This window comes from Streptomyces sp. NPDC002671 (assembly GCF_053592475.1).
In genome coordinates, this window is the sequence record NZ_JBSFVU010000029.1 from 1 (window position 1) to 56,619 (window position 56,619).

Here is a 56,619-nt window from a genome sequence, read left to right on the forward strand (position 1 = left end):
TCAAGAGCCCGATCGACTACGAACACAGCTACCAGGCCAGCCTCACCGAGGAACTGGCTGCATAGGAAGGTCTCCACAGATCGGGGGGATTGACAGGTCGGCTATGCCGAGGCGCTGGCCCGACTCCACGCAGCCACGAGTCCTGACGACATCGGCCTTCTCCCAACCTGGTCCGGTCCCACCCGAGATGACATCGACTCCTTCCTCGGACTTGCTCAGCAACTCGGCAGCACGGTCCCATCCGCGGTGCGGACCGAACTGGACGACCTCGTGAACCGCCTGACCTACGCGTCCGGGCATGCCCTGCTGCACGGCGATCCCTGCCCCGGCAACGACATGCACACCAGCAGCGGAGTCAGGTTCATCGACTTCGAACAGGCCGCGCTCGGCAATGGGCTCGTGGAACTCGCCTACCTTCGCGTCGGCTTCCCGACCTGCTGGTGTGTCACAGCCCCGGCTCAGCCGTTACTGGACGCGGCGGAGGCCGCCTACCGCACGGCCTGGCGCCATGCGACAGGCGCCGATGTCCAGGGCGATCTCACCGACGCGTGCGCGGGCTGGCTGCTTCGAGGCGATGCGCTGGTTGAGCGGGCTTACCGGGGGACCGCCGACCACCTGTCCAAGGTCCCCAACAGAGACTGGCGGTGGGACACCGCGACGGCTCGGCAGCGGCTCGTCCATCGCCTTAGGACCATCAGCCAGATGGCCACACGCGGCAGCGAGCTCGAGAATCTAGGGCAGCTCACCATGGCCATGCGCGACGCAATGCTCACCCGCTGGCCCACGCTGCAACCACTTCCCTCGCAGCGGCCTTAGGGGCGGACAGAGCCGCGAACTCCCGATCCACAGGTGGTCTTGACAATTCCTCCGCGCTGCGCACTGCGCACTGCGACGAGGGCCTTCCCGGAGCCGGTCGCCATCACCACTTGTGTCCGGAGTCCGCGCTCGGGCAGCACGGTCGTTCGATCCTGGACCGGTTCCTGGCAGATCCGCATCTCAGTGTCACTCGGCCAGGCGTGGCTGGGTTGATGGTGTGGGCGTACCCGCGGACCGGAAGGCACCGCCCGTACTCCGCTGCCGGCCGCCTTGGATGCGGCGGCCGGGCCGGCGTACGTGGGGCGGGCCCGGCCGGTCGTCCTGCCCTTCCGGGTCGAGTTGGTCCGGGCGGACCCGCCGGAACCGGACGCGGAGCCGGCCCCCGATCCCTGTGGTCCCGTGTGGGCCGCGGGTCCGCGTCGTCAGGAGATGCGGATGTTCGACCAGTTCGTGGTCTTGCCGACCTGCGACCGGCTGTCGAAGCCGCCGTGGCCGTTGCCCCGGTTCAGCCAGGCGTGGCCGTCCTTGTCGAGCGAAATCAGGTCGGCCCGGCCGTCACCGGACAGGTCGAGCCCGCCGACCACGTCCTTGTAGGTGGTGCCCCAGTCCTTGAACACCAGCGACCGGGGCTTGAAGGTGCCGGCGCCGGTCCCGCCGAACCGCCAGAGCTCGTTCGACGCGTCGAGGGCCAGCAGGTCGTTCTTGCCGTCGCCGTCGAGGTCCCCGGCGGCGATCAGCTTCTTGTAGCTGCCGAAGCCGGACCCGGCGAGCGTGCGGGCCTTGAAGCCGCCCGTGCCGTTGCTCGCGTACACGTACAGCTTCCCGGTCGAGGCGGACCGGGCCAGCAGGTCGGCCCGGCCGTCGCCCGTCACGTCGCCGGGCGAGACGACCGCGTCGTACCCGCTCCAGTCGGAGGACACCTTGACGTGGAACGACGACTGGTCGGGCAGCCCGCCGCAGATCGTCGGGTAGACGTCGGCCTCGCCCTTCGGGTAGCGGACGAACACGTCGTTGCAGCCATCGCCGTCGAGGTCACCGAACGGCACCACCAGCGTGCCCGTCGGCCAGCTGCTCGCGCGCTGCCCCGCGGACAGCTTCGTCATGTCGCCCGCGTACACCTTCAGGCCGCTGCTGTCCCGGCCGAACAGGTCGGCCTTGCCGTCGTCCGTGTAGTCACGCCACTTGGGCAGCGCGCGGCTGGTGGTGGTTGCCTGGTAGACGCCGTCCAGGGCGTAGACGTTCGTCTCGGTCGTCATGTACTCGTCCCACAGCACGACAGGGCGGCCGAGCGCATCGGCGGCCACCTTGGGCACACCGGCGAACTGGGCGCTCGTCGCGCTCAGCCGCCGCGCGGCGGACCAGGTGCCGCCCTTGAAGACGGAGGCCATCGCGTATTCCTGGCCCAAGTAGCCCTCCCGCCACGTCACCGTGACCGTGCCGCCCGAGGTAGCGGTCGCGGCGACCGCGCGCACCTTCTTGTGCGTGGAGAAGGTCTGCGTGTACGTCTGCCAGACACCGGTGGCGGCCGAGCGCACCGCGTACCAGGGGCCGGTCGCGTAGCCGGGCGAGCCGGCGACGAAGAGATCGCCGTTGGGCAGGTACACGGGCGCCGACATCCCGTACGTGCTGCCATAGTCGGCGGCGGACCGGGGGGTGCTCCACTCCGTGGCGCCGGCGGCCCGGCGCGTGTGCATGAGGTGCGCGAGGTCGTCGTAGAACACGTCGAAGCCGCCCTGCGGATTGGCGAACACCTTCGGGCGCGCCAGGTCCACGCCCGGGACCGGGAAGTCCTTGACCGCGGTCCAGGAGGTCGCGCCGGGAGCCTTCTCGAGGGCGACGACGGCCTTGCTCGCCTGCCACTGCCACACCAGCAGGGCGGTGCCGTCCTTGGCGACCGCCAGTTCCATGCCCGAGATGGTCCGGCTGCCGGACGGCGGCTGCTCGTTGAGGTCGGCCGGAGCGGTCCACGCGGCCTCCGGGCCGGCCTTCTCGGCGACCTTCACGACGCCGTAGACCGACCACACGGCGATCAGTCGACCGTCGGGGGCCGCCGCCAGGTGGTAGTAGGCGTGCTCGGGGACCTCGGCGACATACTCGGGCTCGGAGAAGGCGGTCGCGCCGGGCGCGAGGGTGGCCACCTTCAGCCAGTAGTTGTAGTGGTCGTCGGCGCGCTTTTCCGCCCAGACCAGGCGTACCGAGCCGTCGCCGAGCGAGACCAGCTCGGTGTTGAACCCGCCGGCGTCCGGCCAGGACTGCGGGGCGAGCCAGCTGGTGCTGCCGGCCGGCCGGATCCGGGTGAAACGGGAGTGCCCGTCGGTGAGAGAGACGAGGGCGCCGTTCCCGGCCGACACCAGGGCGACCACCCCGCCCGAGACGGAGCCGGGGTCGGGGTTCGAGGCGTGCAGGGTGCGGGTGCCCCACGGGCCCGGCGCACGCGTCCCGACGGCGGCCGGGGCAGTGCCGGCGGCCGTGGCGGTGGTGCCGGTAGCCGCTGCCGTGGCGGTGGTGTGGGCGGCTGCCGGGGCCGTGGCCGCCAGGGCGAGGACGGGAGTGAGCGCGATGCCGAGCACCGCGCGGGACTGCGCAGTCATGGGAATGCCCCCCCGGGCAGGGCGTATCCGGTGGCACGGATTCGCCGAACTGTTCGAACAAGTCAGGCGCAGCGTATATCAACCAAGATCGCCCCGCGGGGGAGGTAGAGGATCCGCCGGCCTGCAAGCCGTACCGCAAGGGCACGGTGGAGGCTCGGAACGGCGCGGTGGAGGAGATGTTCCTGGTCTGCCTTCCGGGGCTACACCCGCCGGGCCCGCCTGGTGGGCGCTCGCCGAGCCAGTGACCAGGTCATCCACGGTGTGTTGGATGCCGATGCGCGGGCCAGTACCATCGGCGCAGTCCCGTCAATCTGGGAGGGCTCTGCATGGCGGACTCGGATACCCGAAGATCTGTCAGCAAAGAGGCATGGGGCGCCATTGGCGTCATTGTGGCGGCACTGATCACCGGCGGGGTGACGCTGTTAGTGCGGGTGCTGCCGGCCAGCCCGGGTCAGCCCGCGGCCAACTCGACGGCGCCGTCCACCGGCACCACTGCGCCGACCAGTGCGGGGAACCGGGGCGCAAGCACGATCGCGGCCATGGTCGGCCACTGGCGCGGCACCGCGCGCGATGAGAACGGCAAAACTTTCACGATCACTTTGACCATCACCAACGGCTGCGCGGTGGACCGGTTGTGCGGCACCATCGGGGTGTCCCATGTGCCGTGCTACGGGGAGATCTCCCTGTTCCGGGTGGTGAGCCGCGACGCGGAGTTCAATGTGGACAACTTCGACGAACGTAGCGACCCCAAGGTGTGCATGCCGGGCGCCGGGGAGCACTTCCAGCTGACCTCCGCGGGTCGACTGGCGTACCGCACCGACTATCATCCGTTGGCTCTAGGCACGCTGGACCGCACCTGATATCAGCGGGTCTCGACCAGGATGCCGCGCTCGGTCAGCCGCTTGAGCCCGGGGCGGACCGCGGGCAGGCGGAACAGCTGCTCAGGTCGGGCGCGGAAGGACTCCACACCTGCCGCGGAACTCGACTCGGTCAGCTCCGACCACCACCACCGAGTCCTGCTCGCCCTGCGTCACCTGGCCGCGCTCGGCCACGACGCGGTCACCCTCGCGGCCCGCTGCGACATCTGGACGGTGATGATGGTGCGCAGCGGTTACGCCGAAGGCTGTGCGGCCCTCGGCCTGACCCCGCAGCCGGTGATCGACGATCGTCATCGACGACCCCGCCACGGCCCCCGAGCGGGCGGCCGGCCGACTCGCCGAGGCCGTCGAGAAGGGGGTCCGAGCGGCGCTCGTACACAACGACCAGGACGCCATCCAGCTCCCGGCGTTGCTGCGCGCGCGGGGCCTGTCCGTGCCCGAGGACTTGGCACTGATCAGCTACGACGACGTCTTCGCGGCGCTCGGCCACCGCCGTTGACCGCAGTGGCCCCGCCCAAGCGGGCCGTCGGCTCGGCCGCCGTCGACCTGCTGCTGCACGGCTGCGGCGCGGCTCGACCCTCCCGGTCCACAGGGTCGAACTGCTCCCCGAACTGAAGGTGCGGCCGTCCTGCCCCGTCGGCGGCTCCCACTGCCTCTCTGCGGGCCTTGCGCCGGTCATTGAGAAGCGAAAAGACAACGGCGGCGAAATAGAGCACCAAGATCGGCGCGGCCAGCGCCAGCATGGTCAGCGGGTCCGTGCTCGGCGTCGCCACAGCCGAAAAGACCGTGATCCCCAGCGTCATGCCGCGCCACCAGCGGAGCATCCGCCGGCCGGACAGCACCCCGGTGAGGTTCAGCATCACGAGCAGCAGCGGCATCTCGAAGGAGAGACCAAAGACGACCACCATGCGGGTGACGAGGTCGAGTAGATCGTCCAGCGGCAGCAGGTTGTCCACCCCGTGCGGGGTGAAGTCGATCAACACCTTCGCGGTCGTGGGCAGCACCTTGTAGGCGAAGAAGGCGCCGCCGAAGAACAGCGGGACGCCCGCGCCGACGAACGCGTAGGCGTACTTCCGCTCGTGCTTGTGCAGGCCGGGGGCAACGAACGCCCACAGCTGGTACAGCCATATCGGTGAGGCCAGCACGACGCCAGCCATCAGGGACACCTTCAGCGCCAGGGTGAACGGCGCGAGCAGACCGTTGATCGTGATACGCGCGCAGGTGGTGTGCGCGGTCTGCTTGGCCAGATCGGCGAAGGACGTCGGGCATCCGACCGAGTCCAGCACCGGCCTGGTGAAGAAGTTGATGATGTCCTTGTAGGAGAAGGCCGTGGCGATCGTGACGACCAGGATGGCCAAGGCGGCCTTGGCAAGCCGCTTGCGGAGTTCACGAAGGTGCTCTGCGAGCGGCATCCGCCCCTCGGGATCCTTCTCCTTGTTGCGGACCGACTGGGGCACGCCACGTCCTCATCTCGTGCGGCAGACCGGAGACCCACCGGCCCTGCGTCAGTGGCTGGTCGTGCTGTCCGTGGGCACGGTGCGGGCGGTGGCGGTGTCTCCGGGAGCGCCCGAGATCGTCCGCGGTGCCGGTGCCGGTGCCGGTGCCGGTGCAGGCTCAGGTTCGGGGTGTGCTTCGTGTGAGGCGCCGTCGTCCTTCATGGCCCTGGTCTCGCTCTTGAGGATCCGTACGGACTTGCCCAGCGCCCGGGCGGTGTCGGGCAGTTTCTTCGAGCCGAAGACCAAAACCACGACCGCGACCAGGAGCAGCAGGTGCCAGGGCTCCAGCGCATTGCGGAACATCGTCACACCACCTCTCCGAACGCACGCTTGCTACCGTGCGTAGCTGTACAGCACTGCCGAAGAGGCCGCTGCCCAGTACCCGCCGGGCCCCTGCGACGGCTTTCATACCTGCCTCGGGTATCCGTGCCGCCTGGTCCTGCGTGGCAGCGGTGGGAGCGGGAGCGCCCGCGGCGCATCGTGACTTGCCCCCCGAGCATGCCCCCATCGCTCTCCGGCGGGCGCGTCCAGCACGGTTGCCCGTCCGCCGATACGGCGAAGAGTTCCCCTTCCGCGTCCCGGCCGCACTCGGCCGGGACATCACGCTGCTGGACGCGGTTGATGTCCACGACCCGGCAGGGCTCTCCACCGACGGATGCCTGGCACTCGTCGTCGCAGAAGGGGATCCGCAGCAGGTGGCCGGGCAGCCCGGCGTGCGTGCCCGCGCCCGCGGTCTCGTGCGCGGGCGACTGGGAGGCGGCTTCCCGGTGCACTTGGCACGGCGGTTTCACAGGTGTCCGCCGCCCGCGGCATCGGGAGATTCCCACGGCGTCGTCCAGCCCGGCCTCACAAGTGACTTCGTCGCCCGTCGCCGCCGCAACCGCGGGCAGCTCGAACGGCAACAGGCTTACGGCAAGGCGCAGTTCGCAGCCTGTGACCTGCAGGGCCACCTGCGCTGGCTGCCCGGCCCGCGGAATGCGCGGGGGTGCTTGGGCCGGATGGACGCCCAACTGCTTCCCCTGGGAGCAACCACGTTCGGGCACCTGGAACAGCCGATGGGTCCTCGCGTTCGGCCACGGTGCATTCATCGGCCTTCCCCCGCGTGACCGCTTCTGCCGTCGGCCGGCGCGACGTTCACGCATGGCTGTCGGGCGTGAAAGGCGAGGCAAGTGGAATTGGCCGGTTGCTGCGAGGGCGTGCCGGGTGTCGATGTCCTTGCGGGTCATGTGTCCTTCTTCCCGTCGGGTCGGGGTCGATTCAGATTCCGGGGTGCCCGGCGGCCGTCCAGGCGGCGTACTCCTGACGGACGTAGAGGCGACGGCTGGGGGCGAGTGTGATCGCGTCGGGGTGGTGCGGGCCGACCACCAGGTCGGGATGGCGGCGGTCGTGCAGGACGAGTTGTTCGGCGGTTTCTGCGGCGGCTGCGGCCGGGCCGGGGCCGGGGTTGTCGAGGGCCATCCGGTCCATGAGGGCGGCCCGGCGTAGCAGCCAGGCGCGTTCGGCGGCCGTCGCATTGACCGGGGGGCCGGTGACGGGCCTGGCCTGGCGGCCGTCGCGTTCGGCCCCGAGGGCGAGCACTTGGTGCATCTCGCGGCGCAGGTCTGGCGCATTCGCGTACGCCTCGTGCGGGGGCGGGGCGCCGATGCCCTCGCCGCTGTTCGGGGTGACGTCCACATTCACACCTTGGCCGGTACGCGGGGTCGGCGCCGCAGCGTTGACACAGCACCGTGTCGTGGTCGGGGTCGCTGTGATCAAGGGCCGATGGGTGTGCCGCTGACCGCATGCGCACCCGGGCCGGACCGGGCAGCCGTCGATGGGGCACGGCTTGTGGGTCGCGAAGGCCCACTCGGCGGGGTCGTCGGGTGACCCGGCGCCGCAGCCGCCCCCGGTGACCCGTTGCTGTGCCGCAGTGCCGGCCCCGGCAGGGGGTCGCAGCTCGTGCGGCATGTCCGGGCCGGTCATGGCGAGCACCTCAGGCAGGCGCGGACTTCGCGGCCGCTGCGTGTCTGGTGGACCTCGGTCGACTGGGCGAGGTACTGGACGATGCCGGTGCCGCGGCCGTGTTCGTCGGGGGCGATGTCGGGGCGCTGGCGTTCCACGGTCGTGCCGGAGTCAGTGACCACAATGTGCAGAGTGCCGTGGTCGAGGACGAGCAGCAGGGTCATGCGCTCGCGGCCGTACTGGGCGGCGTTGGCAGCGAGTTCGTCGACGATGAGAACGGCGGAGTCCCGCTCGCCTGCGGGCACACTCCAGGTCTCCAGCAGATCGGCCGCGAAGTGACGAGCGGCGGAGACGTGCGCCTCCTGCGCAGGCAGGGTGAGCAGCGCCTGGTGGTGGCAGGGCTGGCCGAGCAGTGAACTCGGGCTGGAGAAATCGGTTACAAACATGATCTTTTCGCTCTTTTGTGGATGCGTGGAGACCGGAACGGGGGAGACCGCCATCACCTTCAGGGCGGTCGGTGGGCCGGATCCTGCATGGGCGCTCATTCAGTTCCACGGGCGACGCATGCTGAACGGTTCGAGCTATTCGCCCCTTTTGTTCGACTTCTGGCGAGTCGTGTCCGTGCCGGCGACCTGGCTGGGCGCACTCGTCTCTGCCGGAGCTCGATGCCCTGCCCGCATCTCGGCTCGGTCGCGGCCCTCGGCGTGCAGACGCTCTGGATCCCCTTCTCCGTGCTGCACGGACTTCGGAGGAAAAGGAGAGTTGAGGTCGCCGGCGGCGCCACCGGGCACCCGGACACGGAGTGAACGCCCCGTCGGCGCACTCACGCATCAAGTCGGCCGAGGACTGGGCCGGTTCGCCGGATCCGGGGTGAGGGTGACCAGGGCCCGGAAACCGTCGGCGCGCCGCGAGAAGGACCAGGGCGCCTGCTTCGGCCTCCTCCCGGCGGAGGTTTGGCGCCACGCGAGGATGCCTGCTAAGCGCTGCATCGTCGCCGTCTTGGCCTTGCCTCACGCCCGGATGGTGACCAGCTTCTGACCGTTGTCTGCGAGGATCTCAAAGTGCTCGATGGCTTCCGGGGACATGGCAACCGCCCCTGGGATCGTGGTGCCGGGAGGGTACTGGCCTGCCCGCCAGGTGGCGACGTCTGTCCTGGCGCCGCCGGGTCCGACCGCCTGGAGCCGGCAGGTGATTCCGGCGGGCGCACCCTTGGCGGAGACCCGCAGGACACTGCCCCAGGCAGAGGGGTAGACCTTCACCGAGGCGGTGACGCCGGTGGTGGGGTCGCTGCCGGAGAAGGTGCGCCGGGCAGCCGGCGCGGTCGGCCCGGGCGGCGTCGCCTGACTGCCCACGGTTCCGATGGCCGCCAGCCATGTGCCGCCGGCCGCCGCAGCGATGAACACCAGGGAGGCGGCGGCGCCGGCCAGTTGCAGACGCCAGGTCCTTCGGCGTCGGGCCGCGGCCTGCTGCAGCAACCTCTCCAGCGCACCCGCCTGTGGTGCCTGCGGTACCACAGGCACGGCGGGCCGTGCGGGCGAGGAGCCTTGCGCGCTTTCGGCTGCCCGTGCCACCAGCCGGTCGGCCGGGTCCCCGTGGGCTGTCGGCACCGTCTGGCCTGAGGCTTCGGCTTCGGTCACCGTTGCCAGCAACGCAGGCAGTCCCGCCAGCTGGGTGTGTTCGGCCCGGCATTCGGCGCATTCCGTGAGGTGGACGCGCACCTGTTCCATTTCCGCCGAGGGCAGCGTGCCCAGGACGTATCCTCCCAGCGCCTGCCTGAGGGCGTCGTGCTCCGCACTCATGGTCGCCACCTCCTGCACGCCGCGGTCATGGCTCGATTCCCCGTTCCTGCAGCGCCAGCCGCAGGGCGTGCAGGGCGTAGTACGTCCGTGACTTCACGGTGCCCAGCGGGATGCCCAGCACCTGTGCGGCCTCCACCATGGTCCGGCCCTTGTAGTAGGTCTCCAGCAGCACCGCGCGGTGGTCCGGGGACAGCGTCCGGACGGCGTCGGCGACCGCCCAGCTCTGCAGTGCCTGCTCGATCTCGTCCTCGCCCGGTGTCTGCTCGGCGGCTCGTTCCAGCGCGTCGCCGCCGACCTCGGCCGGCCTGGCCTGCCGGGCCCGGTGGGCGTCGATGACCAGATGCCGGGCGACCGTACACAGCCATGCCCGGGCCGGGCCGCGTGCGGGGTCGAACGCGGCTGGATGCTGCCACGCTCTGAGCAGCGTCTCCTGCACCACATCCTCCGCCCATTGCCGATCTCCCGAGGTCAGTCGCAGCGCATAGTGGAACAGGGGCCCTGCGTGCTCCGCGTAAAGGGTGCGCAGCAGTTCCTCATCCGCGGTCGAAAGGGTCCCTTTACCAGAGACACGGTGCGCGGAGCGTTCCGGATCGGTCCTTAGCTCACGTTTTCGGGGACTCCAGGGCATAAGTCGATCATCGCTCAGATGTACTGCTTTGTCCTCTAACGCACGGCGCGAAGCAGGTGACGCTCTGTGGCCGCCGCGGGCGGGGCTCTGTGCCAGTCCCGTAAAAGGCGATGTCATGAACTCCAATAAAAAGTGCATATAGGTCGAACCGTAGGCCCTTGCCGTCCGTGGAGCCAGACAAGAGCGAATTTACGCGCAATTCCTCATCAATGCCCCACGCGACAAAGGACGGTTCAGAGGTGACCGAGATACACCATGCGACGCACGCGCTCCTGGCGCCGGCCACGCTCGCCTCGCCCCCGCGCATCGAAGTCGGCGCCACCGCGTACCACCCGTACGGGCGCCCGCGGCCTACGGCAGCACCCATGCTCGATCGCTGGGTCCGTGCACGCGGCCATGAACACGGCATCCGCCACATATCCCTGCGGTTGCGTGCGCCCAGCCGGCGCAGTCCCCGTTTCCGCCTGATCAGTGAGGAACGGACACCATGTACCTGAACTTTCGCACGCCAGGCCGTCGATCGCGCACTGCGGCCGGGCTGGCCGTCGCCGCCATCGCCACTGCCGGCGCGCTGGGGCTCCTCAGCTCATGCGGCCAGCCCTCGCATTCCTCGTCCACCAGAGCCGGCGCCATCACGCCCGGTCCGGGGCAGCACCAGACGGCAGGCATGCCCGGAGCCGCGGGGCCGGGAAACACGGCGGGCTCTGTTCCCGGCGCCTCGCCGATGCCCGGCATGAGCATGCCCATGAGTCCCTCGGGTACGGCCGCGCCGGTGACCGGGAACGCCGTGGCGATCAAGAACTTCGCATTCTCCTCGGCCACGCTGAAGGTCAAAGTGGGCACGACGGTGACCTGGACCAATCAGGACACCGACGCCCACACCGTCACCAGCGCCGGATCGGGCGGCCCGTTGCATTCCGCCGCCCTGGCCACCCATGCCACCTACAGCTACACGTTCACCAAGCCCGGCACCTACGCCTACCTCTGCACCATCCATCCGTTCATGACCGGCACCGTGGAGGTGACCCGATGACCGACTACTACGACAGTCACGACGGAGCTCAGGCCGACGGCACCGGTCAGCCCGACACCGAATTCGGTATGAGTCGGCGTCAACTCCTCCGGCATGCAGGCTGGTTCGGTGGCGCGGTGGTGCTGACCGTGGCCGGTGGAGAGGTGATCAGCCACATCGCCGACTCCCGGGACACCAACGCCGGGGCCGTCGCCGGGGCCGCCGCAGCGGGAAGCGGCGCGCTGCGGTTCGTGCAGGTCTCCGACAGCCATATCGGGTTCCAGGGTCCGGCGAACATGGACGTGGTCGGCTCATTCACCGAAGCGATCAACCAGGTCAACTCGCTTGGATTCAGACCGGACTTCGTCATGCACAGCGGCGACCTGACCCACCTGTCCACGGCCGGGCAGTTCGACCAGGTCAAGCAGATGATGGCCGGAATGAAGACAGACCGCATCTTCACCGTGCCGGGCGAGCACGACTCCATCGGCGATGCGGGCCGCGCCTACCGGCGGACCTTCGGCATGGGCACGCTCGGCGATGGCTGGTACAGCTTCGACACCCACGGCGTGCACTTCATCGCCCTGGTCAACACGCTGAGCCTGGAGAAGCTCGGCCACCTCGGCAACGACCAGATCGCCTTCGTTCGCAAGGACATCTCCGGACTGTCGTCGGACACCCCCATCGTGGTCTTCAGCCACATACCGCTGTTCGCCATGTACCCGAAGTGGGGCTGGAGCACCGACGACGCCCTCAAGGTCATCGCCCTCCTGCGCCGCTTCTCCTCCGTCACTTGTCTCAACGGGCACGTCCACCAGCTGTTCACCAAGACAGAGGGCAACATCACCTTCCACTCCGCCACGACCACCGCCTACCCCCTGCCCAAACCGGGTCGCGCCCCCGCCCCGACCCCACAGGTCGTCCCTGCCCGGCAGCTCAAAGACGCACTCGGCATCCGCAGCGTCGGCTACCGCCGAGGCGACCGCGAACTGGCCATCAAGGACCAGAGGCTGGCATGAACACCCAAAGATTTCTCGCCCCCACCTTGCGGTCGATGACCGCCGCAACCCTCGCCGCCGGCGGATACATCCACGCCGAGCTCTATATCGACGAGTACCGCTTCATCCACATCATCGGCCCCCTGTTCCTGCTCCAGGCCAGCGCTTCCTTCGCCCTCGCTCTCCTGCTGCTGATCGGGACACCACCCCTGCTGCTGAGGACCGCCGTGGCGGGCGTCGCGCTCGGTGTCCTCGGCGGCTTCACCGCTTCGCGCACCGTGGGCGTGTTCGGATTCACCGAGCACGGTCTGCAGCCCGCGCCACAAGCCGTCCTCAGCCTCCTCGCCGAAACCGGCACGCTGCTGCTCCTCGCCATCTGGCAGGTGACCCTGATCAGACAACACCGGGCTGCCCGACCGCCCGTCAGGACACCCGACTGGGCCACCACCCGTACACCACCCAACTGAAGCACCACCACGAAGCCGCCCGGGATGCCTGCGTCCTGGCTCGCGGTGCGGCGGGACGACATGGCAACACGGGGCGATCATGCGGGTGCTCACCGGTTGCCAATTCCGTGACGGCCCAGGCACTGCACGCCCTGCTGCTTACCGAAGCCCCCCCGTTCGGCCTGACCACCCTCTACCAGGCTGCGCGAGCCGCAGGCGGACAACGGTGTGATGCCGTACGCGAAGAGACCCGCACCTGCGCGAACCCCACCGGCGCCCCGCGGGTAGCGGTGGCGCACCGCTGCGGCATACTGACGCCTCACCAGTGCAACAAAATGTTTAAGGAGGGGAAGTTGACAGCCTGTTTCAGGACCGTCACCGAGGTGGGAGAGGCCCATCTTGCCCAAGCGGAGGCCCTGGGGCGTGCCTTCCAGGAGGCGATCGCGCCGGCCACCGTCAACTACGACTTCGGTCACATTCGCGATGCCGCCGCCATGCTTCCCGACAGCGACATCGTCAAGATGGTCCGTGGTTGGGGGCTCCAGGAGGAGGCGCCGATCCTGGTGATGGCGCTCTCCCTCAAGGAGGCGGTCCGCCAGGCACTCCCGCCCGAGGCGGCTCAGGCGTCGTTCTGGGACACCGTCGAGCGCGGCCTCATGGATGCCTTCACCGGTCTCGCGGAGCAGGAGGGCGAACCGGGACTGGCTTACTACGAGGAGGGGCCGGACCACACCAGCTACTACCGCGATCTGTTCTTCGCCCTCCAGGACGAGGAAGCCGGCGCGTACCTGTACGCCGTTGCCTTCTGCGCCGACGTCACCGTCGGCTTCGGCAAGTCCCGTGTGGGGACCCTGGGCCTCACCGACACCGCACCGTTCGCGGTCCGGCTCAACGCGATCGTCGTGCGCCAGAAGCTCGTGAACGTGGCCTGATCCTCCGGGCATCGCCCGCCGCTTCCTTCCGGGGCTGTCCCGCGTAGGTGCTGCGGCCGGTCCCCCGCAGTCCCCACAACCAGTCAAGGCCCGCCGTCCCGGGCCGCGAACTGCGCACTGCTGCGACACGACGAGGATGGCGCCCCGCCGAACCGCACCGGGGTGGATCTTGACCTGTCGAGGTCGTCACGCTCGATTCCCAGCGCTTCGTACCGCTGGGCGGCTGCGGCGGAAACCCGGTCCAGATACGGCAAGGTCAGTTCGGCCGGGTACATCGGATACTCCCGCTCATCACCCAGGTCTGGCGCTGGACAGTGTCCTGACGATCAGTTGCCACGCGTCGCCCACCAGTGGAAACGGCGCGCCGCAGACCGACGCCCACCAGCGCCACGCCCTGGCCGCGCTGCGTGGCGGTGGCCAGCTGCAACCGCAGTGTGGCGGGGGCCTCGGGAGCGGTCGTCGTGATGCGATCGTAGGCGCCAATCACGTGCAACCCGCTCTCCTTCGGCGGTACTTGACGTGCGGTGGCAGGCGGCCAGGCGACGCGATCGTCCGCGAATACCCCGACAAGATCCCCGTACGGAAACGGTCGGTGGCGCGGTAGCCCTCCCGGCAGAATCGGGCGCCCGGCACGCTCACTGCCAAAGGGTTTGCGAATCGCTATTACGATTTCGTAATATCCGAAAGCGTGAAGTCCGAATCCGTACCACCTGGGCGGTCGGTGCTGCTGGCCTTGCAGCGCGCGACCCACGCCACCTTGCATCTGATCGCTACCGAACTCGTCGACCTCGACCTGACCGCCTCCGAGATCAACGCCCTGGCCAACCTCGCCGACGACCAGGGCCGTACCGTGTCCCAGCTGGGTGCCGCCGTCGGCACCCGCCCCACGACGCTGACCAGTGTGCTGGACCGGTTGGAGCGACGTGGTCACGTCACCCGTAGTACGCGCGCGGGTGACCGCCGCTCGGTGCTCATCGAACTCACCGAGTCGGGACGGGCGGCGGCGGTCCTGATCACACAGACACTGGCCGATATCGAGAACCGTGCGCTGGACGGGCTGCCCGCCGAGGCGGTCACCGGATTCCGCGCGGTTATGGATGCGTTGATCAAGGAGGGGTCGTGATCGGGCGCGACCACGGTGCGGACGAGGAGTCCTCACTGTTCACGGAGCTGATGGGGGAGGTGATGACCACCGCCGAGCGGTTCGGACACCGCGAGCACATCCACCTGACCTGGCTGGCCGTGCGGCGCTGCGGAACCGCCGCGGCGGTCGACGTGGTCAGCGACGGCATCCAGCGCACCGCCCGTTACGCAGGCGCCTCGCAGAAATACAACGCCACCGTCAGCCGAGCCTGGGTCGAGCTGGTGGGCCACCACACCGGCCAATCGGATGCTGCGGACTTCGACGGCTTCGCCGGCCGACACCCCGCCCTGCTCGACAAGAAGCTGCTGGCCCGCTTCTACCGGTCCTCGACGTTGGCCGGCACCCCGGCCAGGACCGGCTGGGTCGAGCCCGACCTCGCGCCCTTCCCCTGGCAACACGCCGGTGAGTGAGAACTGAACTGCACATCGATCAGCAACGGCCCTCCCCGCCTCGACCGGCAGCCACGCGGGGAGGGCTGTTCGGCGTCCGGAGGCGTTCGTGGTGACGGCGTCAGCGAAGGTCCCAGCGGTCTTACGACTGCTGGTGGCCGGCGAGGTGCCGGTCCTGCGGGGCGACGCATGTGTTGTTGCCGGTGTCGTCGCCGGTCAGGAGGGCTGGCTGGTCGCGCTGGCGGACGATCCGGCCTGCGTGCTGCCGGTTCCCGCGGGTTCGGCGGTTGCGGACGCGATGTCGGCGGCGACCGGGTTCGCGTTCACCGCGCGGACGCGCCTTGGGATGGTCGCGGTGTCCGCCTGGCTGCTGGTGTCCGTGGTCTGCCACGGGCGGCTGCTGGCGCCCGGCTGGCCGCCTCCCTGACCGTGGAGTCGATCAACACGAGTCCGCCCTGACGGAGATCGTCGCGACGGGCCGCCCTGGCGGCTGGCATGTCCAAAAACCGTTCCGGGGGGTCGCCTCGATGGCGTTGATCGATGAGCCGGTCCGGGTTACGCGCGGGACGCTGGACCGCTGGCTGCGGTCCTGGCGGGAGGGCGGCTTCGACGCACTACTGCCGCCGACCAGGCAGGTCACCCCCAGGCCGCCGGAGGAGGTGCTGGACCTGACCGCGGCCTTGAAGCGGGAGAATCCGTCGCGGTCGACCGCGCAGGTGGTGCGGATCCTGCAGCAGCACCTGGGCTGGGATCCGTCCTAGCCGAAGATCGCAGGTCACAAGGCCCATCTGTGCGCTTTGGTTGATGATCATTCGCGGACGGTGGTCGGGCACCGGTGGGGCGGCGCGGAGGACAGCGTCCGCCTGGCGGCAGCGCTCCGGCGCCTACAGCTTCCACGTCGACCGGCAGGCGCGCACCGTGACCCGTCCGCACGGGATCACCTCGCCAATTTCAGCGGCTCTGCCGTGAGTTGACCGGCTAGAGATCACCAACGGCATCAGTTCCGTGAAGCCCCGGTTCGCCCAGCCCTGACCACAGCAGATGTCCGGTCTGGATGACCAATGCGCCTATCCGAGTGCCTTCCGGACATCCCGCGAGCGAGTTACGCGCGGTGGGGCATATGTCGTTTCGGGCGAGGTGACCTCGGGATCCGTGAGGAGATCAGCTATGTACGCAGTAGTTCGGCGGTACGAAGGGGTGACTGATCCTGCCGAGGCGGGACGCCAAGTGGACGAGGGATTCGTATCTCTCCTCCGCCAAGTCCCTGGATTCGTAGCCTACTACTGGGTTGACGCCGGGGACGGAGTGATGGTCTCTACCAGCGTCTTTGAAGACCAAGCCGGGGCCGACGAGTCGATCAGGAGGGCGGCGGACTTCGTTCGGGACAACCTCGCGCCACTGCTCCCCAACCCTCCTCAGGTCACGGCCGGCCAGGTTGTGGCTGCTGGGTAGCGACCTCCGCAGCGGCGCTGGATTCCACGTACCCCCCCCATGCCGCTGACCTGGTCATTCCCAAATTCCGGACAGAGTCAAAGGGCGACGGCATCCACCTCAGCGAGCACCAGCAGCCCGAGCCCGCCGAGCTGCTTGGCCAGCGGTCCGGACACCCGCCTCCGGTACCCGAGTTCCTCTGATTCGCTGTCCGGGCGCAGTCCCGGCATGACCGGGGGCGGGGTGGCTCCGGTGCAGGGCCGACCCCGCCCGTCTTGTGGGCGCTCAGCGGGTCAGGTGATCTTGACCAGTCGCCACTGCTGGTTGGTGCCGCCGTTGGTGACGTACTGGTCGACGGAGGCGCCGCTCGCCGTCGACGCTCCTCGCACATCGAGCATGTAGCCGTCGGAGCGGGACTCGATGGTGTAAGTGCCGTCGTTCGCCGGGGCGATCACCCACTGCTGGCTGGTGCCGCCGTTTGCGCTCCGGAGATCCAGCTGGGTGCCGGGCCATGTGGTCGCGCTCGGGATGTCCAGGGCCTTGAGGCTGCCGACGCCGGTGACGGAGTAGTAGCCGTCGGCGTTGCGGGCGAGGGTCCACTGCTGGTTGGCGCCGCCGTTGTCGGGCCACTGGATGATGGGCGTGCCGTCGGTCGTCCCACCCCCCGACGCGTCGAGGAGCTGGCCGCTGTTGGCGTTGACGATCTTGTACGTGCCGGAGAGGTCGGTCTCGGTGCCGGGGGTGACGCGGAAGTTCGCGTACTGGACGGGGTAGTAGCCGGCGGTGCCGAGTCCGGTCTGTCCGCCGCCGAAGCCGCTGTCGGTGACCGTCGTCTGTGCCTGCCCGTCGATCGTGACCGTGATGGAGCCGCCCTGGAAGGTCAGGGCGAGGTTGTGCCACGTGCCGGTGCCGGGAGCGGTCACCGTGCCGGTGGCCAGGGGCGGGTCCGTGTCCCAGGTGCCCCAGGGCCGGCCGGACTTCAGCAGTGTCCAGGTTCCGGTGTCGCTCAGGCGCAGGTGGTAGGCGTTCAGGCCGTTGTTGTTCTTGTCCTGGGTGCCGACCCGGCCGAGGATTTCCGCCGCGCTGCCGCCCCGCTCCAGCAGTACGTCCGCGCTGACGGTGTAGTTGCTCCAGCTCAGGTCGCCCATGAGGGTGTAGGGCTGGTTGGACTTCTCGTCGGTCCACTGGATGGGCGGGACGGTCGCCATCTGCCGCAGGCAGGTACCCGTCCGGCCGCCGGCGCAGGGGGCGGACTGGAAGGCGCCGTTCATCGAAGAGAAGTACGTGGCCTCCTGCCCCATGGGGTAGCCGGCGAGGGAGTCCGTGTACGGCAGGGCAAGGCGGCTGCGCTGCGGCGGTGCCGTGCTGCCCGCGCCCTGACCGGTGGTGGTGGTCACCGTATAGACATGACCGGGAGCCAGGGCCAGGGTGTACGTTCCTCCGGTCGCGGTCAGGTCGGCGCCCCGCGCCATACGCGGAGCGCTGCCACCGCTCTGCGAAAGGTCGGTGGACCACACGTGCAGGGTGCCGCGGGGCAGACCGCCGGCGGCCTTCAGGGTGACCGTCTGGGAGGCGGTGGCGTCCATCGTCTCGAAGACGGTGCTCCAGGCGCTCTTGTCGGGCGCGGCGTAGCTGACGTAGCTGCCGTCGGCGCCGGTGCGTGCGCCGAGGTAGCCGGTGGCGGTGTCGAGGTACTTCCAGCCGGGGGAGGTGAACTGCGTGGTCTGCGCGATGGACCAGGTGGTGCGGCCCACGCTGTAGTTGCCGGACCACGGCTGGTTGGCGGTGATCAGACCGGCGTCGTGGAAGCCGAGGTTCTGGTAGAGGGAGGCGACGAGCGGCCAGTTGATGTAGGCGGTCATCTTCGCGTCGATGTAGCCGCGGTTGATGGCACGGGCGACGGGGGCCGCACCGGTCTCGGCACCCTCCGAGCCGCTCTCACTCGCCCAGATCGGCTTGCCGAGGTTCTTGGCGTCGGCGGACGCGGAGCAGTGGGTCATCGCCGACATGTAGCCGCAGTTGTAGTGGGAGCCGGCGACGTCCACCGCGTCGTACAGGGCGGGGTCGTTCTTCATGGCCGTGGCGATCGGCCAGCCCCACGAGTCCCCGCCGACGATCTTGGTGGAGGCGTAACCCCTGGTGAGCAGAGCCGACTTCAGGTTCTTGTACCACGTCGCGTCGAAGTCGCGCTCGTTCCAGCCGCCCAGGTAGTCGACGGTCAGGCCGTGCTGCCTGGCACAGCCGAGCCAGTCGGTCAGGTAGTCGATCATGTCCTGGGAGTAGAACGTGTGGTTCCCGATCCAGCCCGGCGTGCCCCAGGACAGGCCGTAGAACGTGATGCCGGGGTTGCGGGCCTTGGCCTGCTCCATCAGCCACCACTCGTAACCGGAGTCGCAGTCGACCGTTCCCCTGACGTGCTCGATGCTGGCCTCGGCGCCGTCGGTGGAGTTGGTGTCGCCGCCCACCTCGACCTTGAGGATCTGCAGGTTCGCCCCGTAGCCGGGTTTGAAGAGGTAGTCGAGGATCTCGTCGCGCTGGGCGGCCGGATAGTCGCGCAGCAGACGGGTGTTGCCTCCACCGCCGCTGATCGCGCCGATGCCGTCGAAGGTGCGTCCGGCGCTGTTGCCGTCCACGGTGACCGTGGTCCTCACGGCGGCGCGCGCCTGGCTCGCCGCCTGGCCGCTCAGCATCGCGAGGGTGAGGAACAGGGCGGCCAGGGTGGCCACCCGTCTGAGTAATCTGCCGTTCGGGCTGAGGGCTGTACGCATGGGTGCGTTCCCTTCTGGACATGGTCGGCTTCGGCAGTGCGTTCGGGCGGTGAGGGCGTCGTCAGCGGAGATCGGAACCCGAGTGAAGTGAAGGGCGGGGCCCGCCTTCGAGCTGTTGCCGACGGCCGGCCGGATCCTGTTGCGGCGTAGCCCCGAGCCCTCGACAGATCGGATGGATTCTCACCACTTGAACGGACGCTGTCCAGAGCATGCGCAACAAAAACACACATCTGCTGAGTGATTGTGTGTACTTCGCACTCGATATTCACGCCGGTTCGACGCTTCCTGCGGTGTAAAGCGATTGATTGCGCTGAGTTTTGATTGGTTGTACCTCGGCCTGACTGGGTCCTCCTGAGAGTGCCTCGGGTCACCCCCGGCGGGCCGCCCGTGTGGGTCGGGGGCCTCAGCTACGCCGCCCTGCGCCGCGCACTGCGGTCAGGCTGTGGCCGTAAGAGGGCGTCCGCTGCAGCGGATGCCGTCCGGAGGCAGTGGCTGAGCAGTACAGCGGCTACCGCCTGCTGGCACAGGGCCTCGCACCGTGGTCCGCGCCGGCATCAGCGCTGACCGACCAACCCGGTGCTGGTACCGGCCACCTTGTGGCCGGACCAGTGGACCACCCTGACCATCCGCACCGACCAGGACCCGGACGCCCAGGCCCGGGAACTGCTGGACAGGACGACGACCGCGAGTCGACCTGGCGCTGAACGCTGAGAAGGATCTCAAGGCCGCCCCGCTTTCGGCGGGATCGGTGTGGCCCAAACAAGCTGAACGGCCCGCCGACCTTGATGCGGCGCCGCGCCGACTGACGCCACACTGCTGGAACAGACGCCGGTCATGTCCAGATCGAGATGGCGTTCCCGCTCGCGACCGCGAGGATCCCGCCATCAGGGGCGAACGCCACATGGCAGCTCTCGTGTGTCGTGAGCGTGGCCTGGTAGGCCAATGCTGAGTAGTGCCACATGCGCACGAGGCCATCGGAATGTCCGCAGGCGATCGTCCTGCCGTCCGGATGGAATGCCACCGAGGTCGCACCTGGAGTGTCACGGTCGGTGGGGAGCGAGACGATGTGGCCGTTGCCCGGCATCTCGAACAAATGGGCCGTGCCGAAGCCGCCGTCCCCGGCGCGGGAACGGCCCGTGGCATCCTCCCCGCCGACAGCGAGCATCCTGCCGTCCGGTCGGAAAGCCAGCGAGGTGACGAACCCGGTGTCGGCGAGGATCGCCGTCGGGAGCCCGACCGCCAACTGCACGACCTGGACGGAGTTGAAACCGCCGACCGCCAGCATTCTCCCGTCAGCAGCGAACGCCAGGCAGCTGATGTAGGGATGGTGCAGGGCGAGGTCGATGGCACCGAGCCGCCGTCGCGCGGTCGCGTCGAACAGTTCCACCGCACGGTCGGTCAGGTTGCAGGCGAGCACCGGGGCAATGGGGCTGAACGCGACCGAACAGGGAGTCAGGGCCGGGGACGACGCCCAATCGGCGATGAGCTCCCGGTCCTCCACGTCCCAGATGAGGACAGACCCGTGGTCGCACCCACAGACCAGGGTCTTCCCGTCGGGGGAGAAGGCGAGCGAGCTCAACGCCGCGCAGACACCGCTGTGGCCGGTAAGTGTGGCGATGTGGCAGCGGGTTCCGACGTCCCACAAGCGGACAGTGCCGTCCCGGCTGCCGCTGGCCAGTATCCGGCTGCCCGGGGCGAACGCCACCGAGTCGACCCGGTCGGCATGACCGACGAGGCTGAAAGACGGTTGAAGGAAGAGGGGTTGAGAGGGGGCCCCGGTCGGGTCGGCGGGAACACGCAGGTACTCCTGTGACTCCAACTCCACTGGGGCGGTCCAGGATTCCGTCGTCATTCGAACATTGTGACCACCGATCGCCGAGTCGGCCATCACGGCGTGCCAGCGAGCCGACCTGTGCCATGATTCTTCACATGTCCACTGCTGGCGGGGGAGGGACTGACGTGGAGAGTGAACCGCAGGAGTGGCGGGTGGTCATCACCTCGAAGTCGTCACGGTCGGCCGAGGTCGCCGATGCACTCCAGCGCGGCGGCTGGGAGGACACTGTCGGCTCGCTGGCCCTCGAAAGGCCCGTGCTCCAGTTCCGCGCAGCCGACCCCTCCGTGCTGGTCGCGACCATAGCCGCCGGCAGCTCTGCACTCGCCACCTTCGTGACCGCGCTGCTCCAGCGGGGCGCCGCCAGAGACGGCCAACACATCGTCCTGGAATTCGACGGCGTGAAGATCGACGTGCCCGCCGACATCGAGCCCGAACGGCTCGACAAACTGATCGAGCGGGTCAACGGCAAACCCAAGCGCATCCTTCTGCCCTGAGGTAGGCACTGGTGTCCGCGCTCGACGAGATCGCGAAAGCCTGGGAGCTGTGCAGGATCGGTGACGTGTCTGGCTGCCTGCGTCATCTCCGCGGACTGCCGGCGCCGGCGACGCTGCCCCGGGCCACCCTGGCCGGACTGGACCGGATGATCGACGACATGGCGGCAGTGCTCCCCCTCCGGCTCCAGTCCGCAGCCGGGATCGGATGCGAAGCTGCATGCCTTGATCTCTTGCACGAGATGAGCGACCGGAACCTGCTGCCCGGGGTCGTCGAATACGAATCGTTGGGCGCGGCCCTGATGCAGGGTCTGCGCGCTCCGCTCGACGAATGCGATCTGCCGGCCGAGCTCGTGGCGCATGCGCGATGGCTCATGACCGGCCCGAGCAACAGCAGCGGGGGATCGATACAAACCTGGGAGAACTCCCTCCTCGCGCTCGGAGAATTCCTCACCGCGTTCCGACCGAGGCGCCGGCCAGGCCACCCCGGCAACGCGGTCACCCGCGTGCTCAGCGTGACAGCTCGCGCGTTCGTCGGTGGCCATGACGAAAACGACAACATTGCATGGCTCGGCCAGGGACTCCGGCTGCTGGCGGACGAAAACCTCCGGGACGGCCCAGGCGGACCGCACACCCTGGCGAACATCCACCTGATCTACCACCGCTCGATCATCGAATTCCACAGCGCACTGCTGCGCAACAACCACGGCGAATGCCGCAAGGCCCTGGACACGCTGAGGCTCGTCGGCGTCGCCTGTGGCCGCGCGGGCCTCAGCGAGGAGTCCTGGGCGCTGTCGGCTCGTGCCGCCTTCCTCGCGACACGTCTCCCCTGGGACACCCCGCAGATACCGGTCAGCATGATCGTCGACGCGCAGATCGCCCTCCGGGACTGCGGCAACCCCCGTGTCGCGCTGCTCGAAGACATCATCAACACCGCCGCCCTGCCCCACAGCGACAACCGGCCCGACCTGAACGAGTCGGCTCGACGCTGCTGGGGCAGCGTCCGGGAGACTCTCGCCTCCTTGGGGGCACCCATGCCCGCGGCATCACGCTGGCGGGCCGCGAACGCGGCGGTCAGTGTGCTGGGTGATATGCCGCTGCTCTCCCTCCTGGACGACGTCCGGCACCACCAGCCCGAACAGTGGGCGAGCGCAATGCTGCCAGCGTTCTTCGCGCACCCCTATGAATGGCGGGACACCGACAGCAGCGCGACAGGATCGACGCACCCGATCAGGGGCGTGTCCATGACGGGCGGTCGGTACATCTGGCACGTCAACACCGACACAGCACTCAACTCGGTTGCTCGCTCTGATGAGTTGAACAGTGCCCTCTGGCAGTCCCCAGCAACATGGGGAGTCGGCATCGCCGGCCCCGACAACATCGTGGACTGGCTGGGCCAGAACCTGGAAAGCTACGCCATGGCGGGCCTGCTTCCGGTCGTCCGCATGTTCAACTACGTCACTCGGACCCGGTTCAACAACATCGGCTTCGGCGGCTCCGAACGTGAATTCGCGCAGCTGGTGGACCTGGCGTCCGGTCGGCTGGAGAACATCTACGAACTACTCGCCGAACACTCCCCGTTGCATGCCTCGACCGACGAGATGATCTGCGCCATCGGGGGTTTGACCCAGATCCCCTGGGAGTTGGCGTGGGACCGGGATGCGCGGTCGGCCAACGTCTGCCTGGACCCGCGGTCGACAGGTTTCGACGCCGTGCGCATACCTGCTGTCACCATCGGCCCGGACTCCCGGCTGGCGGTCTTCATCGACTCCGAGAGCCTGGACCGCGCATCGTACGAACTGGCCGCAATCGAAGGCCGGTTCGGGGTCGGTTCGGTGGAGAGACATACGGACTTCGCGGTCGACCGGATCGCGGAGGCCGCAGCGACGTGCGACGTACTCCACTTCATCACACACGGTGTGCAAGCCTGGTCGGATGCGCGGAAGAACGTCATCGACCCTGGGCGCCGACGCGTGACCGCTGAACAGATCGCCGCGCTCGACCTGTCCCGGGTGCAGCTAGTGGTGCTCAACGCCTGCGACGCCGCCGCCCCGGGGCCGCGGAGCCTGGTCGGCGACGCGACCTTCGTCGGAGCGTTCCTCGCCGCGGGCAGTAAGGCGGTCACCGCGAATCTGTGGTCCGTCGAAGACCGCCTGGCAGAGACGTTCTCATCCGCGCTCTACAACGAACTCGCCACGGGACGGCCGCTGATCGACGCATTCGGAAGCGCCCGTCGCCGTATGCGAGCAGAAGCCGAGACCCTGTCGGCATCGCTGAACGCGGCTGGGAGTGCTGCCTTCCTGGCCGATCCGTTCAAGCTGACGCTCCGCGGCCTCGGGGTGGCGACGGCTACGGAGTAGGCCAGTCCGTCGCGTGTAGTTACCGGCCAGTCCGGATGAAGGCGAAGAATGTGGTGCGCGCGAGGGACCGGCTGGGCCAGGCGCTTGTGCCGAGCAACTCCCGCTTGATGGTGGCGAAGAACGACTCGGAGATCACCGAACGGGCGATGCGGCGTTGTCGGCAGGCGGCCTTCAGCGCGTCGGCGACCAGCTCGGTGCGCGGATGGTCGGCGGTGCCGGCCGCTCAGCCCGGCTCCTCTTATCAGCCGGGCGACGCGGCGCCGCCCGCACTGCACGCCCTCCCGCCTGAGCACCGCGTGGATGCGGCGCCTCATACGTTCCACGGTACTGCCCGTGGACTTCGGTGATCTTCTCGGTCGGCTCCAGCTCGCGCACCGCACGGGGACCGGGCCCTCCGGCGCGGCGGGCACAGAAGGCGGCACGGGAGACCTTGAGGTCGGGACAGCTCCTCGCGCTCGCGGCTGGTCAGCCCGTCCCGCTCGGCCGCGTCGGTCTCGGCCTGGTGGATCCGCGGCCGCACCGCGGTCTCGGTCAGGTCGAAGTTCTTGGCGACCTGACCGACCGACCGGTCGCCGGACGCGGCTCCTTCTTCTTCCCCATGCCCTCCATGACTGCATCGTGGTGACGCGGTCGGCACGTCGACTTGCATCGTTCCTGTTCCCCTGACGGCCGGCAGGTGCGCTGAACGGATCAGGCTCGCTCACTCCGAGGAGTGAGCGAGCGAGTGCCAAAGTGGCGTGTCAGCGGCCCCGGCGGTCGCATGGAGAGTCGGCCGGCGTTCGTCGGACCTGCCCCTACCGCCCGCCGAAAGAACTCGCCATGAAGGACTTGCCCCACGACGCCGCCCGGCCGGACCCCGCCGTCCTGGGGTGCGGCCGCAGCGAGGAGTGCCGTCAGTGACCGGCTCCGTCGTCGAGCTGGCCACCGGGCTGCGCCAGGCGCTGACGGAGTTCTTCGGCTCCCTGAGCGACCACGACACCGAGGACCAGCGTCGTCAGGCGCTCGCCACGGCGCTGGGGCTCGTGGACCTGTCGCCGACGGGCCTCCTCGGACGGCTGACCGCGCTCGGCACCGACCAAGCCGGGCAGCTCTTCCCTCTCCTGGTCGCGATCCTGTCCCGGGCGGTCGGACAGGCCGCGCCGGAGTGGCACCTGAGCATCGCCGATGTCCTCAAGGTGGACAGCACCCGGGTCGACGTACTCGCGCCGACACTGCCACAGGAGTTCGTGCTCGAGTTCCGGCTGGGGGCGGCGGGTATCGCCCCCGGCGTCGAGGTGCGCGGCGGAGTCCTCCTCACCGTCACCGTTCCAGCCGAAACCGTCACCGTTCCAGCCGAAACCGTCACCGTTCCCGCCGAAGCCGCCGGGGCGAAGCTGGTATTTGCGGTGCACGGGCTGAGCCTGGCGCCCCCGAGCGACCCGCTGCTGGCCGTCCTGCTGCCCGCAGGCGCCGTCTTCGAGGGTGACCTCACCGCGCAGGCCGATGCCACGGGCGTCACCTTCGACGGCGGCGCCAGCAGCGGCGTCGCCCTGCCGCTCAGGACGGTTCCGCCGCTGCTCAAGGCACCGGCGCTCTACCTCGCACCCCGGGGCACAGCGGTGCGGATGACCTTGTCCTTCGGCGCGTCCCTGCTTGGCCTGGCGGACGCGACCGTCGAGGGAACGGGCGTCGAGGTCTCGGCCTCCGACGCCGGTGTCTCCGTAAGCCCTCTGCCACCCGACGGCATCGGTGTGCGGCTCGCTCTGGGCCCTGCCAAGGGCGCCGGATACCTCCGGCACGAAGGTGGCCAGTATGCGGGTGCGCTCGCGCTCGGTCTCGGCGTCGTGGACGTGAAGGCGTTCGGTGTGCTCCGCACCGATCCGTTCTCGCTGCTTGCGGTGCTCAGCGCCGAGTTCGACCCGCCCATCGAGCTGGGCCTGGCGTTCACCCTGAATGCGGTCGGCGGCATCGTGGGCGTCGACTACACCATCGACCGGGACGGGCTGGCGGCAGCCGTCCAGGGCGGGCAGCTGGATCGCATCCTGTTCCCCGCCGATCCGGCCGCCGCCGCCCCTGAGATTCTGAACACCCTGCAGTCCGTGTTCCGACCGCGGCAGGGCAGCTTGGTGGTGGGGCCGATGCTCCGGCTCGGCTGGGGCCGGCCGGTCTCCTTCCTTACCGCGGACGTCGGGCTGGTCCTGGTACTGCCCAGCGGCGTGGTCGCTCTGCTCGGGCGGCTGCGCGTGGCCCTGCCCGCACCACAGGCCCCCGTACTCGACATCAGGGCGACGGTCGCGGGAGTCGTCGACTCCGCGCACGGTCTGGTCGAACTGACAGCCGACCTGGCTGGCTCGCGCCTGTTGTCCGCGCCGATCGAGGGCGGACTCGCGCTGCGGGCGAAGTCGGGCGACGACGCCACCTTCGTCCTGAGCGCCGGCGGGTTCCACCCGCGCTTCAACGCGCCGGCCGGCTTCCCGGTGCCCAGGCGGCTGACGATTGCCATCGCGGACAGCTCCCTCGTGAAGATCGTGTTCACCGGGTACTTCGCCGTCACACCGGCCACGGTCCAGGCCGGCGCCACGCTCACGGCGTCCATCGGCAGCAGCGACACCGGGGTGTCCGGGCGGCTCGGTTTCGACGCCCTTGTGCGATGGGAGCCGAGCTTCGGCCTAGTGCTCGATCTGTACGGCTCGTTCGCCCTGCACGTCGGCGGCGCCAGCCTCTGCTCGGTCGACCTGCGGGTCCGCGTCGAGGGCCCCACCCCGTGCTGGCACGTTGCGGGTCGTGCCAGTGTCTCGCTGTTCCTCTTCGAGGTGAGCTTCCCCTTCGACGAGCACTGGGGCTGCACCGGCACCATCACGGCGCCGCCGCCGCCCGACGTCACCGGGCGGCTGCTCCAGGCGGTCAGCGATCCGCGCAACTGGGCACCGCTGCCGCCGGACGCCGGCACCATGGCCACACTGGAGCCGGACACCCAGGGCGCGCCTCTGCTGCACCCGCTCGGGCGGCTGCGGTTGAGCCAGCGCGTCGTACCGCTGGGCGTCCCGATCAACCGGTTCGGGCCGGGCCGCCTCCCCGGCCCCCCTGTCACGTACCAGCTCAACGTGTCCTTCGGCGCCGGCGCGGGCACGGCGGTTCCGGTCACCGAGCAGTTCGCCCGGGCGGACTTCTTCGACCTCACCGACGACGAGAAGCTCACCCAGCCGGCCTTCGAACCATTCTGCTCCGGGGCGGAGCTGACTCCCCCCGCACCGGTCGCGACCGCCCCGCAGCGATCGGTGGACATGGCCTACGAGACGAAGGTGGTCGGCGGGGAAACGACGCCGGTGGCCAATCCATGGCTGGTCGACGACGAGGCGCTGGCCGCTGCCCTCACCCATGGCGCCGTGGCACTGAGTTCGCTCTTCGCCGACCGCACTCGGTACGTCGTGGACCCCCTCCCGAAGGCGCTCAAGGAACCTGCCTATGCCATCGCCAGCCGGGACACCCTGACCGCGAACACCGACGTACACCCGCCGGCCACGTTCAGCGAGGCGAGCATCGCACTGAGCGTGCTCTCCGAACGGGCACGCTTCCAAGTGGTGTCGGCCTACGAGGTGAGGTCATGAATCGGTACACCTTCGCCGCCTGGGACCGGGCCGGCGCCGCAGCCTCCCTGACCGACCCCGACGACCTGGTCAGGACGGTCCCCGTCCGCGGCCAGATCCAGTCCACGGTCACCGTCAACAGCGGCCCGCAGAACGGCGTCATCTTGCAGCTGTACGGACCCGGAGACGTCAAGGCGCTGGACATACGGCAGATCGTCCGGCTCTACCCGCGCCCCGGGACACCGGACGCCGAGACCACCAACTTTCCGCTGGTGGAGTTCGACCGGACCGACCTGCCCTGGATGTTCACCCCGCTCGCGGCGGGGCCGAGCGGCTCGCTGCGCCCCTGGCTCTCCCTCGTCTGCGTCCCGGCCGGGCTGCGGCCCGTCCGCCTGCCTGCCCGCCCGCTGCCGGTGCTCCAGCTGACCGGGGAGCAGACGGCCAGGGAACTGCCGGACCCGGCGTTCCTGCACCTATGGGCGCACATCCAGCAGCTCAGCGGAGACCAGAACGACACACGTCGGTCCGTCTCCCGGCTGATGGCGCCCCGCAAGCTGGTGCCGCACACGGACTACACGGCCTGTCTGGTCCCCGCGTTCGAAATCGGCCGCCGGGCCGGGACGGGTGAGGACGGGGGAGACCTCTCCCCGGCATGGACCCCCGGGGTAGAGACCACGCTGCCGGTCTACTTCTCCTGGTCCTTCTCCACCGGCGAGGCCGGTGACTTCGAGACCTTGGCCACCCGGCTGCGCGCCGCCCGGCTGTCGGCGAAGGCCGGCCTCCGGCCGCTGGACGTAAGCAACCCCGGCCTGCTTGCCAGGCGGCCCGGCCCCCTCGTCCAGCAGGCGGAGAGTGCCCTGCAGAGCCCCGATCTGCCGGCGCGCGCCGCCTGGCCGGTCGACGCCGCAAGCGCCGCCTGGCGGCGGGCACTTGCCACGGCGCTCGGCACAGCTCAGGACGACGGCAATGAGGACCCGAGCGTCCTGCCGCCGCTCTACGGAGGGTTCCACGCGCTGCGCGCGAGCGTCGACGCGGACGCCACGGGCTGGGTCGACTCCCTCAACCTCGACCCGCGCTGGCGGGTCGCCGCCGGCCTGGGAACCCGGTCGGTGCAGGACGAGCAGGAAACGCTCATGGCCTCCGCATGGCGGCAGTTGGCGGACGTCCAGGCAGCCAACCGCTTCCTGGACCTGGCCCGGCTGGCCCGCCTCGTCGGCACGCGGCTGTACGACCGCCACATCACCCCCCTCTCCGCCGACGAGATGCTCCACCTCGCATCGCCGCTGCGAGCCCGTGCGCCGTCCGGCGACGTGACGCTGGAGGCCCGCATCCAGGACAGCAGCCTGCCCCTGGCCATGGCCTCCACGGCCTTCCGTCGGCTGACCCGGCCGCTGGGTCCGCTCAGCCGCAGAGTCGCCCGGGCAGCCGGGTCCGGCGGCGCCGCCCCGGACCGGGTGCCGTTCGCCACGGTCATCAGCGGTGTGGCAGCCTCCCCGGTCGGGTTGCGGGCCCCGCGCTCCGAACCGGACGGCGCGGTGTCCTTCGCCACCCGGCCGCAGGGGCTGGTGGCGGCCGACCGGCTGCCGGCCGTCCTCGCCACGCTGGGGCTGGCCGATCAGCCGCCGCAGGCCTGGCTCGACCTGGCGGCGAAGGCCGAACAGCGGGCCGCCGCCAGGGACGTGCCGAGCGACCGGCTGGCCCAGGCACCCGCCGTTCCCGAACCGGTCCTCGGCTCGGTGGTCCGCCTCGGCACGCTGCCCGAACTCCTGGTCCCGCCCCGGTTCTTCACCGAGACCACGCTGACGCCCAACGGCGAGCTGGTCTTTCCGTCCGGCCACCGCACACCCGGGGGGCTGCTGTCCCTGGCCGGGCCGGCCGACGCCGACAGCACGTTCACCGGCGGCTGGCACGGGCCCTATACCAACGACCCGGCACAGGAAAACACCGCCGGCGGCTGGAGCGGCGACTGCGCCGGCACGTTCAGCGTCCCGGGGATGACCGGCACACAGTGGCAGGGACGCTTCGTCGGCACCTGGCAGCTGGATCGTTCCGCCCCCGACTTCGAGGCGGCTCCGGGCCCCTGGCGGGCCGTGTTCGCCGGCTCCTGGTCGTCCGACCAGGACCACGGGACATGGCAGGGCGTCTGCACCGGCACGCTCAACCTCAGCGAGATCACCTCCGACGGCAACTTCACCGGCACGTGGCGCTCCCAGACCCGCCATGGCAGCTGGTACGGCACCAGTCCGGGCACCTGGGACAGTTACAACCCAGAGTCACCACCAGCCGCCACGGCTGCCGGGATCTGGCAGTCGCTCTGCGAGGGAGCCGCCCACCGCGCCGATGACGCCGCCCCACCACCCGACATCCCGCAGTGGCAGCCCGACCATCTGCCGGACGTCCTCGGCGAGTGGCGGCCCGACGCGGGCTTGCCGCTCGACCACGTCTGCGACAGCGGCTACCTCAGCCGGCAGGCTGACGCCCTCCCGGCCCCTGCCGTACTCGGCCTCGGCCCCGGGGACGTGCAGGACGCGGTGGTCGCCGCGCACCAGCGGCTCGTACGGGCCGCCGACGCACCCCCGCTGCCGGCCCAGGAGACGATCCCTGTGCCACAGGCCCGCGATCACCTGGCCGCCACCCTGGACCCGGCACAGGCGGTCGCGGCGGTGACCGCCGCGCGGATCGAACGGCCGCCGCAGGCCGGCGGGACCGACGACACCCCGATCATGTGGGCGCCGTCGTTCCCCGACCCGATGTGGCAGCCGCTGGCCGCACAGTCGACCGAGTGGCTGCTCGCCGGCCTCCACGAGGTCGAACCCGACACGGCTACCCTCGCCGTCACCAATTCCGCCTTCGTCGAGGCGTATCTCATCGGCCTGAACCACGAGTTCGGCCGCGAGCTGCGCTGGCGCGAATACCCCGCCTTTCTGCGTGGCACCTACTTCTCCGTGTTCTGGGGCGCCGGCCCGGACATCCCGTCGATCCCTGCCTGGCAGGCCGCTCTCCCGCTCGGCTCGCACCGCCCCGCGCAGCCCGAGCGGGCGGTTCTGGTGCTGCGCAGCGCCCTGTTGCGGCGCTATCCAGGCGCCATCGTCTACGTCGCGCCGTTCACCGGCGGTCAGCCCGACGACGCCCAGGCCCACCGCCCGATCTTCCGTGGCGCGGTGGACGCCGACACCACGTTCCTGGGCTTCGACATCTCGGCGGACGACCTTCTGGCGTCGCCGTGGTGCTTCGTCATCGCCGAGCAGCCCAGCGAGCCGCGCTTCGGACTGGACGACCAGCGCCGCGTCTTCGGACAGCCCTATGAGCGCCCGTCGCGACCGGACTCGCCCAACAACCTGACCTGGAGCGATCTATTCGACGGGCCGGAGGCCATGGACGCCGCCACCTATGCTCCCGGCGCCCTGCGACGGAACGTCGCCCCGGACGAGCTGGTCTGGGGGTCCGATTCCGCGGGGATCGCCCGGCAGACGTTCCAGCAGCCGGTCCGGGTGGTCCTGCCCGCCGCCATGCTCCTCAAACCGCCACCGCCACCGCCGCCCGCCTCCGACGAAGGAGTACCCGGATGACCGATCTCGCGGCCCTGCGTCAGGCCGTCGCTGACGCCGACGCCGCCCGGGCCGCCCTGCTCGCAAACGCCGCACCGGAACAGCGCCAGGCCGCGTTCGACGCCCTCACCGCCGCCCGCACCGCGTTGAACGCCGCGGTACGGGACTTCGTGGGCCAGTCGACCCTCGACGAACTCGTCGGCCGGCTCGACCCCGGTGTGCCCCTGCTGCTCACCCCGCTGCGTCTGGAAACCAGGCTCTCGCCGGACGGTGGCCGACCCGACACCCTGCGAGTGCGGATCTTCCCCGACGACGTGCACATCGAGTCCCACGACCCCGAACTCACGGACGGTGAACGGCAGCAGGGGCTGCGGTACTGGACGGCGGTGTGGCGCGCGGGGCGGGCCGACAACGAGCACGGGGACCGCGCCAGGATCCAGCTCGCCGCCTGGGACCAGCTGGCAGCCACCCTTGGACCGTCGCGGGCCCGGTTCGTCGCCCGCGCCCTGGCACCGGCGGTCGACGACCGTCCACCGCAGCCGCTGCCCGACGGCATCGACGGGCCGGTGCCCACGCTGCGCGCGGTACCGCAACGCGGCCGGGGCTGGGTCCGGCCCGCGACCGCCTCCACCCTGCCCGACCGGTTCATCGCGCTCGCCTTCCAGGACGATGTACTGGTGGGCAGCGCCCCCGGCGAAGTGGTCCCGGACACCGTCCAGGTCGGCCCTGACCCGGACGCCGTACCGCCGCCGCGCCGGGGCCAGCCGGGTTCCGGCGGTACGGCGGCCGAACCGGATCCGGGCGGAACGTCCACCGACCTGGGCGGGATGCCGCTGGAGCCCGCCCTGCGCTGGCTGGCAAGCTTCCAGGAGGCCGAGCGGATCGGACTGGCCATCACCGTCCGGCTCGACGACCCCCGCTACGACCCCGCCCGCCGGCCCCTGTTGACCCGGGTCCTGGTCCTGGGGGTGACCGCGTCGATGGATCCCCAGGCCTCCGCCGACCGGCTGGGCGCACTGCTGGCCCTGCGAGCCGAGCACGGCGATGCCGCCCTGATCGCCCAGGGCACCCCGACCAACAACACCGCGACCGCCCGGCAGAACCCGGCCGGCGCACCGGACGCCGAGGAGATGCTGGCGGCGGCCGCCGGACTCCCGGCCGCAGCTGACCCCTTGGCCAACGCCACCGTCCTCGCCACCGCCCTCGGCGTTCCGCAGCACGCGCTTGCCGCGCTGCCGGGCGCGTCGGACCTCGAACAGGCCGACGCCCGGAACCTGCAGCTCGCCCTGTGGAGTGCCACCGGCGACTTCTTCGTCGAGCACCTGCTGGCCGACCCGACCGGCACCAGACAGGCTCCCGTCGACCGGGCTTGGCTGCGCGCCCACTATGTGGACCGGGTCCGCGCCCGCGGGCCGTTGCCGGTGCTGCGCATGGGCCGCCAGCCGTACGGGATTCTGCCGGTCACCGCCACAGCCGCGTGGCAGCCCGCCGCAGCCGCAGAACCCGCCGGACTCGCGGGGCTGCACCGGACGCTCAGCACTCTGCGCCCCTACTGGGAGGCCGGGGTCCCGCTGCTGCCCCGGGTCGGAGGGCCTGACCAGCCGGGGGAGACCCTGACCGTGCCCAAGCCGGAACGCGACGTACTGCGTGCCCTGGGAATGGCCCCCGTGTCCAGGGCCACAGATGTCCGCGGCGTGCGCGGGCCGACGAGCGCCGACCTGTACAACTCCCTCCTCGGCCTGGCCTTCGGCAGCCTCGCCCAGCAGCGCGCCGACGCGCTGGAGAAGGCCCTGTCCCGGGCACTCGACCAGGCGCTCGGCCTCGACTACCAGCCGGCCGTCTCACAGCGGCAGAACGAGGCGAAGGGCACCCGGCTGTGGATCCCGCAGGCACGGCCGCTCGGCCTCCCGCCCGGCATCGACGCGGCGGAGGAGCTGGCGCGGTTCCTGGAGGGGCTGGTGGACGGCTTCGACTCCTCGCGAGTGGCGGTCGGCCCGGAGCATGCCCAGACCCTGCTGCAGGCGCTGCTGCTTCAGTCCGCCAACCTCGAGTACGCGCACGCGGCCGCCGCTCTGGGCAGTCATCACCTTCTGCTGGACCGGAACCGGTTCAGCTTCACGGAGGCCGCCCTCCCCCCGCTCCGGGCCGGTTTCCTCGCGGCTGCGGCCGGGCTGGCGTTCCGGCCCCACACCATGCCGGCCCTGTTCGCCCTCGTCGTCCCCGGCGCCGAAGGCACCGGCCCCCAGCCGATGGAACAGGCATTGCGGGCCGACCGCGGCCTGCTCGCGTCCTTCGTGGCCTCCGCCGCACGCGGCAACGGCATCCTGGGGCAGCTGGGCGGTCAGGAGCGGCCGTGGAGCCTCGCACTCGCCGAGATCGACGCCGCGCTCAAGAATCTCGCCACCCGGGTCCGGACCTGGCGAGACCGGGGACACGACCCCTTCCCCCTGGTCGAGCGCCTCCTCGGGGAGTGCCTGGATCTGGTCTCGCACCGCCTGGACGCCTGGATCACCTCGCTGGCCACCGCCCGGCTCGCCGCCATGCGCAGCCCCGACGGCCGTCCGCTCGGTCTGCACCTCGGCGCGTACGGCTGGGTGGAGAACCTCTCCCCGCGGGACAGCGCCGCCCGCAGCTCCGGCTACGTCCTCGCACCCTCGGTGACCCAGGCCACCACCGCCGCCGTCCTGCGCAGCGGCTTCCTCTCCCACAGCGGCGACGCCAGCGCGTTCGCCGTCAACCTCTCCTCCCGGCGCATGCGGACCGCCATGACGATCCTGGACGGCGTGCGGCAGGGCCAGCCCCTCGGAGCCCTGCTCGGCTACCGCCTCGAACGGCGGCTGCACGAGGCACGTACGGCGGACCAGCCGCTCGCGCTCGACCGGGTCATCACGGTGCTGCGGGCCTACGCGCCGCTCCAGCCGGTGCACACAGAGAGCCCGGCCGACACCCCGGAGGTGATCACCGCCCACGACGTGATCGACGGCGTCCACCTGGCCGAGCAGACAGTCGACCATGTGGCGACCTTCCTGCGCACACACGTCTTGCCTCCGTTGGACCCGGTGCACGAGGAGCCCGCGGTCGCCGACATCCTGGCATCGCTGCACGACGACGTCGACGCCCTCGCCGACCTGCTGCTCGCCGAGAGCGTCCATCAGCTGACCAACGGCAACCCCGACCGAGCGGCCACCACCCTGGAGACGCTCGCCGCGGGCGGACAGCCTCCGCCGCGGCCGGAGGTCCTGGACCTCCCCCGGCAGGGATCGTCGGTGACGCATCGGCTGCTGATCGTCGTACCCGAGGGCACCGAGCCGGCCGCCGGATGGGACAGCCCGCCGCAGCGCGCCCGGGCGCGGGCGCAGGCGGAGCCGCGGGTGGACGCCTGGGCGAGCAGGCTGCTCCCCGCTCCCGGCCGGATCAGACTGCGAGTGTCCTGGCGGCGCCCCGGCCAGGACACCGGGGGAACCGTGACCGAACATCCATGGCCGCTCACCGGACACTGCGCCCTCGACGTGATCGCTTCCGCCGGCACCGGGGTCCTGCGCCAAGTGCTGGCCGGCGCGCTCCGACGGCCCGCGCACGTCCCCGCCGACGCGGTGGCCGAACCGCTCGACGAGCGCAGTCCGGAGTGGGACCGGTCAGTGGTGGGACTGGCGGAGACCGAGGCCCTGGCCACGACGGCGGCAGCCGTCATCACCGGTGCCACCGCCGGTACCGAGGCCGCGCTGTGCTCCGCCACCGCGGCCGTTCCGACGCCCGTCGAGGGAGATCTGCGGGCGCGGGCCGAGCAGGCAAGGGACGGCTTGCGCGGGTTCAGGGACAGCGGGGATCTCGACGGAATGGGCGCGTACGGCATCACACCGGTGCGCGTGCCCGACGAGGAACCGGCCGGCGTCCTGGCGGCGGCCCGGCGGGAGGCGGACGCCCGGCTGTCCCGGGCCGACGCCGCCCTCGCCCCCGGCCCCGCCGGCCTCGGCCCCAGTGCCGCGCTGGAGGCCTTGTTCGGCGCCGGCTTCCGGGCCTTCGACCTGATCACCGCCCCGGACCCACGGCAGCTCGCGGACTCGCTGGGGCCGGGCCTCGTCCGAGGTGACGGCGCGCAGGCGCCGCGCGACTGGCTGGAGCGCATGGGCGCGATCCGGGCCGGTACCGGCGGGCTCGCGAACCTGCTGCTCTACGCGGACGCCACGGGAACGGTGACGGGACAGGCCCTGAGCGTCGGCCAGACGCCGTTCGCCCCGGGCGACCACTGGGTGGGTGCCCCGGGGCAGTCTGCCCGCGCGCAACCCGCGACCGGCCTCGTCCTGCACGGGCCCGAGAACCTCGACCCAACCCGGCGGCTCGCTGTCGCGGTGGTCGACGAGTGGACCGAGGTGCTCCCCGGACCCGTTCACACAGCGGGTGCCACCTTCCATTTCGACGCGCCGGGCGCCCGGCCGCCCCAGTCACTGCTGCTCGCGGTGCCCCCGGTGCCCGGCGCGCCCTGGACGGTGGCCACACTGGCCGCCGTGCTCGGCGAAGCACTGGACCTTGCCAAGCTGAGACTGGTCGATCTCCAGGCGCTCTCCTGGCTGGGGCGTTGTCTGCCGGCCGCCTACCTGCCGGACACCGCCATCGGAACCGCCCCGGGCATCCTGTTCAAGGACCTGATCGACCATTCCGTGAAGACGGGCGTGCTCGCCGAGATGGTCAAGAAGGAGTCGTGACCGTGCCCGTGGACCTCGACCTCTCTCATTACCACCGGCTGGAGCCAGTGGTGAGGGCCACCGGCTCCAGCGGCCAGCTGGACGACGCCCTTGAGGCCGGTGTGGCCGATCCGTTGTTCCTGCTGGCCCGGCAGTGGCAGCTGGGTGAGTACGCGGGGGAGGACGGAGGCTCACCGGTGAGCGCCCGGCTGGAGATCGCCGGCGCCGTCGTCAACCGATTCCGGCCGGGCGAAGAGGGTGCCCCCGTGCCGCTCGACGCGGGCGTACCGCTGGAATACCTGGTCGAAGCCGAGGGCACCGCGGCCGGCCTTTCGCTGCGCGACGCGGCCCGAGCCGGCCTGCGGTTCCTGGCAGAGCTGTCCGTTCCGACACGCGAGGCGGCGACCGCGGTCATCCTGGATACTTTCCCGCTCGGCGGACCGCCCGCCGTCGAGGGCGTCCTCAACCCGGACCCGGCCGGACAGGCGTTGGTCGCTGCCCTGGCCGGACGCGCACCGCACGGGGGCGCCCTGGCTCAGCGTCTGGCCACCGCCTGGCACCCCGAGGGGCTGACCCACGAGCAAGCCGCCGACTTCCGCCGGGCCGCCACCCGTTGGCGCACCTGGTTCGACGCGGAGCACCCCGCATCAGCGCCGTCCAGCTGGGTGCGCGAGCGCCTGGAGTACCGCTTCAGCGTGGGAGCCCAGCTCGACGGCGAACAGCTCGTCCTCACCGCACCGGAGTACCCCGGCGGACGCGTCGAGCCGTATCACCTCGATCTCGACGACCGGGCCGGCCGCTCGCTCGCAGCACCGGCGGTCGACTCCCCGTCGGTGACGGTGACCACGCTGCCGACCCGGGCCACCTACCCCGGAATGCCGGCCGAACGCTGGTGGGAGTTCGAGGACACGAGCGTCAACCTGCCGGCGATCGGGGCCGGCCCACCGGATCTCGCACGCCTGCTGGTGGTGGAGTTCGCCAACGTCTACGGCAGCGACCACTGGATCGTCCCCGTCGACCTGCCGGTCGGACACGTGCACCGGATCACCGACCTGAGCGTCGCCGACACCTTCGGCGACATCCTGACGGTCCCCGCGGCGGACGACGGCGCCTGGTCGGTGTTCCGGCCCGCCCTCCTCACCACGGGGAAACCAGGCCCGCCCCTGCTGCCGCTCCTCACCGGCGCCGCCGACCCGGTCGAGGGCCCGGCGATCGAGGAGGTGGTGTTCATCCGGGACGAAATGGCCAACCTCGCCTGGGCGGTCGAGCGGATCGTGCAGAGCGCCAGCGGACGGGGCCGACGGCGCGGCGACGAGAACCCCGCCGACGACGGACCGTCGGCGGACGCGGCCCCGGGCGCGCTTGCCTACCAGTTGATGACGGCGGTGCCGCCGCACTGGATCCCGCTGATCCCCCTGCGGGAGGGAGCGGCGGCCATGCGCTTCCGACGAGGCCAGGTGCCGAGCTTCACCGCGGACGGCCACCGTCGGCCGCAGATCTCCGCAATCGGCCGGATCCTCGAACCGGAAACCCGGCCGGTGTACTTCGCCGACGAGGAGATCCCCCGTTCCGGGGTGACCGTGTCCCGAACACCGGTGGCGGCTCGCGGCCCGGACGGGGCCGTACTGCGCTGGACGGCGCGCCGGGTGCACGTCGGCCGGGGCGAGGCGTCCAGCAGGGTCTCGTTCGACGTCGCGAGGCCGCCGCAAGGCGGTCGGCCATGACGCCGACGCCGGATCCGGGTGTCCTGGACGAGCACTCCTCGATCACCGTGGTCACCTGCACGACGGACGGGGCGGAGATCGTCGCCGTGGACATGGGCGGCCGGATGCGGCGCTACGACCGCGGCAGTGGCAGGCCGCTGTCCGAGTGGTCGACCGTCCACGACCGCACGGCATGGGCCATGGCCCTCACCCCGGATGGCCGGGAGATCGTGACCACCGGCAGCGACGGCACCGTCCGCCGCACCCACCGGGCGGACGGCCACCCAGCCGCGGACCCGTTCACCGTCGCCGGAGATCCGGCCGACGCGACCAATCCCGTCGACTGGGTCAGGGCCATGGCGCTGAACACCGACGGTACCGAGATCGTGACGGCCACTCAGACCGGGGTGCTCCGCCGCTGGGACCTAGCGCGCGGCACGCCGCTGTCGCCACCACTGACCGGGCACCGCGGTGCGATCAGGGCCGTGGCCCTCCTCGGGGATGGCCGGGAGATCGTCACGGCGGGCGAGGACGGCACCGTACGTCGTTGGGATCGGGTCTCCGGCACTCCGGTGGGCGCGCCGCTGACCGGCCATGGCGCACCTGTCCACACTCTGGCGCTGACCGCCGACGGTGCCGAGATCGTGACGGGCGGGGGCGACGGCACCGTGCGCCGCTGGGACCGGGCCTCCGGACGACCCCTCGGGCAGCCGTTTGAGGGCCACTACCTCAGCATCTGGACCCTGGCACTCGGCCCGGACGACACGGACGTTGTCACGAGCGGCTACGACGGCACCGTCCGCCACTGGCACCGCGTTACCGGCACCACGGTACCCATGGCCCCGTGAGGCCGCGCCGACTGAAAAGAAAGAGGGGGCACTGTGCCCTTCGACTTCAACGTCGATGTCCGACTGACAGACGACAACGACGCGGACAGCGTGCAGTTCATCAACATGACCATCGGTTCGGTCCCGGCCGGCGCCGACCGGCTCCTGGGCGACTGGCGGGGCGCAGCAGTCTTCCTTCCCTCCAGTTCCGGCGAATTCGACTGGGACGGACGCCCCGGACAGGGGGTCGCCTTCGTCTTCGACGGGCCCTCCGCCGACGGCCGCCCGGTCCTGGGCCTGAACGACTTCGTCGCCCCCGGCGGCGGTCTGCCACACCGGGGCGCGACCGGAGGCGGTGCCGTGACGGACCCCGACGACCCGCAGTTCCTCGGGACCGTCAAGTGGGAGATCACGTGACAGGACCGGAAACCCTCGGGCGCGGACACCCGTCGGCCATATATGGCGGAGTCGAGGGTGACCCTTCCCGCATCCAAGCGCGGACTACTCCACTCACCTGGGCGTTCGCCGGACAGTCGGACGGCCTCATACGATCCCGTGCTCCGCCACAGAGACACAGGATCTGTACGAAAGCCGCAGGGGTGAGTCTCCCGCAGCACGATGCCCAGCGTGAGGCGTACCACTCGGCGCCACACACTTCCGGATCGACTTCCAGTGTGAACTCCGCTCATGCGCACTCGTTCTGGTGCGGTCGTGGCGCTTGCATGGAGACCTGGCGCCGAGGGCTTACGCCCCCCGCTTGGGGCGGGCCGCGTGCGACGAAGCGAGTGCTCGCATGTGCCGGGATGGGCGGGAGCCGGGCCCCTCAATACCTGCCGGGCTCAGACCCACGTGCGCAGCGTCTCCCCGGTGATCCCGAGCTCCGCGGCCACCGCCGCGTACGTGCGCTTGCCACCGGCGGCTCGGTACAACGCGACAGCGTCCTTCCGAGACTCCTCCGGGTACGGAGACTGGCGTCCCACCTGGACGTCCCTTCCGCCCAGCGCAGGGAACGCGCCCGCATCCGCAGTGAGAAGGGCATCCGATGGGGCGGACGCCCTCTCGCAGTCGCAGCCCGAACTCGAGTGGGCCCTTGCGTCACCTTCGCCAGAACAGGTGGTGCGTCACGCCGCTCGGGCTGGGCACGACCTCCAGGTGGAACCGGTCGAGCAGCTCATCGGGGGACTCCCAGAGTCGTAGGCCGGACCCGAGCTTCACCGGCGAGACCGCAACATGCATGGTGTCGACAAGGTCGGCATCAAGGAACTGCCGGATGATGGTGACCCCGCCGCCGAGTCGAACGTCCTTGCCCTGCGCCGCCTCCCGCGCCCGTTCGAGGACCGTGGCCGGGTCGCCGTCGACGAAATGGAACGTGGTGTCGGAGAGCGTGAACGAAGGACGCTTGTGGTGGGTCATGACGAACACCGGGGTGCGGAACGGAGGCTCCTCCCCCCACCAGCCGCGCCACTCATGGTCGTGCCAGGGCCCGCGCTGGGGCCCGAACTTGTTGCGGCCCATGATCTCGGCACCGATGTTGCGTGCGAAGTCTCGCGTGAAGTAGTCGTCGAGCCCCCGGCTCCCGCCGGGATCCGTGCGCATGGGCCAGCTCGCCGTGGCTCCGGCCCAGGCGAACAGCCTCCCGGGATCGATGTGGCCGAACGGCCTCTCCAGGCTCTGGTCCTCACCAGCACCGATGCCGTCACTCGAGACGTTGAAGTTCATGACTTTCAGCAGTTGATCCACGTGTTTCCTCGTCAGGTCCTGTCGCGTCATCGTGCGGCGAGGCGCCGCACATCATGACGTCGAACGGGACGTGGCCGGATCGACAGCGGTCCGCAACTTTTTTCCGGGGCGCGTCAGGAAGCGGCTCCGTTGGCGGTGTGGCCGTCTGATGTGAGCCACTCCTTCCACAGTTGGGACGCCACAGCCGTTGCGCCGACAGGCGGACGACGACCGGTACCCCCAAAGCAATCGACATGGGCCGGAGTGGACGAAGGCCCGAGCGCTGGGTAGCCCGTCACTCTCGTAGTGCGTCCAGGGCGTCGAACGCCCTACCGCAAACTCGATGCCCACCCCCGGGTGGAATGCCCGGACTCGTCCGGGTGAGGCGTATAGTCGATAACGATCTTGGCTCAGCCCTTGTGCGCAGTGTGATCCGTTTTAGCCTCCGGCCATGGGATTTCTTTCAAGCCGCCGCAGACGGGCCCGTTTGGCCCCTGAACTCGACGATCAGGAGCTGGGCAGGCTGCTGAAGTCCCTGGTGGCGACGACCAGGACGGGAAGTGCCGCCACCACCGATCTGTGTGCGGCGCAGATCTCCCGGCTCCTGGACCAGGACCCGGGCGACTGGGACCGCCGGACCCACCGCATCGGCGTTCTGGCGGACTTCCTCGCCGGATCACATCTGCCGAGATCCTGGGCTGCGCGCGAGCCCGGCAACGCGACCGCACTGGTGCTGCATGCCTGGACCCAGGTCGTGCAGGCCCGTGCCCAGGACCGTCCGGGCGACGCGGCTGACGCCGTAGAGAGCTGTCTGCGCGCCGCCGAACTCGTGCCGGAGGATCCCACTCCCTGGGTGGTGCTGCTCGGAGCGGCGCGCTGCGAACGCTGGAGGCAGCCCCAGGTGTTCGGGGTGTGGAACGAGGTGCTCGCGCGTGACCGCTGGAACCGCGAGGCTTACATGAACATGCTGTCCTATCTCAGTCCGGAAGAAGGTGGCTCCCGGCTGCAGGTCCTGGAGTTCGTGGACGCCCTGGGTACCCGCATGCCCGCCAACGCACCCTGTGTGGCCACCGAACTCACCGCCCAGGTCTTCCAGTACCACGCCATCCTCGGCCGTGGCGGATACGAAGCACTGATGGCCCGCAAACACTGGTCCCAGGGGATCGCCGCCCAGGCACTCGACCGTGTCGTGCACACCTGGGGGCAGCCGGGATTCCTCCGTCACGCCAAGGCTCTCGCCGACCTGAACCTCCTCGCCTACGCGCTGACGGCCAGCGACCGGCGCGCTGAGGCCCGTGCGGTGTTCGAGGCGGTCGGCGGCATCGTCACCGCCTGGCCCTGGCAGATCGGTGGCGACCCTCTCGTGGAATTCGAAGCGGCGCAGCGCAGAGCCACCGTCGGTCTGTGAGCGGACGGCGGTGGTACGCGGTGCGGACCACAATGCCCCGCACCGGCCGTTTCTGCCCGGCTGCCTCTGGCTGTGAACTCCGAAGCCGAACGCGCCGAGATCCATCGGGCCGCCCAGGTCGTTCGCCAGATGGGGCAGAACTTCGTCGGCATGCCGCGCATCCGCCAGCCCCTGCCCGACCTCCGACCGGAGCGACCCGCATGACCGCACCCGGCCCCACCGTCGCGGCGACGATCGAGGGCCGCCGGGCCGCCGGGCCGCCGGGCCGCCGGGCCGACACCGGTCGGCGCCGTCAGCGCGTGCTCGTGGCCTTGGCCGACGCCGCGGAGAGTGGCTCCGAGGTCAGCGTCACCGCGATCGCGCGCCGCGCCGGCGTCGACCGCACCTTCCTCTATCGCCACCGCGACCTGCTCGGTCAGGCCCACGCGCAGGCGGCCGAGCCGGCCACCTTCCCCGGCGGCCGTGGTCCGGCCGTCAGCCGAGCCTCCCTCCAGGCCGACCTTGAGCTGCTTGAGGAGTGGTGGGGTGTCACCAGCCGTGCCGAGTGCGGACCCTCCGGACGGCGCGGGAGCGCGCTGTGCGGGCCGCGGTGCGGGTATGATATTCATCGGTTGATGAATTACTGCTCTCGCGAAGGGCAGAGGGTGCAATGGAACAGACCACGTGCTGCGTAGTGGGGGGCGGCCCCGCGGGCATGGTGCTCGCCCTGCTGTTGGCCCGGGCCGGCATCGCGGTGACGGTGCTGGAAAAGCACGCAGACTTCCTGCGCGACTTCCGCGGCGACACCGTCCATCCCTCCACCCTGGCGCTGCTGGACGACCTGGGGCTGGCCGAGCGCTTCGCCCGGCTGCCGCAGCGCCGCGTACGCACGGTCCAGCTACCGGTCGGAGCCGGACGCTCGGCGGTCACGGTCGCGGACCTCACGGTGCTGCACGGTCCCTACAACTACGTGGCCATGGTGCCCCAGTGGGACCTGCTGGACCTGCTCGCGGACGAGGCCCTGCGCGAGCCGTCCTTCCAGCTGCGGATGAGCACGGAAGCAACGTCCTTCCTGATCGAATCCGGACGCGTCACCGGGGTGCGTTACCGCACCGCCGACGGCGGCACCGGCGAATTGCGCGCTGTTCTCACCGTCGCGTGCGACGGCCGCGGATCATTGGCCCGCTTCCGGCCGGAACTGGGACTGCGCCGCTTCACCTGCCCCATGGACGTCTGGTGGTTCCGACTGCCACGACACGAGAACGACCCTTGCGGACTCTTCGGCGCCGCCGGCGACCGCTTCCTGACCGCGATGATCGACCGCGGCGACTACTGGCAGTGCGCCGCACTCATCCCCAAGGGCACCGATACGCAGCGCCGCGCCGCCGGCCTCGACCGTTTCCTGGCCGACTTCACCGAGGCCGCCCCCTTTGTCGCCGACCGCACGCACGCCCTGCGCTCGTGGGACGACGTCAAGCTTCTCGACGTACGCCTGGACCGCCTGCGCCGCTGGCACCGCCCCGGTCTGCTGTGCATCGGCGACGCCGCGCACGCCATGTCGCCCGTCTTCGGCATCGGCATCAACCTCGCGGTCCAGGACGCCGTGGCCGCCGCCCGCTACCTCACCGGGCCGTTGCGCTGCGGCACCGTGCGCCCGCGCGACGTACGCGGTGTGCAGCGCCGCCGTCGCCCCACCACGGTCGCCACACAGACGCTCCAGCGGATGGCCCACGCCCGCGTCATCGCTCCCGTGCTGCAGGGCCGGCCGCCCCTCGGCAGCGCGGAGAGGGCCCAGCGTGTCGCACGCCTGTTCACCGGGTCGCGATGGATACGACGCCTCCCCGCGTACTTCATCGGATACGGCGCCCTTCGAGAACGTCCCCCCGAAGCGGCCGTCCGAAGAGCCCCGCGCACACCACACGCATGCGGACACTGACCCGCTGACCGGCCACCCCGAAGTCCCTCAGCCACCGTCTGGCCCGCCAGGCGGCCGGGAGCAGCCCGTTACGGTGACGGTGACTTGGCTGTCCGGGGCGGCGACCACCCATGCCGTGTCCGATGTCCTGCGCACGATTCTCGCCCTGCCGTCGGCCGTGATACGCCACGTGCCCGGGGGCAGGGACAGCTCGGTCACCCCGGAGCCGTGGGGTGCCGTGCTGTACGTCAGCCGGTACACGCCGTCCGTGGCGTTGTAAGAGGCGGATCGGATCGTGCCGGCAACTGTCTCCGCGTACGGTTCCGCGGTCAGCTCCTTGTTGCTACGGAAAGCGCCGCTGTCGTCGACCGCGCAGTACCCGCCGCCGTAGCACCATTCATAGCCGGCCCAGCCGGAGGTGTAGCGGCCCAGGGAGGCCATCGCCTCGCGGTAGAAGCGGTTCATGTTCGGCAGGGAGCTGTTGGGCGGGCCCCACTCTCCCACCACGATCGGGACTTTGTACTCCTTGGGGTACTCGGTGACGGCCTGCTCGTACGTCTCGATCCAGCCGGCACCGGGATCGTAGTCGGCGCCCGCCTCCATGGCGGTGTTGTAGAAGTGCGGCGCGTACACGACCTTCGGATCATCGATGCGTCCGAGGCCGGTCGGTACGCCCTCGCCCACGATCGGGGTGGGTTCGACGAAGACCCAGGCATCCCGGTCGGCCGAACGGACCGAATCGGCAAGGCGGTTGTACATGGGGGTCAGCTGATCGCGTTCGATCCGGCGAGCGGCAGCCGGCAGTTCTTCCCCCTCGTGCAGCTCACCCATCGGCTCGTTCATCAGGTCGTAGCCGACAACCGCCGGGTGGTGGGCGAAGCGGCCGGCGAGCACCCGCCACATCCGGGCCTGGGCGCGCTGAAGATCGTCGTCCTGGTAGAGATGAGTGAAAGCGCGCTGGACGGCGGGCTCGAAGTACTCGGCGAACCAGTCGTCCGGATGCGGGGTGAACGCCAGTCCGTCCGTCCTGGTCGCCCACTCGGGTACGCCACGGTGGCCGAAAGCGGGTCCGAAGACGTCTTGGTGGGCATCGATCAGCACCTTCACGTCGTGCCGCGCGGCCCAGTCCAGGATGTGTCCGATCTTCCGCAGGTACGCCTGGCTGTACTGGCCGGGCCGCGGTTCCAGGTCGTCCCAGAAGACCAGCAGCCGGGCGAAGTTGAAGCCCTGGGAGCGCATGTCGCGGAAGTCGCGTTCGGTGATGGACGACAGGGCCTGGTCGCCTCGATGTGCCTTGTCCTCGATGTTCCAGCCGCGCAGGGTCAGGACACGCCCCTGGCGGTCGGTCAGCCGGGGTATGTCCTGCTGGGACTGCCGGGCGTATGCGCTCGTGGGGGCAAGCAGCGCGACGACAACCGCGCTCGCCGTCAAAGTCGCTGGCCGCACAGGAACCTCCGGGCTGTCGGTGTTCTTGGTGCCAGGCATCCCACCAGCGCCCGGACTGCGCTTCAAGGACCTGTCCCGGCCGTTCTGCCGACCCGCCCACGGGAAGCCGGCGGCGTCCCGGCTTTCCCCATTGCCCTACCGAACCTGGTCCGAACTCCGGGACGCTGAGGCGGTACAGGTCCGGACCCGGGTCAGGGGGACTGGGGCGGTCTGACCCACCCGAGGGACCGTTCGACGGCCCGCTGCCAGTTGTCGTACTCCGACTTCCGTAGCTCGGGGTCCATGCCGGGCAGCCATTGGGCTGCGCGGTGCCAGTTGCGGCGCAGCACTTCCAGGTCCGGCCAGTAGCCGGCGGCGAGCCCGGCCGCATAGGCGGCGCCGAGGGAGACCGTCTCGGCGACCATGGGCCGCACCACGGGCACGTCGAGCACGTCGGCCACGAACTGCATGAGCAGGTTGTCCGCGGTCATGCCCCCGTCCACCTTGAGCTGCTGGAGGGAGACCGAGAAGTCGGCGTTCATGGCGTCGACGACCTCTCGTGTCTGCCATCCGGTGGCCTCCAGGACGGCACGCGCCAGGTGTCCCTTGGTGATGTACGAGGTGAGGCCGACGATGACCCCGCGTGCGTCGCTGCGCCAGCGGGGTGCGAACAGACCTGAGAAGGCGGGGACGATGTAGCAGCCGCCATTGTCCTCGACCGTCCGCGCGAGGGTCTCGATCTCCGGGGCGCTGCTGATCAGTCCCAGGCGGTCACGGAACCACTGGACGAGTGCGCCGGTGACGGCTATCGACCCTTCCAGGGCGTAGACCGGCTGCTGGTCCCCGATCTTGTAGGCGACGGTCGTCAGCAATCCGTGCCGGGAGCGCACGAGGTCGCGACCGGTGTTGAGCAGCAGGAAGCTGCCCGTTCCGTACGTGCACTTCGCCTCGCCCGGGGAGAAGCAGGTCTGACCGAAGAGGGCTGCCTGCTGGTCGCCGAGGGCGGCCGTGAGAGCGACGCCCGGGAGCAGCGTGCGGGCGTCGCCGTACGTCTCGGCGGAAGACCTGATCTCGGGCAGCATCGAGCGGGGCACCCCGAAGAAGGCCAGCAGCTCCTCGTCCCAGGTGAGGGTGCGGATGTTCATCAGCATCGTGCGGCTGGCGTTGGTGACGTCGGTGATGTGCAGGCCGCCGTCGGCGCCTCCGGTGAGGTTCCAGATCAGCCAGCTCTCCATCGTTCCGAACAGCACCTCGCCGTCCTTCGCGCGCTGCTCGAGACCCTTGACGTGGTCGAAGAGCCAGCGGATCCGCAGCGCTGAGAAGTAGGTCGAGGGTGGCAGACTGCACCGTTCCAGGAAGAACTCCTCTCCGGGGTGCTGTCTGAGGTCCTCGACGATCGGCGCTGTGCGGGTGTCCTGCCAGACGATCGCCCGGCCCAGTGGGGCGCCGGTCCGCGGATCCCAGAGCACCGTCGTCTCGCGCTGGTTGGCCAGGCCGACGGCGGTGACCTGGCCTGTATCGGCACCGATGTCGGACAGGGCCTCGGGCGCGACACGTTGCAGGTTGTGCCATATCTCCATGGCGTCGTGCTCGACCCAGCCAGGCCTGGGGAAGTGCTGCTGGTGCTCCTTCTGCGCGACCGACACCAGCCGCCCACGGTGGTCGAACAGAATGCATCGGGTCGAGTTGGTGCCCTGATCGATGGACATTACGTACCGTTCAGCCGTGATCGGGTCTGCCTTCCGACGGATCGCGGGGCCGCTGTCGTGGCCTACCAGCGGGTGGCCCCCAGGTCTCTGGAGATCGCCCGCGCGGCCTCACGGATCAGGGTGATCAGACCCGGGCGGGGGCGGCCTTGGCTGTCGCAGATCCGTTCGACCGGCCCGGACAGCCCGATGGCGCCGACGACTAGACCGCCGTGCCCTCGGATCGGCGCGGCGATCCCGGCCTCACCCATGCTCATTTCCTGGATCTCGGCGGCCCAGCCGAGTTCGCGAACCTCGGCGAGCGCCCGGGCGAGCCGCTCGGGATCGACCAGGGTGTGCCGGGTGTACGCCTCCTGCCCCGACTCCTGGGCCGGCTCGAGCGTCGCGGTCCCGAAGGCCAGCAGCACCTTGCCGAGCGAGGAGGCGTGCAGCGGCAGCAGCGAGCCCACGTCCAGAGTCTGGAAGGTGTCGTCCGGCCGGAACACGTGATGGACGACGAGCACGCTGCCCTCCAGGGGGGTCCCCAGGCGTACCGCCTCCCCGCTGCGGGCGGCCAGGGCATCGGCCCAGTTGAGCGAGCGCGAGCGCAGCTCGTTGACGTCCAGGTAGCTGGTGCCGAGGTGCAGGAGGGCGGCCCCGAGCTGGTATTTCCCGGTCGCCGCGTCCTGCTCGACGAAGTCCACGTGCTGGAGCGTGCGCAGAATGCCGTGGGCGGTGCCCTTCGCCAGCCCGAGCGAGGCCGCCACCTCGCCGAGCCCGAGTCGGCGGGGTCCACCGGCGAGCAGGCGCAGAATCGCTGCCGCCCGTTCGATCGACTGGACTGGGCCGGCCATGTAGCGAGCCTATTACCGCCACGGACGCTTCGCCGCGTGGGCGGACGGCCGCTCCGGGGCCGTCGGGAAGATCCGCGTTCGGTAATGCCGACCGCCATTCATTGACCGGCCCGATTTGTCTCCATACGTTGCTTCGAAGCCCGGCACTCGCCGGGACACGGCGCCGGACCGGCACACACCACCGGGAGAGAAGATGGCGGCACAGCTCAACACGCTGCTTCGGGCGGCATGCGAACACGTGTGTCCGGTTCCGCCGGTCGCCGGAGCGGTCTCGGCGGTACGCCGAAGTGCGGCGGCGGTTTTCGCGGACTGGAACGTGTCTCCGGAGATCGTCGAGGACTCGCTGCTCGTGGTGTCGGAGCTTGCCACCAACGCGGTCATTCACGCCCGGCCCCCGGCAGCACTACGACTGTCGTGGGTGCGGGGCGACGGTGCCTCCACTCTGCGGATCGAGGTCACCGACGCGGGCCCCGCGGTTCCGGCGGCACAGTCCGTCCTCGCGACCGACCCTGACGAGCACGGCCGTGGCGAAATGATTGTCCACGCCCTGGCGACTCGTCATGGCATACGCGTCCACCCGGGCGGGGTCACCCGCTGGGCCGAACTCGTCGCGGTCTGAGACGCAACCGCTGACGGGCACAGCTCGGAGACCGGTTCGTCCGCGGTCTGCTTGCGGAGCAGGAGCAGGGCAGCGTCATCGTGCAGGTGGCCGCCCACATGGGCCAGCAGCTCGTCGTGGAGCGCGGTGAGCGTGCGCGCGGGCTCGTCGCAGAGATGGCGGGCCACCCCTTCGGCCAGCGGGTAGAACTCGCGCGCGTGATCGCGGGCCTCGGTGACCCCGTCGGTGTAGAGCAGCAGCTGATCGCCCACCGCGAAGGGCAGCCGCATGAGGCGGGGTGCCTGGTCCGACAGGGCGCGCAGCCCTAGCGGTGGCGCGGGGTGGGTGGGCTCCACCGGTGTGACGTCTCCGGATGCGGAGAGCAGCAGCGGCGGCGCGTGTCCGCAGTTGACCACTTCCAGGTGCCCCGCCCTCGTGTATCCGGCGACCACCGCGGTGACGAAGTCGTCGGGGCCGAGGTTGCGCGCCAGGCTCTGCTCGATCCTGCCGACCACGGCGAGCAGGTCGGGCTCGTCGTAGGCCGCCTCGCGGAAGACCCCGAGCACGAGCGCGGCGGTTCCCACGGCGGGCAGCCCCTTGCCGCGCACGTCGCCGACGATCAGTCTGACCCCGTGCGGAGTGCGCACCAGGGCGTAGAGGTCCCCGCCGATCCGTGCCTCCGCCGCCGCGGCGCTGTAGCGCACGGCCACCCGGAACGGGCCGACCGTCTCCGGGACGGGCTGGAGCAGCGCGTGCTGGGCGGCCTCCGCGACCGAGCGGACGGCCGCGAGGACCCGTTCCCGACGGCCACGCAGCGCGCTGGCCAGGCCACTCGCCGCGGTGACGGCCAGCAGGGCGGACATTGCGGCCGCCAGCTCGCGACCGGGAACCCCGTGCCCGGTGCCCAGCAGTGCACCGAGTGCCGCGGCCAGGAGACCGACGCAGACCACACCGCGCGGCCCATTGGTGGCGGCGGCCAGCGCGGGTCCGGCCGCCAGCAGCGGCAGCCAGACCATCCCCGCCCCTCCGACGACGTCGACCAGCACGACGACGGCGACGACCAGAACCGGCAGCACGGGCATTCCGGCAGCCAGCTGCCCGGACGCACGCCGGCGGGCCGATGCCCAGGCATCGGCGACGAGGTTCCTGGGCAGCCGCATCGGCGCGTGGCCGCTGCCATGGTGTCGGGCCTGGCTCATGTTCGTCCGCAGTCCTCGCCTGTACAGGGTGCTCGTCCGGAATGTCCGTTTCATAAAGCAAACGGGCTGGGCGCGGGGAGCCACAAGGAGCGGATTTTCAGATAGTGAGCGAGAGGCCCCTGGTCACACGGCTCGCGATCGGGAGCAGTCGTGCCCGGATCTCCTGGAGCTGGGCCTTCCGCTCCACCGGCAGGGACACGCCGAGCGAGCCGAGCGTGTCCCCGCAGTGCACGGGCACGGCGACGCACACCGTGCCGAGCGCGTACTCCTCGAGGTCCGTGACGGCCGGTGCCAAGGGGGAGGACTCGATCCTGCGGAGCAACTCCGGAAGACTGGTGATCGTCCGGGGCGTGAGGTCGGCGAGGTGGTGCCTGGACAGATAGTCCCGGCGGGCGTCCTCGTCCAGTTCTCGCAGCACGGACTTGCCCAGCGCTGTGGCATGTCCGGCGTCTTCGAACCCCACCCAGAGATCCACCCGAGGCGTGCGGGGGCCGTCGACGATCTCGGCGACCCTGATCTCGCCCTCCTCGTAGAACGTGAGGTAAGTGGCCGTGGCCAGCTCGTCCCGCAGGGCGGCGAGCGTCGGGCGGACGCGGCTGAGCAGCGACTGCGCGCGGCTCGCCCCTTGCAGGGAGGCCAGTTTGTCGCCCAGGACGAAGCCGCCGTCGTCCAGCTTCCGCACGTATCCGTCGTGGACCAGGGTGCGCAGCAGATGGTAGGCGGTGGCCAGGGGCAGCTCCGTCTCGCGTGCCAGCTGTTTCGCCGGCGCGCCGTTCTCGTGCGCGCTCACCGCCTCCAGCAGGCGCAAGGCTCGCTGCACGGACGTGATGAGCGTGGGGCCCTCCTGAGCGCCCATAGGACCAGACTGCGCCGGGCGCCCCGGCACAGGCAAGACAGCAATCACCGCGCGGGTGGGGAGGGTGAGGCGCTCGGGGTCCGACCGGTCGCGGAAGGCTGGGGCGATGCGGGCGAGATCGAGTTCGTCGGACGCCGACAGTTCGGCGAAGTCCCGGCGCAGCCGCGGTTCCGGAACGCGCGAGCGGTCGGGGTAGCGATTGTGGAAGGGGGTGCCGGACCGGGGCGAGATGCGGGTGCGTGGCTTTCCGGTCGCAGGAGGCGTAGTGCGCGATGCCGTTGGCTGGACCAGAAAGGTGCCCGCTGACCTGGCACACCGACTGCGCTGGACCCACTTGTTCTCGGCCCTCTGTCCTGGACGGGTGGGCCGCCGGGCGGGTGGATCACGTCGTGCGGGCGCCGGGGCGCGGGGCGGGTGTCGAAGACGCAGGCCACGGTCGCCATCCGCTAGCGGTTCGGCTTCTCGCCCGGCGCGAGCCGACCGCGATGGCCATCAGCTGCTCTCGCGGCGGCCCGGCGGATGGCCTCCCACAGGGCCTCGGGCCGCATGACCACGCCCTTGCCGGACGGATCCCGCGCAGCGTGCACGGCTGCTGGAGCGTCTGGCGGAACGCGAGGGTTCAAGGTAGCCGGGTGGGGGGTTCCGGTACGAGATCGGGACGTTGCCGCCATATCCCTGGGGGTGGACCTCTCGGTCAAACGGTGGCTAATTATGAGCAGCCCCTCGATGCCATGGCTCACGACGGTGGTGACGGGGGCGATGTTCAGTTGCGGCCATCGAGGACCCGTGGGGGATTGCGCGTGATGAGCGACGGCAGACAGGAGCCGGGCGTGCCGCGTCCGGAGAGCGACGCGACGGCAGGCACGCATGCGGAGGCCGCGGATCCGTCCGAGGCCGCCCGCTCCGGCGGCGAGAGCACGACGGTCGGATCCCACGACGTGCCCGCCGGCCCGGACGGCGGTTTCACCGACCCGGCCCCGGACCCGACCGCCATCACCGTCCAGGGCAGCCGTCCTACCGGTCAGGACTCGTCGCGGGCGATTGGCCCGAAGCAGGATGATCCTCGGGCGATTGGCCCGAAGCAGGATGACCCCCGCGCCATCGGCCCCAAGCAGGATGACCCCCGGGCCATCGGCGACCCAGCCGACGACGGCATCATCGTGCAGGGCGGCATCATCGTGCAGGGCGGCCGTGTCGCCGGAGGCGGCGGTGGGGACGATCCTCGGGCCATCGGGCCCAAGCAGGACGACCCCCGGGCGGTGGGTCACGGGATCATCGTTCAGGGTGGGCGTACCGGCAACTCGAAGAAGCCGCGACCGAAGCCGAAGCCTCTCGCGCTGATCATCGGCGGCGTGATGGTTGTTGCCGTCGGCGGCGTGGTCGTCGGGCAGCGGCTCGGCAACGACCCGGCCGCCACCACTCCACTGGGTGTGGCCAGCCCCTCCAGTGGCGTCTCAACCAGCCCGTCTGGCGCCCCTGCCGCCCCGGCCGCGAGCCCGGCGTCCACGCCCAGCGCGAGCGACTCGCCCAGAACGGTGGACTCGCCCACGGCCGACGTCTCCACCCCGCCCGCCGAAAGCGAAAGCCCCGATCAGGGGACCACCGAGTCACCGAGCCAGGCGCGGCTGCCGAGGAAGTCGAACCCGCCTTCCCCAGCAGCCGCCGGGGTGCTGGCGCTTCGTTCGACCGACGTCCAGGAGTACTGCGCCAACGGCGAGTGGCCGAACAAGCTGGTCGTTCTCAACACCGGCAGCGGCAATCTGGACTGGACGGCCGGCGGGCTGCCCGCCGGGGTCACCCTCAGCCAGAGCGGGGGGTCCCTCGCCGGGAACGCCTCGCAGGAGATTGCGTTGGGCGGCCGGACCGAGCAGCAGCCCGGGAACGGCCAGTTCACGATCAGCTTCTCCAGCAACGGCGGCAGCGCCCAGGTGACCGTCCGCTGCTCCTGAACGGCATACGGGGGCTCGCGGTGCGGCTTCCTGCCACCACGAGCCCCTCACGTCCGCCGGCCGGTCGGCGACCGTGGGCTGACCTTCCTTGCTGGCCCTGAGTTCGTTGAGAGCTACCTGACTCGCCCATCGACCACCGGGAGGCAGGTCCTCTTGCCCATGCTCCAGTTCGGCGACGCGTTCGGCCTGCCCCGCAAGCCGGTGATGGAGAGCCAAGGCGTCGTCGATACGCGCGATGTGTTCCTCTGGTCGGGCCTGTTGGACGGCGACTTCTCGGATGAGTTTCCGCCTGATCGGTGATGTAGGTGGCCGTGACGCGGTCCAGCAGCCTCCGGAGGCCGTGATGCCCCTCATTGATACGCACGGTTCGAAGCCATCCGCATGATGGCCCGCGAGCATCCGCCGTCGAACCGCCTGGTCAAGCACGCCTGGCTGACCGAGGCCATCGTGGGCGAGCTCGGCCTGGGCCTGAGCGTCCATGTCAGCCACGGCACCGTGGAGTTGTTGCTGCAGCGTGCCGGCCTGTACGGCCTGGCATGGTGGCGGGAGGGATTCGAACAGCTCGACACCGAGTGATTCCGGGCCTGTCTTTCGCGGAATCGAATCGAGATAATCTGAGCCGAAAGGCACGATTGGCTTTCCTCGGGCAGCGAAAGGGTCGTGGAGGTCTAACATTCACCTTCCGTATGTACTCGAGTCGGCGCCGGCTGACGTATCGGTCCGGTACTGCCGGCGAAGGCTGGGGCTTTACGCCACGGTGAAAGTAGTGCGGATGTCTGCGCCATGCTAAACTTGGCTGTAGTTGCAGTTGTGGTTCCCGAAACTTCAAGTGCCTTGGCGGTTGTATGCCGTCGGGCATTTTTGTATCTCCGGTGCTTATCCGGACGGGGTTCATTGTGGCAACGCAGGGGTTCACACGGCGTGGACCCGCGGGCACTGCCCCCAAGGAGATGTGACATGGCTACTGGCACCGTCAAGTGGTTCAACGCGGAAAAGGGCTTCGGCTTCATCGAGCAGGACGGCGGCGGCCCTGACGTCTTCGCCCACTACTCGAACATCGCCGCCCAGGGCTTCCGTGAGCTCCAGGAAGGCCAGAGGGTGAACTTCGACGTCGTGCAGGGCCAGAAGGGTCCGCAGGCGGAGAACATCACTCCCGCCTGACGTCGAGGCGTATGAGAGAGCTGGAGCCCCGCCTCGCGGTGGGGCTCCAGCTTACTGTTTTTTGCATTCCGGTGGAATTCTTTTAGTCTCACATTCGGCTCGTTCTTGCAATTCATCCGGCTTATTCCTGTCGGGAATTCCTCGATGCGCGCCCTGTCGAGGAAGGTTCTCCATGAGCCGTTCAGCTCGCACGAACGACCGTTTCCGTCCACGGGGTCAGGGTCGCCCCGGCGCCGGTCCAGGTGGCGCCGGGCGGCGTCCCTCCGCACCACAGGGGGAGTTCGCGCTGCCGGTCACCGTCACCCCGCCCCTCCCCGCGGCTGAGACCTTCGGTGAGCTGGACATTCCGGTCGAGTTGCTGAAGATGCTCACCAGTCTCGGTCTGAACGAGCCGTTCCCGATCCAGGCCGCCACGTTGCCGAACTCCCTCGCAGGGCGCGACGTCCTGGGCCGCGGGCGCACCGGATCGGGCAAGACGCTCGCCTTCGGCTTGGCGCTCCTCGTGCGCACGGCTGGGCAGCGTGCCGAGGCGCGGAAGCCGCTGGCCCTGATCCTCGTCCCCACGCGCGAGCTGGCCCAGCAGGTCACCGATGCGCTCGCCCCGTACGCCCGGTTGCTGAAGCTGCGGCTGGCCACTGTGGTCGGTGGCATGTCGATCGGCAGGCAGGCCGGCGCACTGCGTGCCGGGGCCGAGGTGGTCGTCGCGACTCCTGGCCGCCTCGCTGATCTCATCGAGCGCAAGGACTGCCGCCTGGACCGGGTGAACATCACCGTCCTGGACGAGGCCGACCAGATGGCGGACATGGGCTTCATGCCGCAGGTCACGGAACTGCTGGACCAGGTACGTCCCGACGGCCAGCGCATGCTGTTCTCGGCCACGCTGGACCGCAACATCGACCTCCTGGTCCGTCGTTACCTCCATGACCCGGTGGTCCATTCGGTCGACCCCTCGGCGGGCGCGGTCACCACGATGGAGCATCACGTGCTGCAGGTGCACGGCGCCGACAAGTACGCCACCGCCACCGAGATCGCTGCCCGCGAGGGGCGCGTGATCATGTTCCTGGACACCAAGCATGCCGTCGACCAGTTCACCAAGCACCTGCTGAGCAGTGGCGTAAAGGCCGCGGCGCTGCACGGCGGCAAGTCGCAGCCCCAGCGCACCCGCACCCTGGCACAGTTCAAGACCGGCGACGTCACGACGCTGGTGGCCACCAACGTCGCGGCTCGGGGCATCCACATCGACGACCTCGATCTCGTCGTCAACGTCGACCCGCCCACCGACCACAAGGACTACCTGCACCGCGGCGGCCGTACGGCCCGCGCCGGCGAGTCCGGCAGTGTCGTCACCCTGGTTCTCCCCAGCCAGCGCCGGGACCTGGCCCGTCTCCTGTCCGACGCAGGCATCAGGCCGCAGATCACGCAGGTCCGCTCCGGCGAGGCCGAGCTGAGTCGCATCACCGGCGCTCAGGCTCCCTCTGGTGTCCCCGTCAGCGGCAGCGGGACGGTCGCGGAGCGGCCGAAGCGCGGCGGTGCCCCCTTCCGAGGTCTGGGCACCCGCCCGGGGCGGGCCGGCGGCGGCGAGTCTCGCCGGTCTGCTGAGGCCCGCCAGGTTGCCGAGGCCCGTAAGGCCGCCCGAGTCCGTCGTGGCGCATAGGTCGGCAACGGTGCCCGCGTACAACCGCGAGCCCTGACCGTCACGTCGGCGGCCGTCACCACGTAGCCGATGGCCCGGCCTCCGACGCCCTAAACACCCATGAGCGCCAAGGAAGCCGGCGGCCATCGCTGCGTGCGTGACTCAGGCAGGCTTGCGCCACACGGCGATGTGCTTCGTGGAGTCCTCGGCGAACGGCGCCCCGTCCCAGTCCGCAACGCGCCGTTCCAGCTCGAGCCCCGCGATCCGTGTCATCAGGTCGAGCTCAGCCGGCCACACGTACCGGTGCCGGGGGTTGCCGCGGCGGTAGCGGCTGTCGCCGTCGCGGGTGAAGGGGGGTGTCCCGCTCAGGCTTCTACCGGCACGAGGCGACTGCCCTGGCCCGCGCGGAGCGCCAGGCGGCTGAGGACCAGGCGGTCACGGAGATCCGCGCCATCCACGCCGAACACCACGGCGCCAACGACACCCCGCACATGCATGCCGAACTCCGATCACGCGGACGGAAGATCAACCGCAAACGCGTGGTCCGGCTGATGCGAATCACATGGGACGTGAACGTCGACTCCACCGTCTGCCGGGCCCACCGGCACGCCGCAGGGGCGCTGAGTAGCCGGACGGGACGAGGCGAGCGCCGTGCCTTCGCGGCGTATCTGCTGGTCATGTTCGGCGGCTTTTGGGGTGTGCCTGCTTATCTGTACTTCCCCTGAACGAGTGCGCTCCGAGGGCGCGATCCGTCGTCGCGGGCTCCGCCGCTGGGTACGGTGTGTACATGCCCACTCGTGCGGAGTTGCGTCGCATACGCCGTATCGACCGCTGGATGAAGATCATTCTGCCGAAGGTGGTCCGACGCGTGGTCAACGGTGCGGTGTCGCAGCCCGGTTGGTTGCCTCGCCGCTGGATGACCCTGGTGTCGGGTGACGTCGACCCGGATGCAGATGTCGGCGCAGTCTGGCTCGTCTGGCGTCCCGGATCGGCGAAAGCAGAGACGCATACCGCACTGATTGAGCGCTGCGGCGAGAAGTGGCAGTACATAGGCGGTGGGAGTGCGTCCGGCGGTGACCTGCCGGCCGAGAGGCTGTCGGTGGGCCAGCCGGGGCAGGTCGGCATGATCGAGCTCGGTGGAAGCGCAGGTTGCCTGAGTTATGCCTATCGCCTGCGGCATCGTCATCCGGACTTCATCGGGATGGGCTCGTGGATCGGGTCCAGCGAACTCCGGGTGGCGGCCGAAGTGGATCATATCCTCCTCGGCGACCGACGGATCGAGGTGCCCGGGCACGGGAGGCTCATCGTGGTCTGGAAGTCCCCGTCCACAGGCCACCGGGGGATACGACCGCTCCTCGTCGCTGTGGGGAGCGACGGCTCGGAACTCTCCAGGATCGGCCCTCACGAGAGTGTGGACAGCTATACCTGGGCAGAGTTGAGCGGCCAGGTGGAGTGGTAGCTGCGAGACCTCCGTAAGCTCGGTCGTCCTGCTGCTCAGGGGCCTGCCGGCGGCAGAACCGCTTGCTTCGGCAAGTAGGGATATGAAGGGGGTCATGGCGTGGTCTCCTGCGGTGGTGTGGTGGTGCGTGGGAGGGGGATGCCGAGGGTGACGACGGGCCGACGAAGGCGCCGCCCGGTTTGGTCTCTCGCCGCCTACTGCTCTTGCATGAAAGGGGGGAGTCCTGCGTGTTTGTGGTGAGGACGTCCGGCCGAAGCGCGGCAGTCGACGACGACCGCCGTGAGTTCAGCCTCCTGGGCAAGCGCCAGGTGGGCGGGCTGGCCCTTGCACGCCCGGTCACCACGGGCATCCGGTCCCGCGCGGTCCTGGAACTGCAGCAGAACTACGGGGGTGCGCGGTTCAGGGCTCTGGTGGGTGGTGAGTTCGCGCCGGGAGAGGGCGATCGGCTGGCCTGGCGGGTCAGGTTCTGGGAGACGGTCCGGCCTACGCCACAGCACGG

Annotated in this window: 49 protein-coding genes and 7 pseudogenes (1 of these 56 only partly in view); 35 read left to right on the forward strand and 21 right to left on the reverse strand. The window is 70.2% G+C overall.

The window, feature by feature from the left end; all coding sequences use genetic code 11:
• Positions 1-114 precede the first annotated feature (114 nt).
• Positions 115-816, forward strand: coding sequence for a phosphotransferase (locus tag ACWD35_RS34160; RefSeq protein WP_451355306.1), 702 nt, complete (start codon positions 115-117; stop codon positions 814-816).
• Between the two features lie 422 nt (positions 817-1,238).
• Here ACWD35_RS34160 and ACWD35_RS34165 read toward each other — a convergent pair whose 3' ends face one another.
• The gene (locus ACWD35_RS34165; RefSeq protein ID WP_451355233.1) at positions 1,239-3,407 is read right to left on the reverse strand and encodes an FG-GAP repeat domain-containing protein; all 2,169 of its coding nucleotides are present in this window, start codon (positions 3,405-3,407) and stop codon (positions 1,239-1,241) included.
• A gap of 326 nt (positions 3,408-3,733) precedes the next feature.
• On the opposite strand from ACWD35_RS34165, the gene ACWD35_RS34170 reads away from it, so the two are divergent.
• Together ACWD35_RS34170 and ACWD35_RS34175 are read left to right on the forward strand one after the other, a co-directional pair.
• On the forward strand, positions 3,734-4,267 hold the full coding sequence (locus ACWD35_RS34170) for a hypothetical protein (protein WP_451355234.1): 534 nt from the start codon (positions 3,734-3,736) through the stop codon (positions 4,265-4,267).
• A gap of 310 nt (positions 4,268-4,577) precedes the next feature.
• Positions 4,578-4,784, forward strand: a complete 207-nt coding sequence (locus tag ACWD35_RS34175) for a substrate-binding domain-containing protein (protein ID WP_451355307.1) — start codon at positions 4,578-4,580, stop codon at positions 4,782-4,784.
• Here the strand turns inward: ACWD35_RS34175 and tatC are convergent.
• The 4 genes from tatC to ACWD35_RS34195 all read right to left on the reverse strand — a co-directional run bounded on the left by tatC (position 4,741) and on the right by ACWD35_RS34195 (position 8,168).
• Positions 4,741-5,697 carry a twin-arginine translocase subunit TatC gene (gene tatC / locus ACWD35_RS34180; protein ID WP_451355308.1) on the reverse strand — a complete coding sequence of 319 codons (957 nt, stop codon included), beginning with the start codon at positions 5,695-5,697 and terminating at the stop codon, positions 4,741-4,743. The genes ACWD35_RS34175 and tatC overlap by 44 nt on opposite strands.
• Positions 5,698-5,790: 93 nt before the next feature.
• Positions 5,791-6,084, reverse strand: coding sequence for a Sec-independent protein translocase subunit TatA (gene tatA / locus ACWD35_RS34185; RefSeq protein ID WP_451355235.1), 294 nt, complete (start codon positions 6,082-6,084; stop codon positions 5,791-5,793).
• 954 nt (positions 6,085-7,038) lie between these two features.
• On the reverse strand, positions 7,039-7,455 hold the full coding sequence (locus ACWD35_RS34190) for a hypothetical protein (RefSeq protein WP_451355236.1): 417 nt from the start codon (positions 7,453-7,455) through the stop codon (positions 7,039-7,041).
• A 284-nt stretch (positions 7,456-7,739) separates the two neighbouring features.
• A complete protein-coding gene (locus ACWD35_RS34195) occupies positions 7,740-8,168 on the reverse strand; it encodes an ATP-binding protein (RefSeq protein ID WP_451355237.1) in 429 nt (142 codons plus the stop codon).
• Between the two features lie 219 nt (positions 8,169-8,387).
• Between ACWD35_RS34195 and ACWD35_RS34200 the strand changes: the two genes are divergently transcribed.
• A complete protein-coding gene (locus tag ACWD35_RS34200) occupies positions 8,388-8,528 on the forward strand; it encodes a hypothetical protein (protein ID WP_451355238.1) in 141 nt (46 codons plus the stop codon).
• 204 nt (positions 8,529-8,732) lie between these two features.
• Here ACWD35_RS34200 and ACWD35_RS34205 read toward each other — a convergent pair whose 3' ends face one another.
• A complete protein-coding gene (locus ACWD35_RS34205) occupies positions 8,733-9,521 on the reverse strand; it encodes a zf-HC2 domain-containing protein (protein ID WP_451355239.1) in 789 nt (262 codons plus the stop codon).
• 25 nt (positions 9,522-9,546) lie between these two features.
• Complete coding sequence (locus ACWD35_RS34210) at positions 9,547-10,149, reverse strand: sigma-70 family RNA polymerase sigma factor (protein ID WP_451355240.1); 603 nt, start codon at positions 10,147-10,149, stop codon at positions 9,547-9,549.
• 733 nt (positions 10,150-10,882) lie between these two features.
• On the opposite strand from ACWD35_RS34210, the gene ACWD35_RS34215 reads away from it, so the two are divergent.
• From ACWD35_RS34215 to ACWD35_RS34230, 4 genes are all read left to right on the forward strand, one after another.
• A complete protein-coding gene (locus ACWD35_RS34215; RefSeq protein ID WP_451355241.1) occupies positions 10,883-11,182 on the forward strand; it encodes a plastocyanin/azurin family copper-binding protein in 300 nt (99 codons plus the stop codon).
• The gene (locus ACWD35_RS34220; RefSeq protein ID WP_451355242.1) at positions 11,179-12,180 is read left to right on the forward strand and encodes a metallophosphoesterase family protein; all 1,002 of its coding nucleotides are present in this window, start codon (positions 11,179-11,181) and stop codon (positions 12,178-12,180) included. The genes ACWD35_RS34215 and ACWD35_RS34220 overlap by 4 nt, the downstream gene beginning before the upstream one ends.
• A 35-nt stretch (positions 12,181-12,215) precedes the next feature.
• Positions 12,216-12,626, forward strand: a complete 411-nt coding sequence (locus tag ACWD35_RS34225; RefSeq protein ID WP_451355243.1) for a hypothetical protein — start codon at positions 12,216-12,218, stop codon at positions 12,624-12,626.
• A gap of 332 nt (positions 12,627-12,958) precedes the next feature.
• Positions 12,959-13,537 (forward strand): Type-2Aa cytolytic delta-endotoxin, encoded by a 579-nt coding sequence (locus tag ACWD35_RS34230; RefSeq protein WP_451355244.1) that lies wholly within the window; start codon positions 12,959-12,961, stop codon positions 13,535-13,537.
• A gap of 167 nt (positions 13,538-13,704) precedes the next feature.
• On the opposite strand, the pseudogene ACWD35_RS34235 reads toward ACWD35_RS34230, so the two are convergent.
• Positions 13,705-13,845 (reverse strand): annotated as a pseudogene (locus tag ACWD35_RS34235) (nitroreductase); the annotation flags it as partial.
• Between the two features lie 380 nt (positions 13,846-14,225).
• Between ACWD35_RS34235 and ACWD35_RS34240 the strand changes: the two are divergent.
• From ACWD35_RS34240 to ACWD35_RS34260, 5 genes are all read left to right on the forward strand, one after another.
• Positions 14,226-14,660, forward strand: coding sequence for a MarR family winged helix-turn-helix transcriptional regulator (locus ACWD35_RS34240; protein WP_451355245.1), 435 nt, complete (start codon positions 14,226-14,228; stop codon positions 14,658-14,660).
• Entirely contained in the window at positions 14,657-15,091 is a 435-nt protein-coding gene (locus ACWD35_RS34245; protein WP_451355246.1) for a hypothetical protein, read from the forward strand. Before ACWD35_RS34240 ends, ACWD35_RS34245 begins: the two co-directional genes overlap by 4 nt.
• A 91-nt stretch (positions 15,092-15,182) precedes the next feature.
• Entirely contained in the window at positions 15,183-15,497 is a 315-nt protein-coding gene (locus tag ACWD35_RS34250; protein WP_451355247.1) for a hypothetical protein, read from the forward strand.
• Positions 15,498-15,597: 100 nt separating this feature from the next.
• Entirely contained in the window at positions 15,598-15,831 is a 234-nt protein-coding gene (locus ACWD35_RS34255) for a helix-turn-helix domain-containing protein (protein WP_451355248.1), read from the forward strand.
• A gap of 406 nt (positions 15,832-16,237) precedes the next feature.
• The gene (locus ACWD35_RS34260; protein ID WP_451355249.1) at positions 16,238-16,522 is read left to right on the forward strand and encodes a hypothetical protein; all 285 of its coding nucleotides are present in this window, start codon (positions 16,238-16,240) and stop codon (positions 16,520-16,522) included.
• 77 nt (positions 16,523-16,599) lie between these two features.
• Here ACWD35_RS34260 and ACWD35_RS34265 read toward each other — a convergent pair whose 3' ends face one another.
• Together ACWD35_RS34265 and ACWD35_RS34270 are read right to left on the reverse strand one after the other, a co-directional pair.
• On the reverse strand, positions 16,600-16,731 hold the full coding sequence (locus ACWD35_RS34265; protein ID WP_451355250.1) for a hypothetical protein: 132 nt from the start codon (positions 16,729-16,731) through the stop codon (positions 16,600-16,602).
• Positions 16,732-16,794: 63 nt separating this feature from the next.
• A complete protein-coding gene (locus ACWD35_RS34270; protein ID WP_451355251.1) occupies positions 16,795-19,269 on the reverse strand; it encodes an RICIN domain-containing protein in 2,475 nt (824 codons plus the stop codon).
• Between the two features lie 576 nt (positions 19,270-19,845).
• Between ACWD35_RS34270 and ACWD35_RS34275 the strand changes: the two genes are divergently transcribed.
• Complete coding sequence (locus ACWD35_RS34275; RefSeq protein ID WP_451355252.1) at positions 19,846-19,980, forward strand: hypothetical protein; 135 nt, start codon at positions 19,846-19,848, stop codon at positions 19,978-19,980.
• A gap of 121 nt (positions 19,981-20,101) precedes the next feature.
• Here the strand turns inward: ACWD35_RS34275 and ACWD35_RS34280 are convergent, their stop codons facing one another.
• On the reverse strand, positions 20,102-21,121 hold the full coding sequence (locus ACWD35_RS34280) for a WD40 repeat domain-containing protein (RefSeq protein WP_451355253.1): 1,020 nt from the start codon (positions 21,119-21,121) through the stop codon (positions 20,102-20,104).
• A 107-nt stretch (positions 21,122-21,228) separates the two neighbouring features.
• On the opposite strand from ACWD35_RS34280, the gene ACWD35_RS34285 reads away from it, so the two are divergent.
• Both ACWD35_RS34285 and ACWD35_RS34290 read left to right on the forward strand, forming a co-directional pair.
• Positions 21,229-21,597 carry a hypothetical protein gene (locus tag ACWD35_RS34285; RefSeq protein WP_451355254.1) on the forward strand — a complete coding sequence of 123 codons (369 nt, stop codon included), beginning with the start codon at positions 21,229-21,231 and terminating at the stop codon, positions 21,595-21,597.
• Positions 21,598-21,608: 11 nt separating this feature from the next.
• Positions 21,609-23,954, forward strand: coding sequence for a CHAT domain-containing protein (locus ACWD35_RS34290; RefSeq protein ID WP_451355255.1), 2,346 nt, complete (start codon positions 21,609-21,611; stop codon positions 23,952-23,954).
• 215 nt (positions 23,955-24,169) lie between these two features.
• Here ACWD35_RS34290 and ACWD35_RS34295 read toward each other — a convergent pair.
• Positions 24,170-24,571, reverse strand: a pseudogene (locus tag ACWD35_RS34295) (IS3 family transposase); the annotation flags it as partial.
• A 279-nt stretch (positions 24,572-24,850) separates the two neighbouring features.
• On the opposite strand from ACWD35_RS34295, the gene ACWD35_RS34300 reads away from it, so the two are divergent.
• The 6 genes from ACWD35_RS34300 to ACWD35_RS34325 are packed head-to-tail and all read left to right on the forward strand — an operon-like array spanning position 24,851 to position 38,697.
• Complete coding sequence (locus ACWD35_RS34300) at positions 24,851-27,541, forward strand: DUF6603 domain-containing protein (protein WP_451355256.1); 2,691 nt, start codon at positions 24,851-24,853, stop codon at positions 27,539-27,541.
• Complete coding sequence (locus tag ACWD35_RS34305) at positions 27,538-31,089, forward strand: hypothetical protein (protein ID WP_451355257.1); 3,552 nt, start codon at positions 27,538-27,540, stop codon at positions 31,087-31,089. Before ACWD35_RS34300 ends, ACWD35_RS34305 begins: the two co-directional genes overlap by 4 nt.
• Positions 31,086-35,771, forward strand: coding sequence for a hypothetical protein (locus ACWD35_RS34310; RefSeq protein ID WP_451355258.1), 4,686 nt, complete (start codon positions 31,086-31,088; stop codon positions 35,769-35,771). The genes ACWD35_RS34305 and ACWD35_RS34310 overlap by 4 nt, the downstream gene beginning before the upstream one ends.
• Positions 35,768-37,474, forward strand: a complete 1,707-nt coding sequence (locus ACWD35_RS34315; RefSeq protein ID WP_451355259.1) for a hypothetical protein — start codon at positions 35,768-35,770, stop codon at positions 37,472-37,474. Before ACWD35_RS34310 ends, ACWD35_RS34315 begins: the two co-directional genes overlap by 4 nt.
• The gene (locus ACWD35_RS34320; protein ID WP_451355260.1) at positions 37,471-38,301 is read left to right on the forward strand and encodes a WD40 repeat domain-containing protein; all 831 of its coding nucleotides are present in this window, start codon (positions 37,471-37,473) and stop codon (positions 38,299-38,301) included. The genes ACWD35_RS34315 and ACWD35_RS34320 overlap by 4 nt, the downstream gene beginning before the upstream one ends.
• A 33-nt stretch (positions 38,302-38,334) precedes the next feature.
• Positions 38,335-38,697, forward strand: coding sequence for a hypothetical protein (locus ACWD35_RS34325; protein WP_451355261.1), 363 nt, complete (start codon positions 38,335-38,337; stop codon positions 38,695-38,697).
• 425 nt (positions 38,698-39,122) lie between these two features.
• Here the strand turns inward: ACWD35_RS34325 and ACWD35_RS34330 are convergent.
• Positions 39,123-39,260 (reverse strand): annotated as a pseudogene (locus ACWD35_RS34330) (transposase); the annotation flags it as partial.
• On the opposite strand from ACWD35_RS34330, the pseudogene ACWD35_RS34335 reads away from it, so the two are divergent.
• Positions 39,252-39,335: pseudogene (locus ACWD35_RS34335) on the forward strand (integrase); the annotation flags it as partial. The pseudogenes ACWD35_RS34330 and ACWD35_RS34335 overlap by 9 nt on opposite strands.
• Before the next feature lie 40 nt (positions 39,336-39,375).
• On the opposite strand, the gene ACWD35_RS34340 reads toward ACWD35_RS34335, so the two are convergent.
• Positions 39,376-40,020, reverse strand: coding sequence for a dihydrofolate reductase family protein (locus ACWD35_RS34340; RefSeq protein WP_451355262.1), 645 nt, complete (start codon positions 40,018-40,020; stop codon positions 39,376-39,378).
• A 430-nt stretch (positions 40,021-40,450) separates the two neighbouring features.
• On the opposite strand from ACWD35_RS34340, the gene ACWD35_RS34345 reads away from it, so the two are divergent.
• The 3 genes from ACWD35_RS34345 (at position 40,451) to ACWD35_RS34355 (ending at position 43,322) form a co-directional block, all read left to right on the forward strand.
• Positions 40,451-41,407 (forward strand): hypothetical protein, encoded by a 957-nt coding sequence (locus ACWD35_RS34345; RefSeq protein WP_451355263.1) that lies wholly within the window; start codon positions 40,451-40,453, stop codon positions 41,405-41,407.
• A 200-nt stretch (positions 41,408-41,607) separates the two neighbouring features.
• Positions 41,608-42,081: a hypothetical protein gene (locus ACWD35_RS34350; protein ID WP_451355264.1), complete on the forward strand. Its 474-nt coding sequence runs from the start codon at positions 41,608-41,610 to the stop codon at positions 42,079-42,081.
• Complete coding sequence (locus ACWD35_RS34355; protein WP_451355265.1) at positions 42,057-43,322, forward strand: FAD-dependent oxidoreductase; 1,266 nt, start codon at positions 42,057-42,059, stop codon at positions 43,320-43,322. The genes ACWD35_RS34350 and ACWD35_RS34355 overlap by 25 nt, the downstream gene beginning before the upstream one ends.
• Positions 43,323-43,349: 27 nt before the next feature.
• Here the strand turns inward: ACWD35_RS34355 and ACWD35_RS34360 are convergent, their stop codons facing one another.
• The 3 genes from ACWD35_RS34360 to ACWD35_RS34370 form a co-directional block, all read right to left on the reverse strand.
• The gene (locus tag ACWD35_RS34360; protein ID WP_451355266.1) at positions 43,350-44,786 is read right to left on the reverse strand and encodes a cellulase family glycosylhydrolase; all 1,437 of its coding nucleotides are present in this window, start codon (positions 44,784-44,786) and stop codon (positions 43,350-43,352) included.
• Between the two features lie 152 nt (positions 44,787-44,938).
• On the reverse strand, positions 44,939-46,435 hold the full coding sequence (glpK, locus tag ACWD35_RS34365; RefSeq protein WP_451355267.1) for a glycerol kinase GlpK: 1,497 nt from the start codon (positions 46,433-46,435) through the stop codon (positions 44,939-44,941).
• Positions 46,436-46,497: 62 nt separating this feature from the next.
• Positions 46,498-47,265, reverse strand: a complete 768-nt coding sequence (locus tag ACWD35_RS34370) for an IclR family transcriptional regulator (protein ID WP_451355268.1) — start codon at positions 47,263-47,265, stop codon at positions 46,498-46,500.
• A gap of 193 nt (positions 47,266-47,458) precedes the next feature.
• On the opposite strand from ACWD35_RS34370, the gene ACWD35_RS34375 reads away from it, so the two are divergent.
• On the forward strand, positions 47,459-47,884 hold the full coding sequence (locus ACWD35_RS34375) for an ATP-binding protein (protein WP_451355269.1): 426 nt from the start codon (positions 47,459-47,461) through the stop codon (positions 47,882-47,884).
• Here ACWD35_RS34375 and ACWD35_RS34380 read toward each other — a convergent pair.
• The 3 genes and pseudogenes from ACWD35_RS34380 to ACWD35_RS34390 form a co-directional block, all read right to left on the reverse strand.
• Positions 47,824-49,062, reverse strand: a complete 1,239-nt coding sequence (locus ACWD35_RS34380; RefSeq protein WP_451355270.1) for a PP2C family protein-serine/threonine phosphatase — start codon at positions 49,060-49,062, stop codon at positions 47,824-47,826. The two genes, ACWD35_RS34375 and ACWD35_RS34380, sit on opposite strands and share 61 nt — an antisense overlap.
• 97 nt (positions 49,063-49,159) lie before the next feature.
• Positions 49,160-49,918: an IclR family transcriptional regulator gene (locus tag ACWD35_RS34385; RefSeq protein WP_451355309.1), complete on the reverse strand. Its 759-nt coding sequence runs from the start codon at positions 49,916-49,918 to the stop codon at positions 49,160-49,162.
• 318 nt (positions 49,919-50,236) lie between these two features.
• Positions 50,237-50,481 (reverse strand): annotated as a pseudogene (locus ACWD35_RS34390) (ISKra4 family transposase); the annotation flags it as partial.
• A gap of 240 nt (positions 50,482-50,721) precedes the next feature.
• On the opposite strand from ACWD35_RS34390, the gene ACWD35_RS34395 reads away from it, so the two are divergent.
• The 5 genes from ACWD35_RS34395 (at position 50,722) to ACWD35_RS34415 (ending at position 54,682) form a co-directional block, all read left to right on the forward strand.
• Positions 50,722-51,867: a hypothetical protein gene (locus ACWD35_RS34395; protein WP_451355271.1), complete on the forward strand. Its 1,146-nt coding sequence runs from the start codon at positions 50,722-50,724 to the stop codon at positions 51,865-51,867.
• A gap of 159 nt (positions 51,868-52,026) precedes the next feature.
• On the forward strand, positions 52,027-52,167 hold the full coding sequence (locus ACWD35_RS34400) for a hypothetical protein (protein ID WP_451355272.1): 141 nt from the start codon (positions 52,027-52,029) through the stop codon (positions 52,165-52,167).
• An 81-nt stretch (positions 52,168-52,248) separates the two neighbouring features.
• Positions 52,249-52,443: a hypothetical protein gene (locus ACWD35_RS34405; RefSeq protein ID WP_451355273.1), complete on the forward strand. Its 195-nt coding sequence runs from the start codon at positions 52,249-52,251 to the stop codon at positions 52,441-52,443.
• 381 nt (positions 52,444-52,824) lie between these two features.
• On the forward strand, positions 52,825-53,028 hold the full coding sequence (locus tag ACWD35_RS34410; RefSeq protein WP_451355274.1) for a cold-shock protein: 204 nt from the start codon (positions 52,825-52,827) through the stop codon (positions 53,026-53,028).
• 172 nt (positions 53,029-53,200) lie between these two features.
• On the forward strand, positions 53,201-54,682 hold the full coding sequence (locus ACWD35_RS34415) for a DEAD/DEAH box helicase (protein ID WP_451355275.1): 1,482 nt from the start codon (positions 53,201-53,203) through the stop codon (positions 54,680-54,682).
• A 141-nt stretch (positions 54,683-54,823) separates the two neighbouring features.
• Here the strand turns inward: ACWD35_RS34415 and ACWD35_RS34420 are convergent.
• A pseudogene (locus tag ACWD35_RS34420) lies at positions 54,824-55,012 on the reverse strand (SAM-dependent methyltransferase); the annotation flags it as partial.
• A gap of 5 nt (positions 55,013-55,017) precedes the next feature.
• Between ACWD35_RS34420 and ACWD35_RS34425 the strand changes: the two are divergent.
• From ACWD35_RS34425 to ACWD35_RS34435, 3 genes and pseudogenes are all read left to right on the forward strand, one after another.
• Positions 55,018-55,221, forward strand: a pseudogene (locus tag ACWD35_RS34425) (IS3 family transposase); the annotation flags it as partial.
• A gap of 227 nt (positions 55,222-55,448) precedes the next feature.
• Positions 55,449-56,120 carry a hypothetical protein gene (locus ACWD35_RS34430; RefSeq protein ID WP_451355276.1) on the forward strand — a complete coding sequence of 224 codons (672 nt, stop codon included), beginning with the start codon at positions 55,449-55,451 and terminating at the stop codon, positions 56,118-56,120.
• Positions 56,121-56,347: 227 nt separating this feature from the next.
• Positions 56,348-56,619 carry the start of a hypothetical protein gene (locus ACWD35_RS34435; RefSeq protein ID WP_451355277.1) on the forward strand. The gene runs 292 nt beyond the window's last position, so the window shows 272 of its 564 coding nt (coding positions 1-272); the start codon lies at positions 56,348-56,350; its stop codon lies beyond the right edge, outside the window.

Excerpts from the sequence above, each read along its gene's own strand:
- ACWD35_RS34360 (WP_451355266.1), bottom strand. The coding sequence starts at position 44,786 with ATGCCTGGCACCAAGAACACCGACAGCCCGGAGGTTCCTGTGCGGCCA.
- ACWD35_RS34430 (WP_451355276.1), top strand. The coding sequence starts at position 55,449 with ATGCCCACTCGTGCGGAGTTGCGTCGCATACGCCGTATCGACCGCTGG.
- ACWD35_RS34345 (WP_451355263.1), top strand. The coding sequence starts at position 40,451 with ATGGGATTTCTTTCAAGCCGCCGCAGACGGGCCCGTTTGGCCCCTGAA.
- ACWD35_RS34280 (WP_451355253.1), bottom strand. The coding sequence starts at position 21,121 with ATGACGACGGAATCCTGGACCGCCCCAGTGGAGTTGGAGTCACAGGAG.
- tatA (WP_451355235.1), bottom strand. The coding sequence starts at position 6,084 with ATGTTCCGCAATGCGCTGGAGCCCTGGCACCTGCTGCTCCTGGTCGCG.
- ACWD35_RS34350 (WP_451355264.1), top strand. The coding sequence starts at position 41,608 with ATGACCGCACCCGGCCCCACCGTCGCGGCGACGATCGAGGGCCGCCGG.
- ACWD35_RS34405 (WP_451355273.1), top strand. The coding sequence starts at position 52,249 with ATGATGGCCCGCGAGCATCCGCCGTCGAACCGCCTGGTCAAGCACGCC.
- ACWD35_RS34265 (WP_451355250.1), bottom strand. The coding sequence starts at position 16,731 with ATGCCGGGACTGCGCCCGGACAGCGAATCAGAGGAACTCGGGTACCGG.
- ACWD35_RS34310 (WP_451355258.1), top strand. The coding sequence starts at position 31,086 with ATGACCGATCTCGCGGCCCTGCGTCAGGCCGTCGCTGACGCCGACGCC.
- ACWD35_RS34380 (WP_451355270.1), bottom strand. The coding sequence starts at position 49,062 with ATGAGCCAGGCCCGACACCATGGCAGCGGCCACGCGCCGATGCGGCTG.
- ACWD35_RS34410 (WP_451355274.1), top strand. The coding sequence starts at position 52,825 with ATGGCTACTGGCACCGTCAAGTGGTTCAACGCGGAAAAGGGCTTCGGC.
- ACWD35_RS34220 (WP_451355242.1), top strand. The coding sequence starts at position 11,179 with ATGACCGACTACTACGACAGTCACGACGGAGCTCAGGCCGACGGCACC.
- ACWD35_RS34270 (WP_451355251.1), bottom strand. The coding sequence starts at position 19,269 with ATGCGTACAGCCCTCAGCCCGAACGGCAGATTACTCAGACGGGTGGCC.
- ACWD35_RS34260 (WP_451355249.1), top strand. The coding sequence starts at position 16,238 with ATGTACGCAGTAGTTCGGCGGTACGAAGGGGTGACTGATCCTGCCGAG.
- ACWD35_RS34200 (WP_451355238.1), top strand. The coding sequence starts at position 8,388 with ATGCCCTGCCCGCATCTCGGCTCGGTCGCGGCCCTCGGCGTGCAGACG.
- ACWD35_RS34170 (WP_451355234.1), top strand. The coding sequence starts at position 3,734 with ATGGCGGACTCGGATACCCGAAGATCTGTCAGCAAAGAGGCATGGGGC.
- tatC (WP_451355308.1), bottom strand. The coding sequence starts at position 5,697 with ATGCCGCTCGCAGAGCACCTTCGTGAACTCCGCAAGCGGCTTGCCAAG.
- ACWD35_RS34375 (WP_451355269.1), top strand. The coding sequence starts at position 47,459 with ATGGCGGCACAGCTCAACACGCTGCTTCGGGCGGCATGCGAACACGTG.
- ACWD35_RS34370 (WP_451355268.1), bottom strand. The coding sequence starts at position 47,265 with ATGGCCGGCCCAGTCCAGTCGATCGAACGGGCGGCAGCGATTCTGCGC.
- ACWD35_RS34305 (WP_451355257.1), top strand. The coding sequence starts at position 27,538 with ATGAATCGGTACACCTTCGCCGCCTGGGACCGGGCCGGCGCCGCAGCC.
- ACWD35_RS34415 (WP_451355275.1), top strand. The coding sequence starts at position 53,201 with ATGAGCCGTTCAGCTCGCACGAACGACCGTTTCCGTCCACGGGGTCAG.
- ACWD35_RS34215 (WP_451355241.1), top strand. The coding sequence starts at position 10,883 with ATGAGCATGCCCATGAGTCCCTCGGGTACGGCCGCGCCGGTGACCGGG.
- ACWD35_RS34210 (WP_451355240.1), bottom strand. The coding sequence starts at position 10,149 with ATGCCCTGGAGTCCCCGAAAACGTGAGCTAAGGACCGATCCGGAACGC.
- ACWD35_RS34400 (WP_451355272.1), top strand. The coding sequence starts at position 52,027 with ATGCTCCAGTTCGGCGACGCGTTCGGCCTGCCCCGCAAGCCGGTGATG.
- ACWD35_RS34355 (WP_451355265.1), top strand. The coding sequence starts at position 42,057 with ATGGAACAGACCACGTGCTGCGTAGTGGGGGGCGGCCCCGCGGGCATG.
- ACWD35_RS34395 (WP_451355271.1), top strand. The coding sequence starts at position 50,722 with ATGAGCGACGGCAGACAGGAGCCGGGCGTGCCGCGTCCGGAGAGCGAC.
- ACWD35_RS34165 (WP_451355233.1), bottom strand. The coding sequence starts at position 3,407 with ATGACTGCGCAGTCCCGCGCGGTGCTCGGCATCGCGCTCACTCCCGTC.
- ACWD35_RS34385 (WP_451355309.1), bottom strand. The coding sequence starts at position 49,918 with ATGGGCGCTCAGGAGGGCCCCACGCTCATCACGTCCGTGCAGCGAGCC.
- glpK (WP_451355267.1), bottom strand. The coding sequence starts at position 46,435 with ATGTCCATCGATCAGGGCACCAACTCGACCCGATGCATTCTGTTCGAC.
- ACWD35_RS34225 (WP_451355243.1), top strand. The coding sequence starts at position 12,216 with ATGACCGCCGCAACCCTCGCCGCCGGCGGATACATCCACGCCGAGCTC.
- ACWD35_RS34205 (WP_451355239.1), bottom strand. The coding sequence starts at position 9,521 with ATGAGTGCGGAGCACGACGCCCTCAGGCAGGCGCTGGGAGGATACGTC.
- ACWD35_RS34195 (WP_451355237.1), bottom strand. The coding sequence starts at position 8,168 with ATGTTTGTAACCGATTTCTCCAGCCCGAGTTCACTGCTCGGCCAGCCC.
- ACWD35_RS34320 (WP_451355260.1), top strand. The coding sequence starts at position 37,471 with ATGACGCCGACGCCGGATCCGGGTGTCCTGGACGAGCACTCCTCGATC.
- ACWD35_RS34255 (WP_451355248.1), top strand. The coding sequence starts at position 15,598 with ATGGCGTTGATCGATGAGCCGGTCCGGGTTACGCGCGGGACGCTGGAC.